Origin of the sequence: Actinomyces sp. zg296 (genome assembly GCF_009829695.1) — a bacterium.
GTDB lineage: Bacteria > Actinomycetota > Actinomycetes > Actinomycetales > Actinomycetaceae > Actinomyces > Actinomyces marmotae.
This window is the reverse complement of sequence record NZ_VWPG01000005.1, coordinates 1-57,671: the sequence shown is the minus strand read 5'-3', so window position 1 is coordinate 57,671 and position 57,671 is coordinate 1. Positions and strand designations below refer to the sequence as shown.

Below are 57,671 nucleotides of genomic sequence, written 5' to 3'. Positions count from 1 at the left end.
AGCCCGCGGACCTGGCGGCCGTGGAAACCGAGATCATGAAGCCAGAGGAGGGGCCCCTGGGCTTTAAGGAGATGGTGCGGACCTACTGGCGGGAGCTGGGCATCGCGATCATCCTCGTGGCCGGCGCCAACACCGTGGGCTACGCCCTCACCTCCTACATGCCGACCTACCTGACCACCACCCTCGGCCTCGACGCCGAGCGCGGCCCCCTCCTCACCCTGCCCATCCTCGTCCTCGTGGCCTTCCTCGTGCCGGCCTGTGGCCGGCTGTCGGACCACGTGGGCCGCCGCCCCGTCCTCCTGTCCGCGGCGCTGAGCACGATCGTGCTGTCCGTGCCCGTCTTCCTGCTGCTGGAGCGCAAGGAGGTCTGGTCGGTCCTGCTCGGCTTGGCCCTGCTGGCCTACCCGACGGCGGCCTATGTCGGGAACCTGGCCGCCTCCCTGCCCGCGATCTTCCCCACCCGCTGCCGCTACGGGGGCATGGGCATCGCCTACAACACCGCCGTCGCCCTCTTCGGTGGCACGGCGGCTTTCATCCTGGAGGCCCTTGTGGCGTACACCGGCAGCCCCCTGGCGCCTGCCTTCTGGCTGATGGGGACCTCCGCCGCGGCCCTCGGGGCGGTGTTCGGGCTCAAGGAGACCGCCCGCCGCCCCCTGCCCGGATCCATGCCGGCCGTGGCCAGCCAGGAGGAGGTCGCCGAGCTGGTCGAGACCCAGGAGGAGAACCCCGACCTCGACGTCTCCGAGATCTTCGCGATCGCCCCGGCCCACCTCGTTGACACCGAGCCGACCGTCGAGGAGGCCCTGGCCGAGGTCGAGGTGGCCCAGGCCTGGGAAGATAAGGCTCGGGCCAGGCTCGACCGCGCCACGCGCGCCACCACCGAGGCCCTCAGGGCGGTTGATGAGGCCCGCAAGCGCGAGAGCGCATCTCCTGACTCCTCGGGCGCGCGGGGCTGACCCGCGCCGCGATAGTCCGGCCTCGTCCCGAATCATGGAATTCGGGGAAATGGTCTTGCGCACATCGCGGGCGCTTAGGAGTCGCGTGTCGCCGGGTTTTCCCCCTGGCGCGAATGGCCCGGGAGGAGAGGATCGCGCTCTGATTCCAGCGCTTCCGCAAACCTGGGAAAATGCTGATCGTTTCCTGAAAGTTATTGTGTGTCACTTTGAGTGTCGTAGGCAATATCAAGTGGAGCGTATGGCGCGGTTATCGTGGAAGGGTCCTGGTCCCTGATCAGCACAGAGGCGAACCCGAAACGCCTTCATGACCTCTTGTGAGAACACAACAGAATGAGCCGCATACACGAACAGCGCCACCTGCCGCAGCGCGGGGGCCGCACACCTCTCCCTCGTGTCGACCTCACCGCACTGGTGATACCGCTTGCGCTTGGCGCCTCCATCCTCTGGCTGCTCGGCTGGCCCACCGCCAGCACCATCGCCCTTATCGCGGCGCTGGTCCTCCTGGCCGCCGGACTGCTCACATCGCCGCCCGCCGCGGCCAGGGGCGGTCGTCCCACCGGGCCCCGCGACCGTGGATCATCGCTGTGGCTCATGGTCCTGGTCATGTCCCCGGCGATCCTCCTGGGCAGCGCCTTCCCCCTCGTCGCTGACCGCCTCGCCTCGCACGCCGTGGCCGGCGTTCACCTCGAGACCCTCATCCTGTCCGCCTCGGTGGCCGTCCCCTGGCTCAGCCAGGTGGTGGGGACCCCCGTGTACCGCCTCCTCGGCTCCACCATCTCCCAGGGGCCCGGCGCCGTCAGGCGCCACTACTGCGAGCTCTGGCCCGGGCTGCTCGCCCTGTCCATCGTGCCGGCGACGGCCGTGACCGCCTGCGTCGGGATCGTCACCGGATGGGGCATCGGCGCATTGGTGGCCCACTTCGCTCTCATCATGGCGCACGTCATCTTCGTGCAGTCCCTCGTCGTGGCCGACCTCGGCTCGCGCCGCCACCTGTGGGCGCTGGGCTGGCTCGCCTACGCGATCACGCTGCTCATCGTGCCCGGCTGGTGGCTCGCGCCCCCGCTGGCCGGGGCGCTGAGTCAGATCCTCGCCATCGGCGGCGACCTGCGCGCCCTGGCCCGCCCCCGGCGCTTCGCCGTCGCCCCGGTGATCGCCGACATGTGGCGCGGCCTCATCCTGGGTGGCGTGCTGTGGGCCGACAAGCTTCTCCTGTTCGTCACCGTGGGCCGGCAGTTCGACGTCTCGCTGGTCTACCTGTGTCTCCAGCCCGCCGTCCTGGCCTACTCCTATTACTTCACCATCGCCTCGCCGCGTATCAACCAGGCCTTCGCCGGCTTCCACGACGCGCTGGAGAACGAGCCCATGAGCGCCCTGCGCCGCCGGGGGGCCGCGCTGCGGCGCATGGTCACCTGGTCCCTGGCGCGCATGGCCTCGGTGGGCAGCGCCGCGACGCTCGTCGTCGTCGCCCTGACCGCCATCCTCGCCCCCGGCGACATCGCCACGGTGACGGCCGTCAGCGCCGCCAGCCTCCTCCTGGCGATCCTCACCCTCCTCGCCTATGAGATCGACCATGCCGGCGACTCCCGGGCGGCCCTGGTCCTATCGGGGATCGCCGTCGTCCTCATCGCCGCCTCCTTCGCGGCCTTCGACTCCGTGAGCGCCTACGGCCCCATCGCCCTGGCCGCGATGGGCCTGAACGTCATCGGCGGTCTCATCCACCACCGGCACTGGAGCGCGCCCGAATACGCATTCTTCTGGGGAAAGGCACTGTCATGGTGAGTCTCACGCTCGATACCGCTCCGGAGGCGCTCGACGAGCGCGCCCCGCAGGCCCCCGCGCCGTTCGTGCCGGAGGAGCCCGCCCCCTCCCGGCCCGACGGCGTCCCGGCCGACGGCCACTACGAGGACGTCGACGTCGCTATCGTCATGGAGTCCACCTACCCCTACCTCAAGGGCGGGGTCTCGGCGGTCGTCCATGACATCATCACCGGCAACCCGGACAAGACCTTCGGGATCATCCACATCGCCTGGGACTCCGAGGCCCCGCACACCGACCTGTACGGCATGCCGTCCAATGTGGCCTGGGTCAGGGTGCTCTACCTGTCGATGGCCGAGCACCGCGACGACTTCCTGGCCGCCCGCCCCCGGGACCTGCGCATGAGCCGCGCCCAGCGGCGCGCCCTGTCGCGCCGGCTCCTCGGCGCGCTCATCGAGCTGGCCACCACCGGCGACGGCGAGGAGGTCTGGCGGCTCATCGACGAGGGCATGAGCCCCGCCACCCGCCGCTACCCCCTGTGGGCGCTGCTGGGCACCCAGGAGTTCATGGAGGCCTTCCGCGAGATGATGCCGGACCTGGGCATGCCCCTGTCCGAGCTCTTCTGGTGCCTGCGCGACTTCTTCTCCCTGGCGCACGCCGTCCTGGCCGATCCCGTGCCCCGCGCCGCCGTCTACCACGCCCACACCACCGGCTACGCCTCCCTGCTGGCGGCGGCCGCCGCCCGCCAGCACGGGGCCTCCTTCCTGCTCACCGAGCACAACCTCTACGTGCGCGACACCGTCAACACGCTCCTGGAGCGGCGCATGGACCTGCCGGTGCGCCTGAGCGACTACCGGGACTTCGACGTCACCGCGCGCGAGCGCATGTGGATGGCCTGGTGGATCGAGATGGGCCGCCTGTGCTACCCCCACGCCGACCTCATGACCTACCTCTACCCCCGCGCCATCGAGGAGGCCCAGGACCTCGGCGGCATCCCGGACAGGTCCGTGGTCCTGCCCAACGGGCTCGACGTCGAGGAGTTCGACGCCCTGTGGACCGCCCGCCGTGAGGTGATCGAGCGCATCCACGCCGAGGGCGACCGCCACCTGTGGAGGCTTGTCTACATCGCGAGGGTTGTGCCCATCAAGGGGCTGCTCGACCTCATCGAGGCCGTCGAGATCATGCGCGAGCGCGGCATGCGCATCCACCTCGACGTCTGCGGGCCCACCGAGCACGTGCCCGAGTACTTCGATCGCTGCGCGGCCCGCATCGCCGAGTTGGGGCTCCAGGACCTCATCACCATCCGAGGCACCGTGCGCGTGCGCGACCTGCTCGACGAGTTCGACCTGTTCGTCCTGCCGAGCTACAACGAGGGCCTGCCCGTGGTCTCCCTGGAGACGATGGGAGCCGGGATCCCGACCGTCTCCTCCGACGTCGGCGCCCTGCGCTCGGTGGTGGAGGACCCGATCAAGGCCGACGACGGCGGGTTCATCGGCCCGTGCGGGCTCATGCTCACCCCCGGTGATCCCGCCCTGCTCGCCGACCGCATCAACCAGGTCATCTCCAACCCCGGCCTGTACGAGGACATGTGCCACGCGGCCCGGCGCCGCGTCGAGACCGCCTTCAACCTGGGCCTGGTCAATGCCACCTACAACCGGATCTACAACGACCTCGCGAGTCAGCGCCGCGCCGCCCCCGCGAGGGCCCTCGGGGCCGCCGAGCCGCTGGCAGGGGGCGCATGACCGGCGTCGGCGCCTGGATCCGCTACGGCGGCCCCCTCCAGGCTCAGGACGTGGAGGAGGCGGCCCGGCACTACCGGGCCGCCATCCTCCAGCCCTGGGAGACGGCCGCCGCCGCGCGCCTCAAGGAGCTCGCTCCCCATATGACAGTCCTGGCCTACCAGTGCCTGTCCTCCACGCGGGACTTCGAGCCGCCCGAGCGCCTCGCCTCCGGGATCTCCCACGGCGAGGCCGCCCGCCACGGCTGGCACGCCCGGCGCCGCGACGGCTCCCTCATCGAATGGGATGGCTATCCGGGGCATTTCCAGGCCGCCGTCTGGGACCCCGACTACCGGCGCGCCTGGGTCGAGCGCGTGCGCGAGAGGATCGCCCCCACCGCCTTCGACGGCGTCATGGCCGACAACGACGTCTTCGACGACTACTACGGCCTCGGCCTACCCATCGAGGGCGCTGACGATCCCGCCGCGCTGCGCGACTCCCTCGGGATGCTGGTGGACGAGGCCGGCGCCGCCCTGGCGGGCATCGGCCGGATCCTCGTTCCCAACATCGCCGAGGCCCGCCGCGAGCCCGGCCGCTGGGAGCGCCACAGCGCCTGGGGCGGGGGCTTCGACGAGTGCTGGCTCGGCTGGGGCGACGACTCCTTCCTCGACGCCACCGCCGCGCTCGCCCAGGCTCATCAGCTCACCGCCCCCGGCCTGACGATCGTGCGCGCCCCCAGCGGGGGCGCCGGAGCGCCCCGGGCCCTCTACGGGTTGGCCGCCTTCTGGGTGCTGGGCGGCGGGCGCGGCGCCTTCGCCTCCACCGGCCACGACGACTACTCGCGCCTGGCCTGGATGCCCGCCCTCGACGCCGACCTCGGAGCGCCCCTGGGGCCTCCCCGGCACCGAGGCCTCCTGTGGCGGCGCGACTTCGAGCGGGGGGTCGCCATCGTCAATCTCGACGGCGCCCGCGGCGCCCGCCCCCGGCTTCCCGCCGGGCTCGTGGCACCGGGCCCCCGGGGTGGGGCCGACGGCGCGCCCCTGCCCCGGCGCCCGCTCCTGGGCCCGAGGTCCGGGCTCATCGCCCTGCGGCCCTGAGGCCCTCCGAGCGCCGCGGGGCCCTCGGGTCACCTCCGTTGAATCATCGCGGCTTGAACCTAGGACTGAAGTCACATTAGAGTGGGGAGGCCTGACCAGCGCGATGCCGCGCGACTGACGACTGAAAGGGGCAAGGATGCCCAAGTACGTGTACCGCTTCAGTGAGGGAGACAAGGACCAGAAGGACCTCCTGGGCGGCAAGGGTGCGAACCTCGCCGAGATGACCCGCCTCGGCCTGCCCGTTCCCCCCGGCTTCACGATCACCACCGACGCCTGCCGGGCCTACCTCGCCGACGGCGCGGTCCCCGACGAGCTCGCCGTCCAGGTGACCACCGCCCTGCGGCAGGTCGAGGAGGAACTCGGTCGCGAGCTCGGCGCCCCCGAGGACCCCCTGCTCGTCTCCGTGCGCAGCGGCGCCAAGTTCTCCATGCCCGGCATGATGGAGACCGTCCTGAACATCGGCCTCAACGACTCCTCCGTCGATGGGCTCGCCGAGGCCAGCGGGGACGCGCGCTTCGCCTGGGACTCCTACCGCCGCCTCATCCAGATGTTCGGCAAGACTGTCCTGGACATCGATGGCGAGTACTTCTCCAGCGCCCTCGACGCCAAGAAGGCCTCGCGCGGCGTCGTTCTCGACTATGAGCTCGACGTCGACGCCCTGCGCGAGCTCGTCGAGGAGTACAAGGCCATCGTCCGCGAGCAGGCCGGCATCGACTTCCCCCAGGACCCCCGCGGCCAGCTCGACATGGCCACCGAGGCCGTCTTCCGCTCCTGGAACACCGAGCGCGCCCACATCTACCGGCGCCGCGAGAAGATCCCCCACGACCTGGGCACGGCCGTCAACGTGTGCACGATGGTCTTCGGCAACATGGGGCAGACCTCCGGCACCGGTGTCTGCTTCACCCGCGACCCCTCCACCGGCCGCTCCGGCGTCTACGGGGACTACCTCGTTAACGCCCAGGGCGAGGACGTCGTCGCCGGTATCCGCAACACCCTGTCCCTGGCGGACCTGGAGTCCCTCGACCCGGAGTCCTACAAGGACCTGCGCGCGGCCATGCGCAAGCTCGAGACCCACTACCGCGACCTGTGCGACATCGAGTTCACCATCGAGCGCGGCAAGCTGTGGCTCCTCCAGACCCGCGTGGGCAAGCGCACCGCCGCCGCGGCCTTCCGCGTGGCCACGCAGCTCGTCGACGAGAAGCTCATCACCACCGACGAGGCCCTCACCCGCGTTACCGGGGAACAGCTCAACCAGCTCATGTTCCCGCAGTTCTCCACCACGGGGGAGCGGGACCTGCTCACCAAGGCCATGCCCGCCTCGCCCGGCGCCGCCGTCGGCTTCATCGCCTTCGACAACGCCGAGGCCGTCGCCCGCGCCGAGGCCGGCGAATCCGTCATCCTCGTGCGACGCGAGACCAACCCCGACGACCTGCCCGGCATGGTGGCCGCCTCCGGCGTGCTCACCGCGCGCGGCGGCAAGACCTCCCACGCCGCCGTCGTCGCCCGCGGCATGGGCAAGACCTGCGTGTGCGGCGCCGAGGCCCTCGAGGTCGACGCCGCCGCCAGGACCGTGCGAGTCGCCGGGCGCGACGAGCTCCTCACCAGCGAGGACATCATCGCCATCGACGGCACCACCGGCGAGGTCTTCCTCGGCTCGGTGGAGGTGGCCGACTCGCCCGTCATGACCTACCTGCGCCGCGGCCTGGAGATCGCCCTGGACAGTGCCGGCGACGTCGACAACCGCGAGCTCATCACCAGCGTCGACCGCCTCATGCGCCACGCGGATAAGGTCCGGCGCCTGGCGGTGCGCGCCAACGCCGACAACCCCGACGATGCCCGTCACGCCATCCACCGCGGCGCCGAGGGCGTGGGCCTGTGCCGCACCGAGCACATGTTCCTCGGCGAGCGCAAGAAGTTCGTCCAGAACCTCATCCTGGCCTCCACCGATGCCGAGCGCGAGGCGGCCCTCGCCGCCCTCCTGCCCCTGCAGAAGGGTGACTTCGTCCAGATGTTCGAGACGATGAACGGCAAGCCCATGACCGTTCGCCTTATCGATCCGCCCCTGCACGAGTTCCTCCCCGACCTCACCGAGCTCAGCGTCAAGGTGGCCGTCGACCGGGAGAAGGGGGTCCTCGACCCCGCGGATGAGGCCCTCCTGGCCGTGGTGCGCAAGAGCCACGAGGCCAACCCCATGCTCGGCCTGCGCGGCGCCCGCCTCCTGCTGACCATGCCCGGGCTCATCGAGCTCCAGGTGCGCGCCATCGCCGAGGCCGCCGTCGAGCGCCTGCGTGCCGGGGGAGACCCGCGCCCCGAGATCATGATCCCGCTCATCGGCTCCGTCCGGGAGCTCCAGATCGCCCGCGAGCGCGCCGAGGCCGTCCTGGCCGAGGTCGGCGCCGAGTCCGGCTACGACCTCTCCTTCCCGATCGGCTGCATGATCGAGTTGCCCCGCGCCGCCGTCACCAGTTCCCACGTGGCGGAGGAGGCCGACTTCTTCTCCTTCGGCACTAACGACCTGACCCAGACCACCTGGGGCTTCTCCCGCGATGACGTCGAGACCTCCTTCGTGGGCCGCTACATCGATGAGGCGATCTTCGGCACCTCCCCGTTCGAGTCCATCGACGTCGACGGCGTGGGCGCCATGGTGCGCCTGGGCGTCGAGGGCGGCCGCTCGACCAAGCCCGGGATGAAGATGGGCGTGTGCGGCGAGCACGGCGGAGACCCCGAGTCCATCGCCTTCTTCCACTCCGCGGGCGTCGACTACGTGTCCTGCTCCCCGTTCCGCGTCCCCGTGGCGCGCCTCGAGGCCGGCCGCGCCGCCGTCCTCACCCCGGAGCCGGACCGGCAGTAGGCCTCGTGCCGCGCTCATCCGCGGCCTCGTGTGGGCCACCGGTGATGGCGCCCATCGCCTCCTCGTGGGGTGGTGGGCGCCGTCGCGCGTCCCGGCGTGCCCCGCGCCCCGTGCCCGCCTCTTTTTTTCCCCCCCCCCCCCCGCCGAGACCGGTCGAAAACACGGGCGAGACCGGTCGTTGTTAAGGGCGAGACCGGTTGGTTGTCCACAGGGTGGTGCTGGTGGGGCGGGGTTAGTGGGGGTTTTCCACAGATTGGCGGTGGGGTCTAGCGCCGGGGGTGGGTGGGGTCCTAGGGTTGGGGCCCGACGGCGATGCCGCCGTCGTCTGGGGCCGACCTGGGGCCTCGCGCTTGCCCTGGTCCATGACCGCATCGACTCCTCGCTTGGAAGGCCCCAGAACCCATGACCCCCGCGCCCCGCCCCTCGCCAACCCACGCCGGCGACCCCGCTGCGCCCCAACAACGCGGCGCCACCCCTCACCCACCCGGCCGGCGCCGTGGGCGCCTCGAGGCGCGGATGGGCCGGTGGGCTCGCCCGGTGGCGCTGGCGCTGGTGTCCTGCTGCGCCCTGGCGCCGGGACTGCTGACGGCCTGCGCCAAGGACCCCGCCCCGGCGCCGACTACTCCGACGACGTCGCCCACCCAGCACACCACCACCCCCGCCGAAACCCCCGCCAGCGCGGCGACCACTCCCAGTGCCAGCGCGGCCCCCTCACTCAGCCCCGAGCTGGCCGCTCAAAGAGCCACCGCCCTGGCCATGCCCAAGCCCCCCATGCCCGCGGAGGCCACTGAGAACACCCAGCAAGGCGCCGTGCGCGCCGCCGTGCGCTTCTTCGAGCTCTACCGCTACGCCTTCGTCACCGGCGACACCACCGACCTGGCCGCCATGAGCGAGGATCGCTGCGTCTTCTGCAAGTCCGCCATCGACGACGCCACCGCGCTCCACAAAAGCGGAGGATGGGCCAATTCGTGGACCCTAAGGATCACGAACATCGAGTACAACCCCCCAGGGGAGGGGAAGGAGTACTGCGGGATTAGATTCACCGTGATATCAGGAGAGTCAACAACAATGAACCGTCACGGCGAGTTGGTCGAAGATCCAGTCGAAGAGGCGAAGATCTTTTTGATACTGCGGTACAGTGATGGCATGTGGCGCGTCGGAGGGGTATCGGTGAAATGATGCTGCGAACGACTCTGGTGGCCGCCTTGATAATATTCTCCTCGCCCCTTGTGGCGCCATCCGAAAGCCATGGTCCGGAAGGCAAGGACCGGGAACTCCTCGGTAAAGCTTCCGACAATGAAGTAACCGTGATGTCATCGTCTTACAAGGAGGTTCGGGTTGGGCTTGGCTTCTCGCCGTCGGCCGGTGGGGACGGCAGGGCCGGTGGGGATGGTGGGGGCGGGCCAGCAGTGGTGGTCTCTGCCGGGCAGTCCCAGGCAGGGCCGGTGGAGGGCGATCACATCTGCGACGGGCAAGACGCCCAGGGCAACGACATCGGCGCGTGCCGCTTCCAACCAGCCCCCACGCGCCCCCAACCACCCGCACCCGCCGACGCACCGGTCCCGGCCGCCCCGGCCCCGATCATCCTGACCTCCCGCGACGTGGCCACCCTCATCGTCGAGGGCTCGGGCATCACCCTCCAACCACCCGGGGACACCATCTTGCTGCACATGCCCCTGATCGCCCACACCAACCCCGCCACTCGAACACTATCCACCACCGTGGGCCCCACCCGCGTGGATATCGAGGCCACGCCCGCCACCTACACCTGGAACTGGGGGGATGGCACCACCACGACCACCACCGACCCCGGGCATCCCTACCCCCACCAGACCGTGACCCACCTGTACGCCACCACCGCCGACAACGTCACCGTCACCCTGACTACCACCTGGCAAGCCCGCTACCGCCCCACCGGCACCACCACCTGGAAACCCGTCGACGGCTACATCACCACCACCCAGGCCGCGCCACCCCTCAGCATCCGCCGCCTGGTCCCCTACCTCACCGACGACGCCGAAGAGCACCACAACCACTAACCCACCCCCACTAAGCCCACCCCCGAACCGGTCTCGCCCCTCACAACAACCGGTCTCGCTCCTCATAACGACCGGTCTCGCTCGTGATTTCGACCGGTCTCGATGAAAGAGGGGAGGGGAGGGGAGGGGCTATGGGGCGCTGGGGGAGGAGGGGGAGGCCCCGTCGTCACCCTCGGCCTCGTCGCGGCGGCGACGGCGGATGTCCCGCTCCAGGCTTCGCAGGAACTCCGGGTCGTCGTCTGGGCCCAGGGGCCGCGGCCTCTCGGGGCGGCGGAACTCCACTGCCTCGCGCGAGGACCAGAACTTGGGCTCGACGACGCCCCCGCGCTCCTCAGCGGCCTTCACCCGCGAGGTGATGATCCACGCGATCGGCCCCACACCGGTCAGAGCCAGGATGATGAGGAGCCACATGGGCTTCGGGAGTCGCGCGGGCATGTCCTCGCCCGGGGTGCGGGCGCAGTCCAGCACCGAGTAGATCGCCAGGGCGAACAGGAGGACGATGAGAACGGCGCGCACGCCCCCACCATATCCGAGTCGTCGACCGCGGGCGGGCCGAGTCCGGGCGGCGCGATGGCGCGAGCGATGCGAGGATGCCCCTGTGAGCGCGCGCCCGGCCCCCCTCCTCCTGCGCGGCGGCACCGATCCCGACGCCGTCGCCGGGCTCCGGGCCGCCCTGATCCCCCTGCTCGCCCTGGAAGCCTCCCGCCCCGCCCCCTCCACGGCTGCCCCAGCGCCCGGCGCCGCCTCCCGCCCATTACTCGTCCCCATCGCCCCGCATGAGGATGAGGCCCACGTCCGCGCCGACCTCGCGCGACGTCTCGACCCCTTCGGCCCCGCCGCCCGCGCCGACGTCCTCCTGCGCACCTCGGGCTCCACCACGGGCACCGGCTCCCTCATCGCCATGAGCGCCACCGCTCTTGCCGCCTCCGCCCGCGCCACCCACGCGCGCCTGGTCGGGCCCGGCACCTGGGTCCTCGCCCTCCCTGCGCACCACGTCGCCGGGCTCCAGGTCCTCGTGCGCTCGCTCGTGGCCGGGATTGAGCCCATCGTCGTCGATGCCACCGGCGGGTTCACGACCGGCGCGCTCACCGACGGACTCACCCGCGCCCTCGCCACCAGCGGCGGCCCGGTCTACCTCTCCCTCGTGCCCACCCAGCTCCTGCGTGCCCTGGCGGATCCTGACTGCGCCCGCGCCCTGGCCCGCGCCAGCGCCGTCCTCCTCGGCGGGGCCGCCGCCGACGCCGCCCTGCTCGCCCGGGCCCGCGGCGCCGGCATCCCCATCGTCACCACTTATGGGATGAGCGAGACCGGCGGCGGCTGCGTCTACGACGGCGCCCCCCTCGACGGCGTCACCGTCACCATCGAGGACCCCGACACCACCGGCGCGGGCCGCATCGCCCTGGCGGGCCCCGTCCTCGCCCTCGGATACGCCCACCGCGAGCCTCCCGGCGGGCCCGGGGCCGAGGAGCCCTCCTCGCGCTTCACCGCCCGCGACGGGCGGCCCCTCCTGCTCACCTCTGATCGCGGTCGCCTTGACGGGCGCGGTCGCCTCACGGTCCTCGGGCGCCTCGACGACGTCATCATCAGTGGTGGCATCAAGGTGGACCCCCATGAGGTCGAGGCCGCTCTCCTGCGCCTGCCAGGGGTCGGGGAGGCCTGCGTCGTCGGGATTCCCGATGCCCGGTGGGGCAGTGCCGTGGCGGCCGCCGTCGTGCCCGAGGCCACCGGGGGCGGAGGGCTGGATGCCGAGGCCCTGCGCTCCGCCGCGCGCGCCGCCCTGCCGGGCGCCAGGGCCCCCAAGCGCGTCGTCGTCGTGCCCGGACTGCCCCAGCGAGGCCCTGGCAAGCCCGACCGGCGCGCCGTCGCCACCCTCCTGGCCGAGCCGAGCCGGCCGGGGGCCTCCCGGCCGGGCCCCTGATCCCGATCCGCGGGCGGCCCCTGACGCGCCCCCGGGCGCCGTTCTCCACGCGCGGCCCATCCACGGGCTCTCCCGCGCGGCCAGCCCGTCGTGGGCGCGGACGGTCGCCCGCGATAGGCTCTCAGGCGCATCCCCTCCGAGAGGACCCCATGAGCAGACCAGTCCACCAGGAATCGCCCGTCCGCGCTACGAATTGGGCGGAGGTCGTGCGCCTGCGCACTCTGCCCGCCGCCGTCGCGCCCGTCCTCCTGGGAGCTGGCGCCGCCACCTCATTGGGTGTCGGGTCCCTGCTTCGCACGCTGCTCGCGGCGGGCGTCGCCCTGGCCCTCCAGATCGGCTGCAACCTCGCCAATGACTACTCCGACGGCGTGCGCGGCACGGACGATCAGCGCACCGGGCCGCCGAGGCTGACCGCCTCGGGGCAGGTGGCGCCCCGCGCCGTCAAGCTCGCCGCCTTCGCCTGCTTCGGGATCGCCGCGGCTCTCGGACTCGCCCTGGTGGCTCTGACGGGTCAGTGGTGGCTCATCGGCGTCGGCGTGGCCGCCGTGGCCGCCGCCTGGTTCTACACCGGTGGTCCTCGCCCCTATGGCTACGCCGGCCTGGGAGAGGTGTTCGTCTTCGTCTTCTTCGGGCTCGTGGCCACCTGTGGCACCGCCTACGTCCAGGGCGGGGCCGTGCCCGGATGGCTCTGGCTCGCCGCCTGTGGGATCGGCCTCATCGCCTGCTCCCTGCTCATGGTCAACAATCTGCGCGACATCAACACCGATCCCGTCCACGGGAAGAGGACGCTGGCCGTGCGCCTCGGCGAGTCCCGCGCCCGCAGGGCCTACACGGTCATGGTGCTCATGCCGGTGCTCATCGCCGCCGGATCGCTCGTCTGGGCGCATACCGCCGTCGGCGGCGCCTGGGACGTCGTGGCCATCGTCGACGTCGTCTGCCCCCTCGTCATCGTGTTCCCCTTCGCCTGGCGCGCCACGACCGCCGTGCGCGCCGGGGCCACCGGCCACGAGCTCATCGGCTCCCTTCGCAACGCGGGCCAGTACGAGCTCGTCTACGGCGTCGTCATCGGCCTGGCCTTCCTCATCGTGGGGACTTGAGGCCCTCGGGCACGACGGCGCCCCGGCGCCCGCCGAGTACTGGGCAGTACTGGACGGGGCGCCGGGGCGCCGCCGCTCGCGGGTCTCAGTTGCCGCTGTCCGGGCTCATGGAGTCGTCGCTCATCGAGTCGTCCCTCATGGAGTCGTCGCTCATCGAGTCGTCGCTCATCGAGTCGGCGGGGGCCTCGGAGGCGCTGTCGCCCATGGCGCCGCCGTCGCCCATCTTGTCGCCGTCCGTGGTGGAGTCATCCATCATCGAGCCAGCGGGCTCGGCGGAGGCCCCGGCGTCCGTGGCAGCCGGAGCCGTGGTGGCCGGAGCCGTGGTGGCCGCGGGGGTCGTGCTCACGGAGCCGCCGGAGTTCGAGGACCCGCAGGCGGCCACGCCGAGGGCGGCGATGGCGACGAGGGCGGCGGCCATGGTGGTGCGAATGCGCATGTGCTTCTCCTGGTGTTGGGGTGATGCGAGCGCGCGAGAAGCGCGGCGTCTCGGTCTGGTCGCGACACCATAACGAATAGATCACTGTGGATTCTGTGATACTCCCCATATGCGCTGGTGGTCGCGGGACTCCTCTGGCCTCCCCTGATTGCTGCGCGGCCCGGAATCGCGGGCCAATCCGTCGCGCTTCCTCCCGCTCGTGCCGGCGGGAATCTCCCGGGGCCCGTCTCAAGGAGTGCCCACGGGTCCCATCCGCGCCGGTCCTCACGGACTTGATCGGCCCGTCGGCGCCCCTCCCCCCTCAGGCGTAGAAAAGCGGCCGACCGCATCGTGATGCGGTCGACCGCCAGCGGGTACGACGAGCCCTCGGCGCGGCCCTCTCCCCAACTCAGAGGCCGCGCCGAGGGAGCTTTTACTCCGCGTTCGTCGCGGGGGTCACTTCGCGGCGTCAGTCGCCTTGCCGTCGCTCATCTTGTCGCCCTTGCCGTCGGACATCTTGTTGTCCTTGCCGTCGGACATCTTGTCGCCCTTGCCGTCGGACATCTTGTCGCCCTTGCCGTCGGACATCTTGTCGCCCTTGCCGTCGGACATCTTGCCGGCGGTGGAGGTCGCGGCGGGCTTGGTGTCCTTCGAGTCGCTGGACGAGCCGCAGGCGGCCAGGCCCACCGCGGAAATGGCGATGAGGCCAGCAGCAAGAGCGGTGCGAGCGGTGCGAATACGCATGGGAGTTCTCCTCTACGAAGGTTCTAGGTCAGGCCTGCCTCGTGGCGAGCCATCACCCCTCGTTCGGGGCTGGGGCCCAGCCGGATCGGATCAATCAATGTGACGCTCGCCATGCATCGTCCATCGTCGTTCCACCCATCCACTGACCGCCCGGCGCCGAACAAGGGGTGAATCAATCACACAGACACGCTTAGGAGCCCAGATGCTCATCAGTCTTGTCCTCATTGGCTTCTTCGGAGGCCTTATCACGGGCATATCACCGTGCATCCTGCCGGTCCTGCCCGTCATCCTCCTATCCGGCGGCGCCCAGGGCGCCAAGGGCGAGGGTGGGAAGACCCCCTCGCGCCTGCACCCCTACCTCGTCGTCGGCGGCCTCGTCCTGAGCTTCACCACCTTCACCCTCATCGGCTCCACACTGCTCAACCTGCTGGGCCTCCCGCAGGACACGCTCCGCTGGGCCGGCGTGGTGCTCCTCGCCCTCATCGGCGTGGCCATGATCATCCCGAAGGTCATGGAGATCATCGAGCGCCCCTTCGCGCGCTTCCAGAGCCTGGGAGGCGGCAAGCGCCCCACGAACGGATTCCTCCTCGGGCTCGTCCTGGGAACCGCCTATGTGCCCTGCGCCGGGCCCGTGCTCGCCGCCGTCTCCGTGGCGGGCTCCACCGGCAAGATCGGCGCCGACACGGTCGCCCTCGCCGTCTCCTTCGGCCTGGGAACCGCCGTCCCCCTGCTGTTCTTCGCCCTGGCCGGCCGCGGCATCACCGAGCGCCTCAAGGCCTTCCGCACGCGCCAGAAGGGCGTGCGCATCGCCGCCGGCGCCATGATGATCTTCCTGGCCGTCGCCCTGGTGACCGACCTGCCCGCCGCCGTTCAGCGCTCCCTGCCGGACTACACCGCCTCCCTCCAGGCCAAGACGGATCAGGCGCTGAGTTCCACCCGTCAGAACTCCGAGGGCCGGGGGGCCTGCGTCGACGGCGCCGACCACCTGGAGAACTGCGGCACCGTCCCGGAGCTGACCGGGATCAACGCATGGTTTAACACCCCCGGCGATCAGGCGCTGACCGCGGCCGACCGCGAGGGCAAGGTCCAGCTCTTGGACTTCTGGGCCTACTCCTGCATCAACTGCCAGCGCTCCATTCCGGGTCTTGAGAGGCTCTACAAGACCTACAAGGACTCCGGTCTGCAGGTCATCGGCATCCACTCTCCGGAGTACGCCTTCGAGAAGGAGGTTGACAACGTCCGCGCCGGTGCCCAGAAGCTCGGGATCACCTACCCGGTCGCCGTCGACTCCAGCCTGGCCACCTGGACCGCCTTCGACAACCACTACTGGCCCGCCCACTACCTCGTGGACGCCACCGGGGAGTTGCGCCAGGTGAAGTTCGGCGAGGGCGGCGAGGCGACCACCGAGAAGCTCGTCCGCGAGTTGCTCAGGCAGGCCAACCCCTCCGCCCAGCTCCCCGAGCCCATCTTCAGTGAAGCGGACAACGCCCCCGACGTCTCTGCGGAGCGCAGCCCTGAGACCTACCTCGGCTCCGACCGCGCCCAGTACTTCGCCGGTGGCGTCCTCAAGCCCGGCCCCGGGAACTTCACCTTCCCCGCCAAGCAGAGGACGAGCAGCTTCGCCCTCGAAGGAGCCTGGTTCGTCGAGGGCCAGCAGATCCGCCCCGATGGCGCTCCCGGCAAGTTGCGCCTGTCCTGGAAGGGCAAGAACGTCTACCTCGTGGCCTCCGGAGAGGGGAACATCACCTGGAAGAACGCCGACGGCGAGGAGAAGACGACCCACATCTCCGGAACGCCGAACACCAATGAGCTCGTGAGCATGGACAAGCCCTCGTCGGGGGAGTTGGAGCTCACGGTTGACCCGGGGGTCTCCCTGTACTCCTTCACCTTCGGGTGAGGCGTGCAGTCCCCGGCTGCGAATGGGAAGAGAGGAGGAGAACGATGAGGAGGCGCCCCACCGGGCCCGTACTATGCGCAGTGTGGAAAAGCAGCGGCGCACTGAGCACGGAGACGAGGCCGACGCTCTCCTGGGACGTGTTGCCCAGGGGGACGAGAATGCCTTCGCCGAGTTGTACGACGCCTGGGCGGGGCGCCTCCTCGCCCTCATCATCCGCATCGTCATCGACCGGTCCCAGAGCGAGGAAGTCCTCCAAGAGGTCATGCTCGAGGCCTGGCGCCGAGCACCCTCCTTCGACCCCTCCCGGGGGACGGGCCGGGCCTGGCTCGTCACCATGGCGCGCCACCGGGCCATCGACAGGGTCCGCTCCTCCCAGGCCGCGAGGGACCGCGAGGACGCCTGGCAGGGATACCTGCCCGATAGCGACGTCACCGCGGCAGAGGTGGAGGACCGCATGGAGGCCGGCAGGGTCCGCGATGCCCTCGACGCCGTCGGGGAGCCCCACCGCACGACGATCGCCCTGGCCTACTTCACCGGCCTCACCCACACCGAGATCGCCGAGCGGATGGGCGTGCCGCTGGGCACCGTTAAGAGCCGCATCCGGGACGGGATGGCCAAGATGAGAACGCACTTAGGAGAGCAACGATGAGCAGGGAGGGACAGGACATGACCGCGGCAACGCGCATCGGCGTTGATGATGAGGAGCTCCGCAAGCTCCTCGACGGCGAGACCGGCGCCCTCCTCGGCGCATCACTGACCCCCGTCGAGCCGTCCGCCGGGATGCGCGCGGCGCTCCTGGAGCGGATCAAGGGCGTCGAGCAGGACGGGGCGGCCCCGGCCCCCGGCGACCACTCGGAGACGGGACGCGCGGACGCCCCTCGCGGCTCCGACGACGCCGAGGAGCTCGCCCCCGTCATCCCGCTGCGCCGCCGCCGCGCCTGGCGCTACACGGCCCAGGCGGCGGCCGCCGTCGCGCTTATCGCCGCGGGCTTCGGCGCCGGGTACGGCAGCGGCTACGGATCGGGCTATGACGGCGGCCATGACACCGCCATGGAGCACGTGACCCCGATGATCGACTACACCCACCTCAATCAGGCCCAGGACGTCCGGCGCGTCACTGACACCATGTCCGACGGGCATGTGGCCACGCTGACCTGGAGCGAGGGCATGTCCATGACGGCCCTGTCGCTCCCGGCGGCGATGTCCGCCTCGACCGGTGGGACCGCTTTGCAGATGTGGCTGGAGGATCCGACCTCGGGCATCACCTCGCTGGGCACCTACGCCCCCGATAAGGGCACTACCTTCACCTTCCTCCCCATGATGCCGAAGCCCGGGCAGCGCGTCCTCATCACGGCAGAGCCTGCCGGGGGCTCCGCCCAGCCGACGACGCGGCCGCTCGTGGTCCTCGCCGTCGGTGGGCAGGGCGGCGATGGGGGGAGCGGCCAGGGCGCGGGGCCGAGCGGCCCGGCCTCCACGCCGTCGTCATCCGCCGCCAGCCACGCCTGAGACGCCTGGCCCGAGCAGTGAGCGGCCCCGGTACCGAGTTCGGTACCGGGGCCGCTCGCGCGCGAGGAGGAGAGCGTCAGCGGGCGCCCTCGGCCAGGGGCGCCTCGGCGTCGGGCTCGCCCGTGATCCGGTTGCGGATATCGCGGCGCACCACCTCGATGCTCCACAGCCAGACGATGTGCCCGAAGAACTCCGAGAAGTGCTCGGACCAGGTCTGCGCGCCAGCGACCCAGGGGAAGGGGTTCGGTGCCCATCCCAGCAGCGGCATGACGACGACGTGCGCGCCCACGTACACGAGGATGCCGAAGGCGGCGCCTTGCCAGAGCTTGATGCCGGGGTAGTACTCGGCGAGGACGCAGTAGATGAGCGCGAACACGATCGCGAAGCCGAAGTGCACGATGAAGGACATGATCGGCGCCGGGTTGTTGTTGAAGGTCACCGTGGCGTGCGAGGCGTCATGGGACATGCCGAACCACTCCAGCATCGACTGCGGGGGGTTGGTCTCCGAGCGAATGCCCGGGGTGCGGGGCGGGAAGGGGACCTCCCAGCCGAATTTCACGATGGCGGAGAAGAAGCCTCCGATGAGGCCGACGATGATCGCCGCGCCGATGCGGCGGCGGGCCGGATCCGTCCTGGTAAGCAGTGATGACATGGGGAGATCTCCTTGGTCGATGTGCCGTGGAATATAACTAGAAGTAGTAGGGGAAGGGGGACCAGTCCGGCTCGCGGCGCGCTAGGAAGGCATCCCGGCCCTCGACGGCCTCATCGGTCATGTAGGCCAGGCGCGTGGCCTCCCCCGCGAAGACCTGCTGGCCGGCCAGGCCGTCATCAGCCAGGTTGAAGGCGTACTTGAGCATGCGGATCGCCTGGGGCGACTTGGAGGCCACGATGGCGGCGTACTCCAGCGCCCGCTCCTCCAGCTCGGCATGGGGCACCGCCTCATTGACCACGCCCCAGCGCTCGGCGTCGTGGGCGTCGTAGGGGCGGGCGAGGAAGAAGATTTCCCGGGCGCGCTTGTCCCCGCACTGGCGGGCCAGCAGCGCCGAGCCGTAGCCGGCGTCGAAGGAGCCCACGTTCGCGTCGGTCTGCTTGAAGCGCGCGTGCTCGATAGAGGCCAGCGACAGGTCGCACACGACGTTGAGCGAGTGCCCGCCGCCGGCGGCCCAGCCGCTCACCGCGGCGATGACGACCTTGGGCATCATGCGGATGAGCCTCTGGACCTCGAGGATGTGCAGGCGCCCCGCCCGGGCGGTGTCCGCGCGGGCCCGTGCCGCCGCCACATCGGCCTCATGGGAGTAGGCCCCCGACGGCGCCGGGCCCTGCGGGGCCGCGGCGGTGCCGCTGGCGCGGGCAGCGCCGTCATCGGTCTCATAGAGGTAGCCGTCGCGGCCCCGGATGCGCTGATCCCCGCCCGAGGAGAAGGCCCAGCCGCCGTCGCGCGGGGAGGGGCCGTTGCCGGTGAGGATGACGGCGCCGACGTCGCCGCTCATGCGCGCGTGGTCGAGCGCCGCGGCGAGTTCGTCGACGGTGCGGGGCCGGAAGGCGTTGCGCACCTCGGGGCGGTTGATCGCCACCCGTACCACGGGAAGGTCCCGCAGCCAGGTACCCTCGGCGTCCCGCTCGCAGCCGCGGTGGTAGGTGACGTCGGTGAGCTCGCCCGCGCTGAAGCCCTCGATCTCCCTCCAGCGCAGGGGGTCGAAGATCTCCGAGACGCGGCGGGGCAGGGGGTGCTCGGAGCCCCTCGCGGTGCTGGCGTGCCCGGGGGCGGGCGCGGACGGCCTTGGAGGGGTGGATGGGGCTGACGAAGAAGATGCGGAGGTCATGGGCATCAGGGTAGGCGAGAGGCGCTGGGGGGAGCGCCGTTACGCTGGGGCCATGAACGAGTCCCAGCCCAGTGCCGCGCCTCGCACGATGCCAGGCGTCGCGTCCGCCAACGCCGTCCGCGCCACCGCAGAGCCCGTGGCGGCGGGCGGCGCCCACCATCGCCAGGCCATCCCCGCGACCCAGGGCGGGGGGCGGGTTGACTCTGAGGTCGGCCGGCTGCGCGAGGTCATCGTCCACCGGCCCGGCGCGGAGGTCTCCCGCCTGACGCCCATCAACGCGAACAGCCTCCTGTTCGACGACGCCCTCGACGTCGAGCTCGCCCAGGCCGAGCACGACGCCCTCACCGCGATCCTGCGCGGGCACGGCGTCATCGTCCACGACTTCCGCGACCTGCTCGCCGAGTCCCTGGCCGTGCCCGAGGCCCGCGCCCTCGTCCTGGAGCAGGCCGTGGGCCCCGAGGAGGTGGGACTGTCCACCTCCGAGGTGCTCACCGCCTACCTCGGGGGCCTGCCCGACGCCGAGCTCGCCGAGATCCTCCTGGCGGGCCTCACCCGCGCTGAGCTGCGCGACCGCCTTGACGCCTCCGATTCCAGGATCTTGTTCGCCACGACCTTCCTGTCGACTCTCGAGGGCCAGTTCGTCATCTCCCCGCTGCCCAACCACCTGTTCACGCGCGACGCCTCCTCGTGGATGTACGGCGCCTGCCACCTCAACCCGATGGCCCTGGCCCCCCGTCGCCGTGAGACCGCCAACTACGAGGCGGTGTACCGCTACCACCCCGCGTTCGCCGACCGGGCCGTGCTCTGGTCCACCCCGCGCCACGCCACGGGCGCCACCGTTGAGGGCGGCGACATCCAGGTGATGGGCAACCGGACCCTCGTCGTGGGGCTCTCGCACCGCTCCACCGCCGCGGGCGTCGAGCGCCTGGCCTCCCGGCTCTTCGCCGACGGCGCCGCGGACCGCGTCATCGGTGTCCACATGCCCGATCGCGCCTTCTACACCGAGCTCGATGCCGTCATGCACCTGGACACCCTCATGTCGATGGTCGCCCCGGACACCTACCTGCGCTTCGCGGGCTTCGACGACGTCACCACCGTGGAGATCGAGCCCGGCCCCACCCACGGCTCGGCGACGCCGGGCCTGAAGGTCACGATCCACGACGGCGCCGAAATGGACCAGGTCCTGGCCCGGGCGGCAGGCATCGATTCCTTCCGAATCATCAGCCCCGACATGACCGATGAGGCCGAGGCCCTGCGGGAGCTGGCACGCGATTCCTGCAACGTCGTCGCCCTCGCCCCGAACCTCGTCATCGGCTACGCCCACAACCGGCGCGCCAATGAGGCGCTGCGCGCCGCGGGCGTCGAGGTGATCGAGACCCCCGGCGTCGAGCTCGTCCGGGGCCGTGGCGGCGGCCATTGCATGACCTGCCCCATCACCCGCGACGCCGTGTGAGCGTGCTGCGCGCGGCCGCGGGGCGTCAGGCAGCGGGCTTAGGGCGGTAGGCCGTCAGGCGCCCCGAGTCGTCGTAGGCGATGAGCTCGCCGCCGTCGGGGGTGACGTTCCATGAGGAGAGGTCCCCGATCCTCATCGCCCCCGACTCGGCGCCCGAACCGGGATCGACCAGGTGCAGGTACAGGTCATGATCCCGAACCTCGCGCACTTCGGCCAACGGCCCGGTTCCCATCATCGTCGTGTAGGTGACCGGCAGCAGCCGGCATTCGGCGCCGTTACCGGTGCCAGTGCGGCTGCGTCGGGTCAGCGAGTTGATGCCCGGCATGGACAGGGTCGCGTCACCGTGAACGAGTGTGGCGGAGCAGGTGCCGTCTTTCGCCTCCGCGGAGACTTTCATCGTCGATGGGGCCCAGGAGGTGTCCGCGTTCTCGATCCAGGCGCGGGCCTGCTCCGCGCTGATCGGCGTGGGGGAGTAGGGGAATGTGCCGTAGTCCTTTGAGTCGTCCCGGCGAGCGTCTCCGAGGGGGGTGCCGTCGGGGGAGTACAGGGAGACTCGCTCCTCATCCTCGAATTTGTCCGAGATGCCGACGAGCCAGCCATCGGACAGGGGCGCTACGAGGGCGGCGCCCGTGATCTGACCCATGGATCGGGTAGATCCGTTCTCGAGGTCCAGGGCGAGCAACTCCGTGGTGACCTTATCGCTCTTCTGGAGGTTCAGGTCTCCCAACGCCAGGGCGTACCGGTTATTGTTGAGTGCGCTGAGCCCCACCGCGATAGTGCTGTTGGAGGACTCGATCGTCCTTGTCCAGCGATCGTCGTAGCGGGAGGTCCACAGCGTGCAGGTCAGGCCCTCGCAGGCGATCGCGATGCCGTGAGCGGCGGAGACCGTCGCATCGGCCGGCCACGGAGCGCGAACGCGCTCCTGGGTGTCGAGATCGATCAGGTCGCCGCCGTCGACCACCCAGTTCTTCCACACCCCGGGTTCCGGCAGGGCATGGCCGAGGTCCTGCTCCCAGAGAAGCTCGACCCCTCTCTCGGACTCCTGCAGGACCGTGACGAGGGTGGACTCGCCCCGGATGATGAAGCGCACGAGTTTGGAGCCGGCCTTTATGACCTTGACCCGGTCCTCCTCATGGGTGCTCGGGGACTCGAGGCCGCCATAACTCCATGCCTCCTCGGTCCCATTGAGCCAATCCGTCGACCACGTGTTCCTGGAGGGGGAGATGAGCTCATTGAGGGCTTTCGGCGCCGAGGACCTCAAGACCGCGTAGGCGGCGGCGCCGCTTCCCAGGAGCACGCTGAGCGCTAGGACGACTGAGACCACGGCGCGAGCCCGGCCTCCCGGGGCAGGTGGGGGACTCGATGAGGGCGGCGGATCAGCGACCATGGGATCGAGGATGCCACGGATCCTCGCGGCTCGCACCGGGTTGCCCCCGGGCGCGCTACACAGCCGGGCGCTCCATGACCTGGGACTCCGACCCGGGGCTCCCCATGGCCTGGAGACGGCGAGCCCTGGAACCGCGGACCTCTGGCTATCCTGGGGGCGTGACTCCCACTTCCCATGCGCGGATCCGCGGAGAGCTCGACCTGGGGGCTCTCCGGGAGAATGACCGCACCGGCCTCCTGGCTGACATCGACAGGATCGTCGTCTGGGATATCGCCCTGACCACCCGCTTCCGCGGTCTGACGCGTCGTGACGGTGTCCTGATCCACGGCCCCGCGGGCTGGGGCGAGGCCGCCCCCTTCTGGGACTACAACGCCGACGCCTCCGCGCCGTGGCTCGCCGCGGCCCTTGAGGCCGCCACCGGCATCGGACCCGGAGGCGCCCCTGCCCCCCAGCACCCCGTCGTGCGCACCCACATCCCCGTCAACGTGACCATCCCCGAGGTGGGGGAGCAGCGGGCCCGTGAGATGGTGGTCGCCTCGGGCTGCCGCACCGCCAAGGTCAAGGTCGCCGGGCGGCGCGACTCGATGCGCAAGGACATCAAGAGGCTCGAGGCCGTCCGGGACGCCCTCGGCCCCGAGGGCCGTATCCGCATCGACGCCAACGGCTGCTGGGACCTCGACGCCGCCGCCCGCCACATCCCCATCCTCGACCGCGCCGCGGCGGGCCTGGAGTACGTGGAGCAGCCCTGCTCCGACGTCCACGACCTCGCCGCGCTGCGCAAGCGCCTCAGCGTGCCGATCGCCGCCGACGAGTCCATCCGCCTGTCGGCGGACCCCCTCGCCGTCACTCGCCTGCGGGCTGCCGACCTGGCGATCCTCAAGGTCGCCCCCCTGGGAGGGGTCACCCGCGCCCTCGCGATGGCCGAGCGGCTCGGGCTGCCCGCCGTCGTCTCCTCTTCCCTGGACACGACCATCGGCATCTCCGAGGGCACCCGGCTGGCAGCGGCGCTGCCCGTGCTCGGGCGCGCCTGCGGGCTGGGCACGATCCGCCTGCTCTCGCGCGACGTCGCCGTTCCCTCCGCCATTCCCGCGGGCGGCTCGCTCCCGGTGCGCGCGCCCCACCTGTCCAACGCGATCCTCGGCGCCGTGCTCGCCGGCGAGGAGACCGTCTCCCAGTGGCAGTCCCGTTTCGCCCATATGCTCGGGGCCCTGACCGCCCGACGGGAGCGGGAGGCGCGCGACGCCTCGACCGCCGTCGGTGGCCTTCCGATCTGACCGGCGCCGACGGCGCTCACGACGAAGCCGAGGACCGATGCAGCCCCCCTCACTCACCGCTGCCGCCGCTATCGTGGAGGCCCTGGTGGCCACGGGTGTCCGCTGGGCGGTCCTCAGCCCCGGATCGCGATCCGCCCCCATGGCCTACGCCCTGGCCGAGGCGGAGGCCGCCGGGCTCCTGGGCCTGCGGGTCGTCCTGGATGAGCGCAGCGCCGGCTTCACCGCCCTGGGCATGAGCCGCGCGGCCCTCCTGGAGGGCCGGCGCGCCCCCGCCGTCGTCGTGACCACCTCCGGCACCGCCGTGGCCAACCTCCACCCGGCTCTCGCTGAGGCCGATGCCGCCGGCATCCCGTTGGTCGTCATCTCCACCGACCGCCCGCACGAGCTCGTGGGCACTGGCGCCAACCAGACCACCGCGCAGGCGGGCATCTTCGCGCTCGCTCCGCGCGCGACCGTCGACATCCCCGCCGATCTCACGGCCCCCGGCCCGGCCGGACTGGGTGAGGAGCCCGGGCGGGCGGCCATCACCGGGCAGGTCCGCAGGGCCGTTCTCGCCGCCGCCGGGACGCTGACCCGCGATCCGGGCCCCGCCCATATCAACGCCCGATTCCGCCCGCCGCTCACGCCGGGCGGAGGGCCCATCCTGGGGGAGCCGCCCTCGCGCGCCGCCCTCGCGGGCCCGGCTGTCTGGGAGGCCCCCGCCCCCGCGCCGCACGCCGTCTGGGATGCCGCCGCCCCCGCCACGGGAGAGGGGGGTAGCGCCCCCGGGCTCGTCGTCGCTGGCGACTGCCCCGACCCCGCCCTCGGCGACCTCGCCGCGAGAGCGGCCGAACGCCTCGGATGGCCGCTCCTGGCCGAGCCGACCTCGGGCGCGCGCCATGGCTCCACCGCGCAGCCCCGATACGCCGAGTTGCTCGCCACCACCGCCGGGCGCGACCTGGCATCGAGGGTGCGCCGCATCCTCGTCGTCGGCCACCCCAGCCTCAGCCGGCCCATCAGCGCGCTCCTGGCCCGCCACGACGCCCGGATCAGCGTCCTGGCCGATCGGGCCAGGATCACCGACGTCGCCGGAACCGCGGGGCGCGTCATCGCCGTCGAGCCCGCCGGCACCCCCGGCGGCCGGGCGGGCCAGGCGGAGCGGATCGCGCGCCTCCTCGGGGGCGGGGGGCGTGCCTGGGCGGCCGACTGGACGAGCGCCGTCTGCGCCCTCGACCCTCTCTCGGCGCCGCTCGGCGCCGGGGCCGGCTCCCCCGCGCAGGCCGATGCCCCCCACTTGGGCGCACTCACCGCGGACGACGCCGCCCTCGCCGTCTGGGCCTCCTGCGCCCCCGATCGCGCGGGCGCCGAGGCCCCCCTGCTCGTCGTCGGCTCATCCATGACGATTCGTCGTCTCGACCGGCTCGCGCCCGTGGGCGCGCCCGCGCCCACCGCCGTCGCCAACCGGGGCCTGGCCGGCATCGATGGGACGATCGCCACCGCCAGTGGCCTGGCGCTCGCCTCGGGAGGGCCGGTTCGCGCGGTCATGGGGGACCTGGCCTTCCTCCACGACGCCATGTCGCTCGGCCGCGGCGAGCATGAGCGTGAGCCCGACCTCCAGGTCATCGTCCTCGACGACGCCGGCGGCGCCATCTTCAAGGGCCTGGAGTACGCGGGAGTGCCGGGGGATGAGCGATTCGCCCGCCTCTTCGCCACCCCTCAGTGCGGCAGCATCACCGCCCTGGCCCGGGCCCTGGGCGTGGCTGTTCATGAGGCGGGCGACGCGCGCGCCCTCGAGCGCGCCCTGGCGGAGCCGGTGCGCGGGCTGAGCGTGATACGGGTCGCCCTGGCCTGAGCCCGTCCTGGGCGCCGGTATACCAAGTTGTAACGGGCCTTGCTGCCAGGGAGATCACTGATGAGGGGAGAACGCGCACAGCCCGGCCACAGGTGGCGAGAAGAGAAGACACAGTCTCCCCGGTCTACCATGCGGCAGACAGCAGTTGATGACGCGGGTCGATCAGGCGCGCGCCCCATCCAGGAGGTTCAGAGGAGACCATGAGCAACTACGACGAGTCGAACGGGCAGCCGACTGGTGGCGCCAGCGCCACCAATCCGCACAGCTTGGCTCCCTCCGACCCCGCCCCCGCAGACAGCTCTGTCCCCGCGGCGGCGCGCATGACCGATCCCGCCGCGCCCACCGAGACCTACACCTCCGCCCCCACCGCCCCCGCCGGCTACGACTTCGGTCCGGGCTCTCAGCCGGGCCACTACCCCACCACCGACGCCTTCGCGGCGCCCACCACCGACGCCTTCGCGGTGCCGCCGGCCATGAGCGCCGTCGACGGCGGGGCCCCCGTCCCCGCGGCCCCCACGAAGGAGCGGCGGGGGCCCGGCTGGGGCTCCATGATCGCCATGACCGTGGCCGCCGCCCTGCTCGCCTCCGGGGGTACCTTCGCCGCCTTCCGCCACGACACCGATGGCGCCTCCACCCCGAAGAGCGCCGGCTCCTCGCCCACCGCCGTCGCGACCGGCTCCACCACGCAGACCGTCACCTCCCAGGGGACGACCCCGGACTGGCAGGCCGTCACCGCCGCCGTGTCGAACTCAGTCGTGTCCATCACGGTGTCCGTGGGGAACAGCGGCGCCGTCGGCTCCGGCGTCATCTACGACTCCAAGGGGCACATCCTCACGAACCAGCACGTGGTCGCGGGGGCCTCGAAGATCATGGTCACCCTCGCCGACGGGCGCATTTACGGCGCCGAGGTCACCGGCACGGACGCCAGCACGGACCTGGCCGTCATCAAGCTCAAGGACGCCCCGAGCGACCTCACCGTGGCGCAGATCGGGGACTCGGACTCCCTCGCGACCGGCCAGGGCGTCATGGCGATTGGCAACCCGCTGGGCCTGTCCTCCACGGTGACCACCGGCATCATCTCCGCGCTCGACCGCCCCGTGGTGACCACCCGGGAGGACACCGGGGATCCCTCCAAGGGCTCCGATCCGTCCCAGCAGGGACCGCAGTCGGGGGACCTCGGCGGGCTGCTCAACAACCTGTTCGACAGGGGGAAGAATCCCACCTCGCAGGTCTACACCAACGCCATCCAGATCGATGCCGCCATCAACCCCGGCAACTCCGGCGGGCCGCTCTTCGACGGCAGTGGCAAGGTCATCGGCATCACGAGCTCGATCGCCTCGACCGGGCGCTCCGGCTCCTCGGGCGAGAAGGCGGGGTCGATCGGCATCGGTTTTGCGATCCCCGTCAAGCTCGCCCAGAAGGTCGCCGACCAGCTCATCGCCACTGGCAGCGCGTCGCACGCCTACCTGGGGGTGAGCATCGGTGACGGCGGCGCTGAGGCTGACGGCGTCCTGCGCGCCGGCGCCGAGGTCGGCAGTGTGGAGCAGGGCTCTCCCGCGGCCAACGCCGGCGTCAAGCAGGGCGACGTGATCACGGCGATCAATGGCAAGAAGACCAACCAGGCCGCAGCGCTCACCGGCTTCGTCCGCCAGTACTCCGCGGGGGACGAGGTGACGCTCACCGTCATCAGGGGCGGCAAGTCTCAGGAGATCAAGGTCACTCTGGCCGAGAAGACCTCCTGAACCACGTCGCCGGGACCGGTCTCGCTCCTATTTTCGACCGGTCTCGGCGATGGGGAGGGCGCCGAGGGCGCCGAGCATGGGGCGCATCTTCGCGCGGGTCTCGGCGAGTTCATCGTCGGGATCGGAGTCCGGCATGATCCCGCCGCCCCCGAAGACCCTCACCTGCCCGCCGGGCGCGGCGATGGAACCACTGCGCAGCGCGATGCACCACTCGCCCTCGCCATGCCAGTCCACCCAGCCCACCGGCCCCGCGTAGCGCCCGCGGTCCATGCCCTCGACCTCTTCGATGATCCGGTCCGCCGCGCCGCGCGGGGTGCCGCACACCGCCGCGGTGGGGTGCAGGGCCCCCACGAGGGACAGGGCGCCCGTATCCCCTGCCACCACGCCGGTGATATCGCTGGCCAGGTGCAGGACGTTGGGCAGCTCCAGGAGGAATCGCTCGGGCGCCTCCACCACCGAGCACAGCGGCATGAGTGCCTCGATCGCCGAGGCCCGCGCCAGGGCGTGCTCCCGGTTGTTCTTCTCCGAGCCCTCCAGCCAGGCGGCCAGTTCGGCGGTGCGACTGGGGGTGTCGCCCGGGTGGCGGCGGGCCGTCCCGGCCAGCACGCGGCTCGTCAGCCTGCGGCCGGCCAGGCGCAGCAGCATCTCCGGTGAGGCGCCGAGCATCCCATCGACCGCGAAGGTCCAGCATGACGGGTACGCCCGTCCCAGCCTGCCCAGGATCGTCCCCGCGGGAAGGGCCTGGCCCGGAGTGACCAGCACATCCCTGGCCAGGACGACCTTGCGGGCCTCGCCAGCGCGCATGCGCTCGCGGGTGACGTCCACGGCCGCGCGCCAGCCCGCCTCATCCAGGGCGCCGAACTCCACGAGGGCCCGCCCGCGGTCGGCGCCGGCCTCGGGCGCCGCCGACGCCGTCTCCAGTAGCTCGGCGAGGAGCGCGCCATGGTCGGGGTGCTCCGCGGGCGCCCCGCCAACCCCGGGGGCGCCCCCGACTGGGGCGCGGACCGCCGTCGTCATCCAGGCCCCGCTCTCATCGGCGCCCACGATGACCTCCGGCACGAGCAGCACGGACTCGGCCGCCGAGCGGTCCGAGAACGCGATCGTCCCCACCGCCACCGGCCCCGTGCCCGGCCGGACCAACGGATCGCGCCACCAGGAGGCGTAGACCGTCGCCCGCCAGGCGCGGCGCAGCTCCTCGATGCGCCCCGCCCCCCGCGCGCCCAGGACCAGCGCCCGGCCGAGCCCCACCAGGCCCCGCCCCTCGTGAACCCAGGAGACGACGTCGTCGCGCCCGGTGAGCAGGTCGAGCAGTTCCGCGCCATCGAGGACGCCGGGCGGCAGCGCGGTGGTCAGGAACGACAGGCGCGGGGGACGCGCGGCCGCCTCGGCGGCGGCGAGGGCCAGTGGCCGCGGCGTCCCGGGGCGCCGGAAGGGCGCGGCGCCGCTCACGGTCGCGGCTTGGCGGCGCGGTGGACGGCGACGATCCCGCCCGACAGGTTCTTGTAGCCCACGCCGCGCCACCCGGCCTCCTGCATGAGCGCCGCCAGGGCGCGCTGGTCGGGCCAGGCGAGGATCGACTCCCCCAGGTAGTCGTAGGCCTCGGTGTTCGACGAGACAAGGCGGGCCAGGGCCGGCAGGGCCGTGCCGAGGTAGAAGCGGTAGGCGGTGCGGAAGGCCCGCCAGGTGGGGGAGGAGAACTCGGCGATGACGATGCGCCCGCCCGGCCGGGTCACGCGCGCCATCTCGCGCAGGGCCTTGGAGGTGTCCTGCACGTTGCGCAGCCCGTAGGAGATCGTGACGACGTCGAAGGATTCGTCGGCGAAGGGCAGGTCCATCGCGTCGCCCTCGACGAACTCGATCCCCGGGTGGCGGCGCCTCCCCTCGGCGACCATCCCGGGGGAGAAGTCGCAGGCGACGACGTCGGCCCCGTCGGCCGCGTACTCCACGGCCGAGGTGCCGGTGCCGGCGGCGAGGTCGAGGACCCGCATCCCGGGGCGGGCCGCGACGGCGGCGCGGGTGACTCGCCGCCACATGCGCACCTGCCACAGGCTCATGACGTCGTTGGTGAGGTCGTAGCGGTGCGCGACCGCGTCGAACATGCCCGCGACCTCGCGGGGGTCCTTGGAGAGGGAGGCTCGGCTCATGGCCCCATCATTCCAGGAAGTCGCCGCCATCCCCGCCGCGCCGGCCAGCCCGGGTGGTGGCGCTATGGGGGACCCTGGTCCTAGGAAAATGTGGTATTTGGATACGAGAAACGGACGTAATTCACTTGTCCGATGACTTGTCTCCGGTCACAGAGGGGTGCCTGAATCGTTGTGATTCCGCTGATGGGCTGGTCGGAGTGATCGAGGACCGAGACCACGGTGTCATCTCGCTAGGATTTTCCCAGGCCCGCCGTGCCGGATGGGTCACATGGCCCATTGCCCGCGCCGAGAGCGCCGCGGACGCCCTATTACAGGGCCATGGCATGAGATCTCTCGAAGGAGACTGACCGATGACGATCACCCCCACGAGCCACAGCGCCCCGACGGCGCAGCGGCCTGCGCGCGGGAGTGACCTGGCCGCGGACGTCGTCGTCATGGGCGCCGGACCCGCCGGCTCATCGGCCGCCTACCACCTGGCCACCCTCGGCCTGGACGTGCTCCTGGTGGAGAAGGGCGAGCTCGGCCGGGACAAGGTCTGCGGTGACGGCCTCACCCCCTCCGCCGTGCGCGAGCTCGCCTCCATGGCCGTGGACACCACCGGCTGGCAGCGGAACGTCGGCCTGCGCGTCATCGGCGGCGGGCACCGCCTCACCTTCCCCTGGCCCGAGCAGGCCTCCTTCCCCTCCTACGGGATGGCCCGCCCCCGCGCCCGGCTCGACGCGGACCTGGCCGCCCATGCCCAGCGCGCCGGCGCCCGGCTGCTGACCGGCGTCACCGTCACCGGCCCGGTCATGACCCCCTCGGGGCGCGTCATCGGAGTCGAGGCCAAGCCCAGCGCCCGTGTCGAGGCCCCCGGCATCGAGGCCCCCGCGCGCCTGTCCGCCCCGCTCGTCATCGACGCCGGCGGTGTCTCCGCACGCCTGGCCACGGCCGTGGGCCGCGCCAAGAACGAGCGCAGGCCCCTGGGCGTGGCCGTGCGCGCCTACTTCCGCTCCCCGCGCGCCAGCGACGAGTGGATGGAGTCCCAGCTCGAACTGTGGGACGGCAAGCCCGGCGAGTCCGACCTCCTGCCCGGCTACGGCTGGATCTGGCCCGTGGGCGACGGCGTCGTCAACGTCGGGCTCGGCTCAGTCTCCTCCCGGGCCGCCACCACCCGCATCGACTACCGCGGCGCCTTCGCCCGCTGGATCGCGAACTGCCCGGCTGAGTGGGGCTTCACGCAGGACAACCAGATCGGGCGCCTCGCCTCCGCCGCCCTGCCCATGGCCTTCAACCGCAAGCCCCACTACGCCGACGGGCTCATGCTCCTGGGCGACGCCGGCGGCATGGTCTCCCCCTTCAACGGCGAGGGCATCGCCCAGGCGCTCATGTCCGGGCGTCTCGCCGCCCAGGCGGCCGCGCAGGCCGCCGTGCGCTCCACCCAGGCCGGCCGCGAGCAGGCGCTCGCCCAGTACCCGGCCGCCCTGCGCGCGGAGATGGGCGGCTACTACACGCTTGGGCGCCTCTTTGTCGCCCTCATCGAGCACCCCGAGGTCATGCGGATCTGCACCCGCTACGGGCTTCCCCGCAAACGCCTCATGAAACTCGTCACCAAGCTCCTGTCCGACGGGTGGGAGCGCCGCGGCGGCGACGCGGTCGACCATTTCATCCAACTTCTGACAAGGATGGTGCCAGCAGCATGAATCCATACGTCTCACTGCTCGTTATGGCCGGGGTGGCGCTCGTCGTCGCGCTGGGTGGACTGGCGCTGTCGGCGATCATCAGCCCGAACCGGACCAACCGGGTCAAGGTCGCCAACTACGAGTGCGGGATCGACCCCACCCCCGTCAACACCGAGACCGGGCGCTTCCCCGTCTCCTTCTACCTGGTGGGCATGACGTTCATCATCTTTGACGTCGAGGTCGTCTTCCTCTACCCCTGGGCCACCGCCTTCGCCCGGCTCGGGTTCTTCGGGTTGTCCGCCGCGCTCATCTTCATCGCCCTCATCACGGTGCCCTACATCCTGGAATGGCGCCGCGGCGGTCTGGACTGGGACTGAGCGGGACGCGACGGAAGAGAGGCAGTAGCGATGAACATGGACGCCTACCGCGCCAAGATGAAGTCCATCCCGTCCAAGCGGGATGACTTGACGGCCCAGGCCATCGAGTCGGTCGAGGGGCCCGGCTTCCTGCTCACCAGCGTTGAGCGCCTGGCCGGCTTGGGGCAGGCCCGCTCCCTGTGGCCCGTCACCATGGGACTGGCCTGCTGCGCCATCGAGATGATGGCCACCGGCACCCCCCGCTTCGACATGGCCCGCTTCGGCTGGGAGGTCTTCCGCGCCTCGCCCCGCCACGCCGACGTCATGATCGTCTCGGGCCGCCTCTCCCACAAGATGGCCCCCATCATCCGCAACGTCTACGACTCGATGCCCGAGCCCAAGTGGGTCATCTCCATGGGCGCCTGCGCCTCCTCCGGTGGCATCTTCAACAACTACGCCATCGTCCAGGGCTGCGACCACGTGGTCCCGGTGGACATCTACCTGCCCGGCTGCCCGCCCCGCCCCGAGATGCTCATCAACGCCATGCTCGAGCTCACCCGTCAGGTCGAGGCCAAGCCCATGCTCAAGCACCGCGAGGAGATCGCGCGCGCCGTCGAGGCCGCCGCCCTCGCCGCCACTCCCGTGACCGAGATGAAGGGCCAGCTCGCATGAGTGACACCACCGCGCCGAAGGACGGCGCCCCCTCGGAGGAGCTCGCCTCCGCCCCCGCCGGGCCCGCGGTGCCCGAGATCGCGGGCGCCCCGGTGCGCCCCGAGTTGCGCGTCGAGGTCGTTTCGCGCCACAGCGGGCACTTCGGCGCCGCCGACTCCGGCGACACCACCGGCTACGGCCTCACTCAGTCCGCCGTCACCCTGGCGCCGGCCGCCTCCCGCCCCTACGGCGGCTGGTTCGACGACGCCGTGGACGCCCTCATCGAGGACCTGCGCGCCTCCGGCGTCGACCCGGCCGCCGCCATCGAGAAGGTCGTCATCGAGCACGACGAGCTCACCCTGTTCATCGCCCGCGAGCACCTGCTCGACGTCGTCGCCCCCCTGCGGGACGACCAGGACCTGCGCTTCGAGCTGTGCCTGGGCGTGAGCGGCGTCCACTACCCCCAGTTGACCGGGCGCGAACTGCACGCCTGCTTCCAGTTCATGAGCCTGACCCACGGCGCGCGCATGATCCGCCTGGAGGTCACCTGCCCCGAGTCCGACCCCCACGTGCCCTCGATCGTCTCCCTCTACCCCGGTGACGACTGGCACGAGCGCGAGACCTGGGACCTCATGGGCATCGTCTTTGACGGACACCCCAACCTCACCCGCTCCGCGATGCCCGACGACTGGGTCGGCCACCCGCAGCGCAAGGACTACCCGCTCGGCGGCATCCCCGTCGAGTACAAGGGCGCCACCACCCCGCCCGCAGACACCCGGAGGTCGTACCGCTGATGAGCACCACCGCAGCCTTCACCGCCGCCGGCCCCGCCACCGACGACCTCGCCGACGGCGCCCCGCAGTACACCCTGTCCGGGGGTGACTGGGACGACGTCGTCGCCCAGATCGCCGCCCGCGATGAGGCCGACCGCCTCAAGCACGACCGGATCGTGGTCAACATGGGGCCCGTCCACCCCTCCACCCACGGCGTGCTCCGCCTCGTCCTGGAGATCGACGGCGAGACCGTCACCGAGGTCCGCGTGGGCACCGGCTACCTCCACACGGGCATTGAGAAGAACATGGAGTACCGCACCTGGGTGCAGGGCGAGACCTTCGTGACCCGCATGGACTACGTCGCCCCCTTCTTCCAGGAGGTCGGCTACGCCCTCGCCGTCGAGAAGCTCCTGGGCATCACGGACGACATCCCCGAGAAGGCCACCGTCACCAGGGTCCTGCTCATGGAGCTCAACCGCATCGCCTCGCATGTCGTGGCCGTGGGCACCGGCGGCAATGAGATGGGCGGCACCACGCTCATGACCATCGCCTTCCGCTGCCGCGAGAACATCCTCCGCGTCTTCGAGATGGTCTCCGGCCTGCGCATGAACCACGCCTACGTGCGCCCCGGCGGGCTCGCCCAGGACCTTCCCGAGGGCCTGACCGACTTCGTGCGCTCGGTCATGCCGGATATGAAGAAGGACCTCCACGAGCTCGAGCTCCTCCTCATGGAGAACCCGATCCTGAAGTCCCGGTTCATTGGAGTCGGCGAGATCTCCCTGGCCGGCGCCATGGCCATGGGGCTGACCGGCCCCTGCCTGCGGGCCGCCGGCTACCCCCTCGACCTGCGCAAGACCAACCCCTACTGCGGCTACGAGACCTACGACTTCGAGGTCCCCACCTACGACCGCTCCGACTGCTACACCCGCCTGCGCATGCGCGTCGACGAGTGCTACCAGTCACTCAAGATCATCTCGCAGTGCCTGGAGCGCCTCGACGCCATCTCCGCGCGCGGCAACCACCCCTCGAACACCACCATGGTGGCCGACCCCACCATCGCCTGGCCCGCCCGCATGGCCATCGCCACCGACGGCCAGGGCCAGTCCTTCGAGCACGTCCGCGAGATCATGGGCAGTTCCATGGAGTCCCTCATCCACCATTTCAAACTGGTCACCCAGGGCTTCCGCGTCCCCGCGGGCCAGGTCTTCCAAAAGGTGGAGCACGCCAAGGGAATCCTGGGCGTCCACGCGGTCTCCGACGGCGGCACCCGCCCCTACAGGGTCCACTTCCGCGACCCCTCCTACTCCAACCTGCAGTCCCTGGCCCTCATGGCCGAGGGCGGCATGATCGCCGACCTCGTGCCGACCCTGGCCTCGATCGACCCCGTCCTGGGAGGCGTGGACCGCTGATGAGCACGAACCCGACCACCGCGGCACCCGCGGCCGATCAGGCCGCCATTCCCGCCATCCCCGCGGCCCTCACCGCCGCCTGGGATGAGGGCGTCGCCGCCCAGCTGCTCGCCGACATCGAGGCCATCAAAAGCCGTTACCCCGCCGAGCACCAGCGCAGCGCGCTCATCCCCATGCTCCACCTCATCCAGAGCGTCGACGGCTACGTCTCGCCCGCGGGCATCGCCCTGTGCGCCGAGGAGCTGGGCCTCACCCGCTCCGAGGTGAGCGCCGTGGCCACCTTCTACAGCCAGTTCCGCCGCCACCCCGCCGGTGAGTACCACGTGGGCGTGTGCACCAACGCCTTGTGCGCCGTCATGGGCGGGGATGAGATCTGGGAGGCGGTGTCGGCGCGCACCGGGCTCGGCTCCGACGAGACCTCCGAGGACGGCCGCATCAGCCTGGAGCGCATCGAGTGCAACGCCGCCTGCGACTACGCCCCCATCGTCATGGTCAACTGGGAGTTCTTCGACAATCAGACGCCCGCCTCCGCCGTCGCCCTCATCGACGCGCTGGAGGGCGGCGAGGGCGCGCGCCCCACGCGCGGGCCGGACGCCTTGCCGACCTTCCGCGCCAATGAGCGCGTCCTGGCCGGATTCGAGGACGGCCACGCCGACGAGGGCCCCTCGGCAGGCGAGCCCAGCCTCCTCGGCCGGCGCATCGCCGCGGCCAACGGCTGGACCAGCCCGAAGGAGGACACCAAGTGAGCACCAATGCCGTCGACGCCTCCCAACCCGCCGGCCCCTCCTTCACCGCGCCGGGCACACTCACCCCCGTGCTCACCGAGCACTGGGGCGAGGACCGATCCTGGACCCTGGAGCACTACCTCTCCGTGGGCGGCTACGAGGGCCTGGCTCGCGCCAAGACCATGAGCCCCGAGGAGCTCATCGGCCTGGTCAAGGGCTCCAACCTGCGCGGCCGCGGCGGCGCCGGGTTCCCCACGGGCCTGAAGTGGTCCTTCCTGCCCCCCATGGATGGGGCGCCCCGCTACCTCGTCGTCAACGCCGATGAGTCCGAGCCCGGCACCTGCAAGGACATCCCCACCATCCTGGCCAACCCCCAGGCCCTCATCGAGGGCATTGCTATCACCTCGCGCGCCATCGGCGGGGATCTGGCCTTCGTCTACCTGCGCGGAGAGGTCACCCACGTCTACCGGCGCCTGCTGGCCGCCGTGCGCGAGGCCGCCGACTCCGGTCTGCTCTCCACCGGGTTCGGGCTCGACGGCGAGCAGCCGCTGCGGATCGTCGCCCACGCCGGCGCCGGCGCCTACATCTGCGGTGAGGAGACGGCGCTGCTCGACTCCCTCGAGGGCCGCCGCGGCCACCCGCGCCTCAAGCCGCCCTTCCCCGCCGTCGCCGGCCTTTACGGGCGGCCCACGGTTATCAACAACGTGGAGACCATCGCCTCCGTGCCCGGGATCCTGGCCAAGGGCGCCGACTGGTACAACGCCATGGGCACCGAGCGCTCCAAGGGCCACGGCATCTTCTCCGTGTCCGGGCACGTGGTGAGCCCCGGCCAGTTCGAGGCCCCCTTCGGCATCACCATGCGCCAGCTCATCGAGTTCGCCGGCGGCATCCGGCCCGGCCACAGCCTCAAGTTCTGGGTGCCCGGAGGCTCCTCCACCCCGATCTTCACCCCCGACGAGCTCGACGTCCCCCTCGACTACGAATCGGTGGCCGGCGCCGGCTCGATGCTGGGGACCCGCGCCCTCCAGGTCTTCGACGACACCGTCTCCGTGGTGCGTGTCGTCGCCCGGTGGACGGAGTTCTACCAGCACGAGTCCTGCGGCAAGTGCACCCCCTGCCGCGAGGGCACCTACTGGATGCGCCAGATCATGCTGCGCCTTGAGGCCGGCAAGGGCATCCCCGGCGATGTCGAGAAGCTCGAGGACATCGCCAGCAACATCGCCGGGCGCTCCTTCTGCGCCCTCGGCGACGCCTCGGCCACCCCGGTGCTGTCCGGCATCAAGCGGTTCCGCGATGAGTTCGAGGCCGGCTACACCACGCCCGCCCGCGAGCTCTTCCCCTACCGCGCCTCCTCCATCCTCGAAAGCGCCAGGTGAGTCATGACTGAGATGGTCAACATCACGATCGACGGCGTCCCCGTCGAGGTCGCCAAGGGAACGCTGCTCATCCGCGCCGCGGAGCGGATCGGCGTGCGCATCCCGCGCTTCTGCGACCACCCCCTGCTCGGGCCCTCGGCTAACTGCCGCCAGTGCCTCGTCGAGGTCGCCATGCCGGACCGCGAGGGCAATGTGCGGCCCATGCCCAAGCCCCAGCCCTCCTGCGCCATGACCGCCACCGAGGGCATGGAGATCTCCACTCAGGCCACCAGCGCGGTGGCGGCCAAGGCCCAGGCCGGCACCATGGAGTTCCTTCTCATCAACCACCCCCTGGACTGCCCCATCTGTGACAAGGCCGGTGAGTGCCCCCTGCAGAACCAGGCCCTGGAGCTCATGAGCACCGGCGCGCAGTCCGTCACCCGATTCACCGACGTCAAGCGCACTTTCCCCAAGCCCCTGCGCCTGACCAGCAACGTCCTGCTCGACCGCGACCGTTGCATCCTGTGTCAGCGCTGCGTGCGCTTCGCCGACGAGATCGCCGGGGACCGCTTCATCGCCCTCCAGGGGCGCGGCGGTGGCCACCCCGCCACCGATGGGCACAGCGGGGGCCTCTACTCCGAGCAGATCGGCCGCTTCGACTCCACCGTCCTCGACTTCCTCGACCCGGATGCGCCCGGAGCCCCCGGCGCCCAGTCGATCCGCGGCGCGCACGGCCTCATGCCCGCCGAGGGCCTCGCCGGCCCCTCGGGCGATCCCGGCGCCGCCGACGGCCTGGCCCCCGGGCCGATCGACCCGGGCCGCGGCGACCTCGATGTCTCCGGGCGCCCCTTCGCCTCCTACTTCTCGGGCAACATCATCCAGATCTGCCCGGTGGGCGCCCTCACCTCCGCGCGCTACCGCTTCCGCGCCCGCCCCGTGGACCTCGTGTCCACCCCCTCGGTCACCGAGCATGACGCCTCCGGCTCCGCGATCCGCGTCGACATGCGCCGCGGCGCCGTCCTGCGCCGCCTGGCCGGCGATGACCCCGAGGTCAACGAGGAGTGGATCACCGACAAGGACCGCTTCGCCTTCCCCTGGGCCACCGCCCCCGACCGCCTGACCACGCCGCTCGTGCGCGACGAGGCCGGCGAGCTGGTGCCCACCTCCTGGTCCGACGCCCTCGACGTGGCCGCCCGGGGACTGGCGCGCGCCGCCGCCGACGGCGGGGTCGGGCTCCTGCCCGGCGCGCGCCTGACGCTGGAGGACGCCTGGGCCTGGTCCCGCTTCGCCCGGGCGGTGCTGGGCACCAACGACATCGACCAGCGCGTGCGCGACCACAGCGCCGAGGAGGACACCTTCCTCGCCGCCCGCGTGGCCGGCACGGGCCTGGGCGCCGTCACCTACACCAGCCTCGAAACCGCCGGCCAGGTCCTCCTGGTCGGCCTGGAGCCCGAGGACGAGTGCGGCTCGCTCTTCCTGCGCCTGCGCAAGGGCGTGCGCGCCGGCGGGGTTCGGGTCGCCTCCCTCACCAGCGTGCTCACCCCCGGCCAGGCCAAGATGAGCGCCGAGTCTATCCTCGTCGCTCCCGGCGAGGAGGCCCGCGCCGTCGCCCTCCTGGCCCAGACGCATCCGGCGCTCGTCGAGGCCCTCAAGGCCGACGGCGCCACGATCCTCGTCGGCGAGCGCGCCGCCGCCGTCCCCGGCCTGCTCACCACCATCGACACCCTGGCCACCGCCACCGGCGCGCGCCTGGCCTGGGTGCCGCGCCGCGCCGGTGAGCGCGGGGGCATCGAGGCCGGCGCTCTGCCCTTCCTCCTTCCCGGCGGGCGGCCCGTCGCCGACGCCACCGCCCGCGAGCAGGTCGCCACCGCCTGGGGGATCCCCACCACCGGTGAGAGCGCCCGGCCCCTCCCCGAGGCCCCCGGCCGCGACACCACCGCCATCCTCACGGCCCTGACCGACGGCGTGCTGGGCGGGCTCGTCATCGGCGGCGTCGACCTGCGCGACTTCCCCGACCCCGGCCTGGCCCGCGCGGCCCTGGCCGCCTCTGCTTTCACCGTGCAGCTGGAGGTGCGCCGCTCCGAGGTCACCGAGCACGCCGACGTCGTCCTCCCCGTGGCCCCGCCCGTGGAGAAGAACGGCACCTTCGTCAACTGGGAGGGGCGCGTGCGCCCCTTCGGGCAGGCCCACGTCTCGCGCACCCGCACCGACCGCCAGGTCCTGGGCATGCTCGCCGCGGAGATGGGCGCGGACCTGGGCGTGGACAGCCTTGAGACCCTCCACGCTGAGCTCGCCGGCCTGGGCCTGTGGGCCGGGGCCCGCCCCGCCGTCGCCTTCAGCGAGGCCCCCGCCCAGGAGGTGGGGGACGAGTCCGAGGCGGCGTCGTCGGCCCCCTCCGGCCTGCCCGCGGTGCTGGCCACGCATAAGCCGATGCTCGATGCCGGACGCCTCCAGGACGGCGAGACCTTCCTGGCCGCCACCGCCCTGCGCCCCGTGGTCCGCCTCGGCGCCGACCTCGCCTCCCGGCTGGGCGTCACCGGCGGGCAGGTCGTCGAGGTGACCACCAGCACCGGTGCCATCGCGCTGCCCGCGGTCATCGGGGGAGTCGCCGACGGCGTCGTCTGGCTCCCCGAGTGCTCCGCCGGCTCGACCGTGCGCCAGAGCCTCGGCGCGCACCACGGCTCGCCCGTGCGCGTGTCGCTCCCCATCAGCGGCGCGGCCGGGACCCCCGGCAGCGCCGCCCAGCCCAACACGCCCACTGCGGAGGTGGTCCGATGAGCACCGCGTCACTCATCCTCGCCCCGGCGGCGCTGCCCGTCGCCGCGAGCGGGGGAGTCAAGGCCGACTTCAGCGGGGAGACCTGGTGGCTCACGCTGATCAAGGCCCTCTTCCTCCTGGCCTTCCTCATCCTGTCCGTCATCATGGTCCTATGGGTCGAGCGCCGTGGCCTGGCCCGCATGCAGACGCGCCCCGGCCCCAACGTCAACGGCCCCTTCGGGCTCTTCCAGGCCCTCGCCGATGCCACCAAGTTGATTCTCAAGGAGGACTTCTGGCTCGGCGGCGCCGAGAAGTTCCTCTACCTGGTGGCGCCGATCCTCACGGCCTTCACGGCCTTCATGGTCTACGCGATCATCCCCTTCGGGCCCGAGGTCTCCATCTTCGGCCACCACACGCCCCTGCAGATGGCTGACTTCCCGGTGGCGATCCTCTACGTGCTGGCCGTGACCTCCTTCGGCGTCTACGGCATCATCCTGGGCGGCTGGTCCACCCATTCCGTCTACCCGCTGCTGGGCGCCGTGCGCAGCGCGGCGCAGGTCATCTCCTACGAGTTGAGCATGAGCCTGTCGATCCTCACGGTCTTCCTCGCCTCGGCCACGATGTCCACATCCGGGATCGTCGCCGCGCAAGACAGGCTGTGGTGGGGCATCGCCATGATCCCCAGTTTCCTCATCTACGTCGTCTCCATGGTCGGAGAGGTCAACCGCCTGCCCTTCGACCTGCCCGAGGCCGAGGGTGAGCTCGTCGCCGGCCACATGGTCGAGTACTCCTCGATGAAGTTCGCCTGGTACTTCCTGGGCGAGTACATCAACATGTTCAACGTCTCGGCCGTGTGCGTCACCTTGTTTCTGGGCGGCTGGCACTCCGGCTTCGGATGGCTGTGGCCCGGGTCGAACGAGGGCTGGTGGCCGATGCTCTGGTTCATCGCCAAGGTCTGGACCGTCATGTTCTTCATGATCTGGACCCGGGGCACCCTCGTGCGCATTCGCTACGACCACTTCATGAAGCTCGGCTGGAAGTTCCTCATCCCGGTCTCCCTGGGATGGTTCGTCCTGGTGGCTGTCGTCCAGGGCTACCGTGCCTTCTCCGGCGGCTCCACCCGCGGCCTGCTCATGGTTCTGGCCGTCGTCTTCCTCGTGGCCATGCTCATCCTGTTCCTCCTGCCCGCCCGCGACGACGGCGCGGCCGACGGCGCCCGCGCGGGCCAGGGCGCTGGTGACCTCGTGGCCCCCGGCGAGGAGTTCGACGCCTACGCGGGCGGCTACCCCGTTCCGCCGCTGCCCGGTCAGAGCCTGCCGGTCACGCCCAGGGCCCGCCGCGCCGCGGCGGCCGCCTCCCTCGCACCAGCGGGCGCCGCAGTCGGACCCGCCGGCGCCCAGTCCGCCGCGACCTCCCAGGAGGGGACCGATGACTGACCTGAACCCCACCCCGCGCGCCTCCGAGCACGACCGGTGGCTGCGCGACGCTCCCGGCCCCCTGGCCCGGGCCTTCGCGCCCGTGGCCGGGTACGGGGTCACGATCTCCTCGATGTTCCGGCCCACGGTCACCGAGCAGTACCCCTTCGAGCCGGCCAACCTCATGCCGCGCTACCACGGCCGCCACCAGCTCAACCGCTACGACGACGGCCTGGAGAAGTGCATCGGCTGCGAACTGTGCGCCTGGGCCTGCCCCGCCGACGCGATCTACGTCGAGGCCGCGGACAACGCCCCCGGCGCGCAGTACTCGCCCGGCGAGCGCTACGGCCGCGTCTACCAGATCAACTACCTGCGCTGCATCTTCTGCGGCATGTGCATCGAGGCCTGCCCCACCCGGGCCCTGACCATGACCCTAGAGATCGAGGAGCTGGTCGGCCCCACCCGCACCGGCCTCATCTACGAGAAGGACGACCTCCTGGCCCCCGTCCCCGACGGCGCCCTGGACGCCCCGCACCCCATGGTCGAGGGCACTGAGGACGGCGACTACTACCGCGGCGCCGTCACCGGGCCGACGCGGGCGCAGGCCGACTGGGTGCGCGCCCACCGACCCGAGGACCCGACCCTGGCCACCGTCAAGGTCGTGGAGGCCCCCGCCAGGCCGAAGGAGGCCGTGCGATGAGTTCACCCACCCTCCTCCTCCCGCTGGCGCCCGCAGCCCCCGGTGGCTCCGGGGCGGTGACCCTCGGCGAGACGGTCCTCTTCGGCGTCGTCGCCCTGGTCACCATCGCCTGCGGCATCGGCCTGCTGACCGCCAAGCGCGCCGTTGCGGCCGCGGTCAACATGATCGTCATCATGATCGGGCTGGCGATCCTCTACATCGCCAATGAGGCCCCCTTCCTGGGCGTTACCCAGGTGGTGGTCTACACCGGCGCCATCATGACCCTCGTCCTGTTCGTCATCATGCTCGTCGGAGTCGGCGGCGAGGAGCCCGTGGGCGCCACCTCCTCCAGGTCCCAGGTCCCGCTCATCGCCCTCGTCGGGGTCGCTCTGGCGGGCGCCCTCGGCGTGACGGTCTGGCGGACCCCCCTGCCCCGCCCCGCCGGCCTCGGCTCCGCCTCCGATCCGGCCGAGCTCGCCGCCGCCCTGTTCAGCCGTCACGTGGTCACCATGGAGCTCACCGCGATGCTCCTCATCGTGGCGGCCCTGGGAGCGCTGACCCTCACGCACCGCCAGCGCATCCGCCCCAGGCGCTCCCAGGCGACGATCGCCCAGGAGAAGTTGCGCGACTACGCCATCAAGGGCACCCACCCCGGTCAGCGGCCCATGCCCGGCGTCTACGCCGCCACCAACTCCGCCGCCGCCCCCGCCCTGGACGCCGATGGCACCGCCGTCGAGGAGTCCATCCCCCGCGTCCTGCGCGCCCGGGAGCTCGGCTACGAGTTGGCCGAGGTCTCCCCCGAGACCGCGGCCGCCGCGCGGGCCGGCCAGATCCGCGCCCGCTCCGGGGCGCGCGTGGCCCAATCCGGCATGGCCTCCATGCCCGGCGCCGCCGCCCCGGTGGTCAGCCAGCCCATAGCCGCCCCGGCCCCTCCCGAGACCGCGGGCGCGGAACCCAGCCAGACTGAGGCGAAGGAGGAGGACAAGTGAGCATCGGGTTCTACATCATCCTGGCGATCATCCTGTTCTCCCTCGGCGCGCTCACCGTGCTGCTGCGCCGCAACGCGATCATTGAGCTCATGGGCGTCGAGCTCATGCTCAACGCTGTCAACCTCGTGCTCGTCACCTTCTCGCGCCTCCACGGCAACCTGACAGGGCAGATCTTCGCCTTCTTCGTCATCGTCGTGGCCGCCGCCGAGGTCGTCGTGGGGCTGAGCATCGTCGTGTCCATCTTCCGAACCCGCAGGGGAGTGTCGGTCGACGACATCAACCTGCTCAAGAACTGAAGGGGCTGATGTGAGCATGATGGGCGCACTTCCCCTCGCGCTGGCGCCAGCCGCCTCCGCCGGGCACGCCACCCACGCCGCCACCGGCGCCGCCGCGCTGGCCTGGCTCCTCATCGCGGTGCCCGCCGCCAGCGCGGCGATCCTGCTGATCGCCGGGCGCCGCTCCAACTCCTGGGGCCACTGGCTGGGCCTGGCGGCCGCCGTCTTCACCGCCGTCCTGGGACTGACGATCATCGCCCAGGTCGCGGGCATGGCCGAGGGCCAGCGAATCATGAGCGCCAAGCTCTGGCACTGGTTCAGCGCCGGGAGCCTGCGCATCGACGTCGGCCTGCGCATCGACCCGCTGTCCCTCACCTTCGTCGGCCTGGTCACCTTCGTCGGCTCCCTCATCCACCTGTACTCGGTGGCCTACATGAGCCACGACCGCGACCGCCGCCGCTTCTTCGCCTACCTCAACCTCTTCATCGCCGCGATGCTCACCCTCGTGCTCGGCGACTCCTACATCGCCCTGTTCGTCGGCTGGGAGGGCGTGGGCCTGGCCTCCTACCTCCTCATCGGCTTCTGGAATACCGCTGACGCGGACGACCCGCGCGCCGCGCGCGACAAGAGCATGGAGAACGCCACCGCGGCCAAGAAGGCCTTCATCATGAACCGCGTGGGGGACATGGGCCTCCTCGCGGCCATGATGGCGATGGTCTCCCAGGTCCACTCCGTGGCCTTCGACGCCGTCCTGCCGGCCGCCGCCAGCGGCAGCGTCACCACCGGCTGGCTGACGGCCATGGGCTTCTTCCTCCTCGTGGCCGCCTGCGGCAAGTCCGCTCAGTTCCCGCTGCAGGCCTGGCTGGGCGACGCCATGGCCGGCCCGACGCCGGTGTCCGCCCTCATCCACGCCGCCACGATGGTCACCGCCGGCGTCTACCTCATGGTGCGCTCGGGCGCCATCTACGGCGGCGCCCCCAGCGCCCAGTTGGCGGTCGCGATCGTCGGCGCCATCACCCTGCTCCTGGGCGCGATCATCGGCTGCGCTAAGGACGATATGAAGAAGGTGCTCGCCGCCTCCACCATGAGCCAGATCGGCTACATGATGCTCGGCGCGGGCCTGGGCCCCATCGGCTACGCCTTCGCGATCTTCCACCTCCTCACCCACGGCTTCTTCAAGGCCCAGTTGTTCCTGGGGGCGGGCTCCGTCATGCACGCCATGAGCGACCAGGTCGACATGCGCCGCTTCGGGGCGCTGCGCGCCGCCATGACGATCACCTGGGCCACCATGGGCATCGGCTGGCTCGCGATCCTCGGCATCCCGCCCTTCAGCGGCTTCTGGTCCAAGGACAAGATCATCGAGGCCGCCTTCATCGGCGAGGGCGCCAAGCCCTGGATCCTGGGCTCCATCGCCCTCGTGGGCGCTGGCATCACGGCCTTCTACATGTCCCGCCTCTTCTTCATGATCTTCCACGGCAAGGCCCGCTGGACCACCGAGAAGGACATCGAGGGCCCCGTCCACCCGCACGAGTCGGGATGGATGATGACCCTCCCGCTGCTCATCCTGTCGGTGTTCTCCTTGGGCCTGGGCGGCGCCCTAGCCGCCGGGGACACCTTCGTCACCTGGCTAGAGCCGGTCACCGGCCACGCCGAGCACGGAGAGCCGGTGCTGCCCGAGACCATCATCATGGGCGCGACGCTGGCCCTGGTCATCCTGGGCGCGCTCGCCGCATGGCTCATGTACGCCGCCCGGCCCGTGGCCACCGTCGTCCAGCCCTCCAACGCGCTCGTCGAGGCGGCGCGCAAAGACATGCACCAGGACGCGATCAACGAGGCCATCGCCATGCGGCCCGGTCAGGGCCTCGTCCTGGCCGCCACCGCCTCGGACCGCTACGTCGTCGACGGTGCCGTCGAGGGACTGGCTAGCGGCACCGCGGTACTCGGCCGGCTCGTGGGCCGCACCGAGTCCGGGTACGTGCGCTCCTATGCCGGCTACATGGCCGCCGGCACCGTCCTGGCCCTCATCGCCGTCCTGGCCACCAGGTTCTGAGAGGACACCGCCACATGCAGACACTCACCGTCGCCACAGGCCCCTACCCGGTGCTCTCCCTCATGGTGCTGGTCCCCCTCATCGGGGCCCTGCTCCTGGCCGTTCCCGCCCTGCGGGGCCAGGCGCGCGGGCTCGGCCTGGTCATCGCGCTCGTCGAGCTCGGCCTGGGCATCTGGGCTGCCATCCTCTTCGACCCCCACGCGGGGACCGTCTACCAGCTCGCCGAGACCCACCAGTGGATCCCGGCCATGGGCGCCTCCTGGGCGTTGGGCGTCACCGGCCTCGGCCTGGCGATGCTCCTGCTGGCCGTCTTCCTCGTGCCCATCGTGCTCCTGGCCTCCTGGGGCGAGATCCCCGCGGACAACCAGGCCGGCTTCGCCGGGCTCATCCTGTCCCTTGAGGCCTTCATCATCGTCATCTTCACCGCGCGTGACGTCCTCCTCTTCTATCTCGTCTTCGAGGCGATGCTCCTGCCCGTCTACTTCCTCATCGGCCGCTACGGGGGGCCCGACCGGCGCCGCGCCGCCATCAAGTTCCTCCTCTACTCCCTGGCTGGCGGTCTCGTCATGCTCATCGGCGTCGTCGCCCTGGCCGTGTACGGTCCCGGCGGCGAGGGGAACTACCTCATCGAGAACCTGTCCCAGGGGCTCACCTCCTCCACGGGCGTCACCCGGGGCATCTTCGTCACCTTCCTCATCGCCTTCGCTGTCAAGGCCCCGATGGTGCCCGTGCACACCTGGCTGCCCGACACCGCCGAGCAGGCCACTCCGGGCACCTCAGTGCTGCTCATCGGCGTCCTGGACAAGATCGGCACCTACGGGATGATCGCGATCGTCCTGCCGCTCTTCCCCGAGGCCTCCCGCTGGGCGGCGCCGGTCATCCTGCCCCTGGCGATCGTCGGCATCATCTACGGCGGGCTCGCCGCCATTGGCCAGGACCACCTCTACCGGCTCATCTCCTACACATCCATCAGCCACTTCGGTTTCATGGTGCTGGGGATCTTCATCGGCAACCAGATCGCCGCCGTCGGCGCCATGGTCTACATGGTCGCCCACGGGCTGTCGATCGCCGGCCTCTACCTCATCACCGGCTTCATGGCCCGGCGCACCGGGACCGTGCGCATCAGCGAACTCGGCGGCATCGCCCGCGTGATGCCGCTTATCGCCGGGACCTTCCTCTTCTCCGGCCTGGCGTCCATCGCCCTGCCGGGCCTGTCCGGCTTCGTCCCCGAGTGGATGGTCCTCACCGGCAGCTTCTCGGCCAAGCCCGTCTACGGGCTCCTCGCGCTGCTGGGCGTCATCATCGCCGCTGTCTACATGCTCCTGCCCTACCAGAGGGTCTTCACCGGGGCGCCGGCCCCGGAGCGCGTCGGCAGTCAGGACCTCGACGGCCGTGAGCGCGTCGTCGTCGCCCCCATCCTCGTCGCCATGCTGGTCCTGGGCCTGGCGCCCGCCAGCCTGACCGGCATCCTCGACGGCGTCGGGGCCCAGACCGCCGCCACCATGACCGGGGCGGGTTCTCAGCCCGCCGCCACGGCCCCCGTCACGGAAGGGAGCAGCAAGTGAGCTTCACCGCCCCGTCCATCCAGTGGGCCGGCCTCGTCCCGGTCCTCATCATCCTGGGAGCCGCCATCCTCGGCGTGCTCATCGAGGCCCTCATGCCGCGCCGCGCCCGGCACCTCGTCCAGACGGCGCTGGCCGTCCTGGCCATCCTCGGCGCGATGGTCGCCATCGTGTGGCGCTGGGGCGTCGTCGTCGACGGCAGGGCCCCCGGCTACCCCGTCATCGGCTTCAACGAGGACAACTTCGGCATCGCAGCCCAGGGCATCGTGCTCATCATCGGCCTGCTGTCCATCCTCGTGATCTCGGACCGCACCGAGATCGGAGACTCTGCGTTCGCCGCGCAGGCCGCCGACCGGCCCGGCAGCGCCGAGGAGAGCGAGTCCATCCACGCCGGGTGGCTGGCCACAGAGGTCTTCCCCCTCGCGCTGTTCTCACTGGCCGGCATGATGCTCTTCCCGGTGGTCAGCGACCTCATCTCCCTGTTCGTCATGCTCGAACTCGTCTCGCTGCCGCTGTACGTCATGGCCGCCATGGCCCGCCACCGCCGCCTGCTCAGCCAGGAGGCCGCCATGAAGTACTTCGTCCTGGGCGCCTTCGCCTCGGCCTTCCTCCTCATGGGCTCCGCCCTCCTCTACGGCGCCTCCGGCTCCGTGTTCTACAACGACCTCCAGAACGGGGTCCGGGTCCAGCCGGGGCTCGCCTCGGCCGTGGACGGCGCCATCGCGGGCGTCGACTGGCTCGTGCTCGCCGGGGTCACCCTCGTGCTCGTGGGCCTCCTCTTCAAGATCGCCGCCGCGCCCTTCCACGCTTGGAGCCCGGACGTATACCAGGGCGCCCCCACCCCGGTGACCGGCTTCATGGCCGCCGGGGTCAAGGCCACCGCCTTCCTCGCCCTCGTGAGGTTCTTCTACATGGTCGGCGGGGGGCTGAGTTGGGATCTGGCCCCCGTCCTATGGGCCATCGCCATCCTCACCATGGTGGTGGGCACCGTCGTCGGCATCGTCCAGCGCGACGTCAAACGCATGCTCGCCTATTCCGCGATCGCCCACGCCGGATACATGCTCATCGGCATCATCGCCTACAACCAGCGCGCGATCCTGGCGATCCTCTTCTACTGCCTGGCCTACGGCATCGCCACGGTCGGCGCCTTCGGCGTCATCTCCCTGGTGCGCGAGTCCCACGGTGGGGGAGCGGGGGCCGAAGCCACCGGCCTGGACGACTACCGGGGCCTGGCCCGTCGCAGCCCCTGGCTCGCCGGTGCCATGACGGTCTTCCTGCTGTCCTTCGCGGGCATCCCGCTCACCGGTGGTTTCATCGGGAAGTTCCAGCTCTTCGCCGCCGGTATCGGCGGTGGGGCGACCTGGCTCGTCGTCATCGCGGTCGCGAGCTCGGCGGCCACGGCCTTCTTCTACCTCAGGCTCGTCGTGCTCATGTACTTCCGCGCCCCCGAGGGCGAGGGCGTCACCGTCGTCGACTCCCAGGGTATGGCCGCGGCCGCGATCACCATGGCCGTCCTGGCCACGATCGCCCTGGGCGTGCTGCCCCAGGCCGCGCTCACGGTGCTCGGCGATGCGGCTATGCTCATCCCGTGACCACACCGTTGTCGTTGAGCGCCCCGGAACTCGAGGGCCGCATGGCCCCTGCCCTCGACGCCGTGGAGGAGCGGCTCATGGCGATCGTCAGCAACGCCGACGAGACCATCAACCCTCCCACCTCCCACCTGGCCCGGGCCGGGGGCAAGCGCCTGCGCCCCGCCCTCGTCCTCCTGACCGCCCAGCTCGGCGACCCCGAGCTCGCCACCGGTGAGGCGGTGAGGGACGCGGGCGTGGCCGTGGAGCTGACCCACATCGCCACGCTCTACCACGACGACGTCATGGACGATGCCCCCCTGCGCCGCGGCGCCCCCAGCGCCCAGACCGTCTGGGGGAACTCGGCGGCCATTCTCGCGGGCGACATCCTCGTGGCCCGCTCCTCCCAGCTCATCGCCGCCCTCGGCCCGGAGGCGACCCTCGCCCACGCGCGCACCTTCGAGCGCCTGTGCACCGGCCAACTCCACGAGACCCTCGGCCGTCCGGCGGGAACCGACCCGGTGGACCACTACATCCAGGTCCTCGCGGACAAGACCGGCTCCCTCATCGCCGTCTCCGCCCGCTACGGCGCCATGCTCACCGGCGCGGGCCCCGTGGTCGAGGCCATCGTCGAGGAGTTCGGCGAGCGGATCGGCATCGCCTTCCAACTCGCCGACGACGTCATCGACCTGGCCTCCGACTCCGAGACCACCGGCAAGACCCCCGGAACGGACCTCCTCGAGGGCGTGGACACGATGCCCGTCCTCCTGCTGCGCACCGCCCTGGCCGCGGGCGAGCTCGACGCCGCGGGCCAGTCGATCCTCTCCGACTTGTCCTCCGCGGACCTGCGCGATCCCGCCGTCCTCGCCGGGGTCGTCGCGCGCCTGCGCGCCCACCCCGTTCTCCAGCGCACTCGGCAGATGGCGGTGTCCTGGGCCGACGAGGCCATCGCCGGCCTGGAGGGCCTGGAGGAAGCCGTCCTCGCCGCGACCCGCGAGCGCCTGGCCTCAGGCGGCGTCGCCGAGGACGATCTGAGGACCGCCCTGGCCGACGCCCGCGAGCGCGCCCGGGTGGTGCGGGGCCTGCTCGAGGACTTCGCCCACCAACTCGTCGACCGGGCCGCCTGAGGCCGGTCCTTGACACGGAGGGCCGTGCGGCCCTCCACCCCTCCGCAGAGCGCGAGGCGGGCCCCACGGCTCTGCGCCGTGGGGCCCGCCTCCTTCATGAGCTCAGTGCGTGGCCTCAGCCGTGTGCTCGTGCTCGTGCTCCTCGTCGTGGTGCTGCCCGTCGTGGTGCTCCTCGTGCTCCTCGTCGTGGTGCTCGGAGCCATCGGCGTGCGTGTGCTTGGCGAAGGCGACCTCGTTGGGGGTCACCGAGTAGGCCTTGGTGGTCTTCTCCCCGTTGGTGAGGTCCACCTTGTGGACGCTGTTCGTGGCCGGCTCGGTCACCCAGGCGGTCGTGCCGGAGATCTGGAGGGCCGGGTGGGCGTCCTGCCACTTGGCCGGCGGCTGCCAGGCGGCGATCACGGGGATCGAGTCGACGAAGGACCCCGAGGCGGGGTCGAGCTTGTGCAGGGCCCCGTCGGTGCCGAGCACCCAGGCGTTGTCTTCGCCGTCGCGCTTGATGCCGCGCCACGTGTACTCCGCGCCCGCGGGCATGTTGACGACGGAGAAGGTGCCGGCGGCCGAGTCGAGCAGGCCGACGCGGTGCAGGTTGACGCCCTCGGCGTCGCGGTCGTCCTTGTAGTCGGTGACCGCGATGGGGGAGGAGGTGGTGGTGTAGGAGTTGCCCACGCGCCCGTAGTCGGCGTCAGGGCTGGCGATCTTGGTGAAGGAGCCGCCCTTGTACAGCAGGACGCCGTTCTCGCAGCCGAGCATGGCGGCCTCATCCTTCATGACGCCCTCGCCGTGGACCCCGGGGCACTCCTCGTTGCGGGTGAGCTCAGTGCCCGAGGCATCCTGGGCCAGTGCCCCCTTGCGGGACTCAGAGTTCCCCAGGGTGCGGATGACCGTGCCGTCGGAGAGCTTGACGGCCACGCCGTGGTGGGCCTCCTCGGAGGCGATCTTCTCGGTGCTCGGCAGGCTGGTGACGGTCTCATCGGCGTCGTGGCCCAGGGCGTCGGTCTTGACGAAGGTGATCTCCCCGCTGCCGTCGGCGAACAGGCCGGTCCAGCCGCCGTGGGGCGTCACGTGCCCGCCCTTGTTTGCCGGGAAGACGAGATCGGTGAGCTTCGCCTCGCCGCCGCCGGCCCCGGTGGACAGGACCCGGAAGCCGGACTCGGTGGTGATCAGGACGTGCTCGTTGTCGCCGAAGGGGTTGAGGCGCAGGAAGCCGCTCATGGGGAAGTCGGCGACCTCCTCCAAGGTGGAGGCGTTGACGACCTTGACGCCGCCGTCGTAGGCGAAGACGAAGCGGTCCGAGCCGTGGTGGTGCTCGTGGGCCTCGGCGGAGGCGCTCATGGCGGCGGTCGCGGAGGCAGCCGTGGTGGCCGAGGCGCCCTTCGAGCCTGAGCCGCAGGCGCCCAGGGCCAGGGCAGTGGCGCTCAGGGCGGCGATGACGGCGGCGCGCCGCGTGGCGCCGACCAGGCGCGGGCGTGACGAGATGGAGGATGACATGAGATGTCCTTTCTGGCTGGGGCGTGTCATCGGCGGTGATCGGTCCTCACGCGGTGAGGGCCGTGGTGATGCGGTCTGTGTTGACGGCGAGCATGTCCAGGTAGGTGGGTGCCTCGCCGTCGGGGGCGGACAGGGATTCGGTGAACAGGGAGACCACCTGGATGTCCTGTCCGGCGGACTCCTTGAGGGCGGTGATGAGCTTGTCGGAGTGCGAGGTGTCGGCGAAGATCGCGCTCACGCCGGCGTCGCGCACGGCCGTCGAGAGCTCCTCCAGGTCCGAGGCGCTGGGGGCGGCGAGCGTGGAGCCGCCGGGGATGACGGCGCCGATGAGGCGGAAGCCGTAGCGGGCCGCCATATATCCGAACACGTGGTGGTTGGTGACCAGGGTGCGCTTGTCCTGGGGGATCGCGCCGAAGCGGGTGGCCATGTCCTTGTCGGCCGCGGTGAGCCTGTCGCGGTAGGCCGCGGCGGAGGTGGACAGGGCGGAGGCATCGATGCCGGACACCTTCCCGAGCGCGCCCTCCAGCCCGTTGACGACGTCGATCATCCTGGTGGGGTCGGTCCAGAAGTGCGGGTCGGGGCCGGAGGCGTCATCGGAGGAGTACTCGATGGGAGTGAACTGCTCCCCGGCGGTGAACAGCGTGACGCCGTCCCCCTTGGCGCTCTCAATATTGCTGGCCAGCCCCTCTTCCAGGCCCAGGCCATTGGTCACCAGGAGGGCGGCGTCGCGCATGGCCAGGGTCTGCTTGGCGGAGATGCCGAAGGAGTGCGGGTCCGCGTTGGGCGCCATGAGGGTGGTGACGCTTGCCTGGTCACCCACCACCTGGGTGACGACATCTCCCAGGATGTTCGTGGTGACCACGAGCGACGGCTTTCCGGTCTTCTCCTTGGGGCCGTCGCAGGCGGCGACGGCGCCCAGGGGCGACAGCGCGAGGAGCGTGAGCAGGTCCCGGCGCCTCATGCCCCGACCACCTCGAAGGAGACGAGGCCGGCAGCGGGGATCGTCCGGGCCACGCGGGCGGAGTCGGCCGCGTCGATCTCCAGGACGGAGGCGCCATCGGCGCCGGGGGCGTAGACGCGCTTAGGAGTGACCCGAAGGCCGGCGGCCGCGGCGAGGCCGGGGTTGGCGATGGGCTCGGTGACCGTGGCCTCGGCGCCGTCTGCCCACACGCGCACGCGCCCCTCGGCGTCCACGCCCACGACGCGCTTGTGCGTGTCGTCCATCGCGGACACGGCGACGACGGGCGCCCCGAAGGCCACCCGCGTCCAGCTCCTGGCCCGCACGCTGAGGAGCCAGGCGCCGCCGTTCTCATCCAGGGCCACCACCTGGGAGCGGCGGGCCCGGTTGGACAGGGAGACGATCTTCGTCCCGGCGGCCTCCTCCGGCAGGGGGACCCACGCCAGGGAGGGCGGCTCGGCGGTCGCGGTCGAGGAGGGCTCCGGCGCGACGACGGCGCCGCCCTGGCAGCCCAGGACGATGCCGGCGCGGGTCAGCGCCCCGCCCGACGCCGCCGCGCAGGCGACGCCCTGGCCGACGGCACTGCCGGCGTCGTCGATGATGCTCGCCTGGCCCCCGGAGACCAGGACGGTCCGCTCTCCCAGTGGAGCGGCGAAGGACCCGGCGTCGATGGTGGCCGTGGTCAGGGCGCTCTGACGCCCCTGCCCCAAGGCCTGGCGGTCCAGGACCGTGGCGGTGGTGCCCGAGGCGATGACGGTGCGGGCGTTGGTGGAGGCCACGCTGGCCTTCCCGCTCATCCCCAGGGCGCCCAGGTCCCGGGAGGCGGCGCGGTAGAAGTGCTGGTGGTCGCCGTGGTCCCAGGTCCACGCCCCGGAGTCCACCAGGCTGAGCGCGCCGTCCGGCCCGGTGAGGGCCACGAATCGGGAGTCCGACGCGGTGGCGGTCAGGCCGGGCAGTGAGGTGATGGGGGCCGGGGCGCCGTCGGCGGCGAGGTCGAGGAGGCTCACCTGGCCGTCGGAGGAGGCGGTCACCAGGGACAGGGGCGCCTCGGAGAGTTCCGTGGCGCCGTCGATGTGGCCGTGCCCATCACCCTGGGCGGCCGCGCTGGCCTCCGAGGTGCCTGACGGGGAGGCGCTCGCGGCGCCGTCGGAGGGCGAGCCCCCGGAGCAGGCGCTGAGGGCGAGGGCGGCGGCCAGCCACGCGACGGCGGCGGTTCCGGCACGGCCGCCGCGGACGGCTCCGCGGATGTGCTGGGAGGGCTGGGGGAGTCTCACGCGTGCTCCTTCGGGGTTGTGGGGGACAGGAGGGGCCTGCCCGAGCGGCGCCGGCCGGTCAGCGCGGCGGCCCCGGAGGCCAGGAGGAAGACGCCCGCGGCCGTGGCGGTGATGGTGGCGCCGCCGGCCGTGTCCGCGTACAGGGAGATGTAGAGGCCCACGACGACGCAGGCGCTGGAGATGACGGCCGCCCAGGCGGTCATCGCGAGGATCGACTTCGACCACAGCGCGGCCGTGGCCGGCGGGGCGACGAGGAGCGCCACCACCAGCAGGGTGCCCACGGCCCGGTAGGAGGCGACGACGGCCGCGATGATCAGGAGGGTCAGGCCGGCCTGGGCCAGCGCCGGGCGCATCCCCAGGGTCAGCGCGATGCCCGGATCGAGGGACAGCGCCGTCAAGGGGCGGATCATGATGGCGCCCACGATGAGGACGACGATAAGCGTGCCGATGAGCACGGTGATCTCATCACTCCTGATCCCCAGGATGTCGCCGAAGAGGATCGCGGTGATATCCGTGGCGAAGGAGCGGGACCGGGAGACGATGATCACGCCCAGGGAGAGCATGAGGACGAAGGTGATGCCGATGGCGGTGTCCTGGGAGAGGCGGGCCCGCCGGGACAGGAGGGCGACGAGCACGCCCATGGCGGTGGCGCTGAGCGCGGCGCCGGCCAGTGTGGGCAGCCCGATGAGGGCGCTGATCGCCACCCCCGGCAGCATGCCGTGGCCGATGGCCTCCCCGAGGAATCCCATGCCCCGGATGACCACCCAGGTGCCCGCCACCGAGCAGACCAGCGCCGCGAGGACCCCTCCGGTCAGGGCATTGGAGAAGAACCCGAGGGAGAGCGGGTCGAGGAGGTAGTGCACCCGCGAAGCGTAACGATAATCGTTCGCGGTTGTCACGCTATGCTCACGGCATGCGTCTTCCCACCCCTCAGCGGGACTCAGCGAGCGCGCCCGCGGCCCCCGACCTCCCGTCCTCCGGGCCGGGCCCCGCGGCGGCGCGTCCCGCGGCCGGCGCCGCGGCTCCGGGCGGCCTCGCCCTGCGCGGCGCCGTCGTGCGTAGGGGCGAGGTGCTCGCCCTCGACGGCGTGAGCCTGGATCTGGCCCCGGGTGAGGTCACCTGCCTCTTTGGCCCCAACGGCTCGGGCAAGTCCACCCTCCTGGCCGCCGTCGCGGGGATCCTGCCCCTGGCGGGCGGTCGCATCGAGCGCCGCCCCGCCAACGCGAGGCTCTCCCTCGTACCCCAGGCCCCGCCGATCCCCGAGCGCATGCCGCTGACGGTCCGCGCCGCCGTCGCCATGGGCTGCTGGGGGGATGCCGGGTTCCTGCGCCCCTTGAACCGCGCCCACAAGCGGCGCGTGGGCGAGGTGATGGGAGTCCTGGGTATCGCCGACCTCGCCGACCGCCAGCTCTCCGAGGTCTCCGGCGGGCAGCGTCAGCGGGTCCTGGTCGCCCAGGCCCTCGTCAGCCGGCCCGACATCCTGCTCATGGACGAGCCGACCGCGGCCGCCGATGCCCGCTCCACCGGCATCATCCACGACGCCGCGGCCCAGGCCGCCCGGGAGGGCGCCCTCGTGCTCCTCGTCAGCCATGACGAGCAGGCCCGTCGGATCGCCGACCGCTGCCTCACCCTCGAGGCCGGCCGCGTCGTCGACGACGAGCGGGGGCCCGCGCGCTGAGGAGCGGGAGCCCGCGCGCTCAGGCGCCGCGCCCCTGGCGGGCTCAGCGCCACGCCGTCGCGGCGTAGAAGGACGCCCGCCCGCGGGGGTCCATCACCCCGATCCCCTCATGGGTCACCTCCAGCGCCCCGGCGGCGCTCGAGGTGAGATCTCCGGGGATGAGCGCGGTGGCCAGCTCCTCGCCCGTGCGCAGATCGGTGAGCACCACCTCCCCGGGTCGCGAGTCGAAGACCGTGTAGAGCACGTCGTCGTAGACCGCCAGGCCGGTGGGGACCGCGCCGTCGGCGTTGGGCCACGTGAAGGTCGGGGTGGGGGAGCCGAGCTCGCGCAGGTCGGCGGCCGCCGGGGTCCGGATGACGGAGTAGGCGCCGGCGCTCCAGGCCACCGGGTGGCTCGCCGCTCCGGGTGGGCCCGCGCCCAGATCCGCGGTGGCGCGGGTGCCCAGGTCCATGGCCCGCCAGGAAGCCTGGTCGGGCCCGGCCCAGTAGAGCCACCCATCCAGCAGGTGGGCCTGACTCGTGGGAACCTCCAGGAGGAGGGAGCCATCGGTGGTGGACAGGACGCGGTACGGCGGCGAAGCCGGTGAGGAAGCAGCGGGCGGCGTCGCGCCGACCATCACGGCGTCGCCACTCATGCCCGCGAGCGCGGTGGGCGCCTGGCCCTGAGGGCTGGTGAGGACAGTGGTGAGATCAGCGGTGGAGAGCACCTCGATCCAGCAGGGGCCGGCCGGGCCGCCCGGCGGGGGCGCCAGCGCCACGGTGAGGCGCAGCGCGTCCGAGGACACGGCCAGGCGCGCCGATCCCTTCGCCGTCGGGGCGCTCGCGGGCAGAACCAGCTCCCGGGAGGCCAGAACCCTCCCCGAGACCAGCTCGGTCTTGAGGACCGTGGCCGACCAGCGCCCGGCCTGGGGCGGCCCCATCTTCACCGCCGTGGTCAGGCTGTAGGCGCAGGCGCCGCGCGGGTCGACGACGGCCGCGGCGTCCGAGAGCGCCTGGGTGGCCCCTTGGGGATCGCCCCCGCGCCCGAGGTCGGAGACGGTCGCCTCCGTGAAGCCCAGCGCCCCGCCGTCGGCGGTGAGGACCCTGAGCGTGCCCGTGGACAGGTCCGCGTACCACCAACTGGGGTGGTCGCTGCGGAACACGAAGCGGTCTTCGATCGACCACCCCAGCCCGGAGTCGGCGAGCATGTCGATGTCCAGGCCCGGGAGCCCTGCGGTGGGGGAGAAGGCGGTTGGGGCGGCGCGGTCGGACGAGCCCGACGACGGCGCGGGGAACGGCCCTGAGAAGGGCGCGGCTGAGGAGGCGGTCGCCCCACCGGGCGGTACCTCGCCCTCGGGGTGCCGGGCGCAGCCGGCCGATGCGAGGCCCGGCAGGATCGCTGGGGCCCCCAGGACGGAGAGCATGAAGGAGCGGCGCTTCATCGCGGGGCCTCTCAGGGCAGGGTCGGCCAATGCGTTCGCGGTCCCGCCCACCCTAGCAGCGTTCCAGGGCGGCCGGAAGGCGCCTTGGCCGCCTCAGAGACGTCCATTACCTGGGCCATTGTCGGTAAGGGGGTCCGAAGTATCTAGACTGTGCCCGTCGTCGTCCCAGCCTTCCTCGGCGCGCCGAGCCAGGATCGCCCCAGACCCCTCACACCAGGAGCCAGACCCAGTGAGCACCCGCCCTCTCTCCGTCGCCGTCATCGGGGCAGGCCCCGCGGGCATCTACGCCTCGGACATCCTGTCCAAGTCCGGCCTTGAGGTGAACATCGACCTCTTCGAGCGACTCCCCGCCCCCTACGGCCTGGTGCGCTACGGCGTCGCCCCCGATCACCCCCGCATCAAGCAGATCATCGTCGCGCTGTACAAGATCCTCCAGCGCGGGGACATCCGTCTCATCGGGAACGTCGAGGTCGGTCGCGACATCACGGTCGATGAGCTGCGCGAGCACTACGACGCCCTCATCTTCTCCACCGGCGCCGACACCGACGCCCCCCTGCGCATCCCCGGGGTCGACGCCCCAGAGTGCCACGGCGGCGCCGACTTCGTCTCCTGGTACGACGGGCACCCCGACCACCCGCGCACCTGGGACCTGAGCGCCAAGGAGGTCGCCGTCATCGGCGTGGGCAACGTGGGCCTCGACATCGCCCGCGTCCTGGCCAAGCACGCCGAGGACCTCATGGTCACCGAGGTCCCCGAGAACGTCGCCGCCGAGCTGCGCCGCTCCCCGGTCACCGACGTGCACGTCTTCGGGCGCCGCGGCCCCGCCCAGGTCAAGTTCACCCCGCTGGAGCTGCGCGAGCTCGGCAAGCAGCCCGACGTCGACGTCCTCGTCGATGAGGAGGACTTCGAGTACGACGAGGGCTCGCAGGCGGCGCTGGCCGCCTCCAACCAGCAGCGCCAGGTGGTCAAGGCCCTTGAGGGCTACGCCATGGCCGAGCCGGAGGACCTCACCGCCTCCCACCGCATCCACATCCACCTGTTCTCCGCCCCCAGCGAGGTCCTCACCGATGAGGAGGGCCATGTGCGCGGCCTGCGCGTCGAGCGGACGCGCCTGACCGGCGACGGGAGCGTGGAGGGCACGGGGGAGTTCCGGGACTTCGAGGTCCAGGCCGTTTACCGGGCGATCGGATACGCCGGCAGCCCCATCGAGGGCCTGCCCTTCGACGCCGAGCGCCACGTCCTGCCCAATGCCGGCGGCCGGGTCCTGGGTGAGGGCGGTGAGCCGCTGACCGGTATCTACGCCACCGGCTGGATCCGCCGCGGTCCCGTGGGGCTCATCGGCTCGACCAAGTCTGACGCCCAGGAGACCATCTCCAACCTCGTGGCCGACGCCCAGGCGGGACTGCTCCACGCCACCACCGCCGATGAGGATCAGGTCGGGCACGACGCCGTCATGCTCCTGCTCAACAAGCGCGGCATTCCCTTCACCACCTGGGACGGCTGGGAGCTCCTCGACGCCTACGAGCGCGGTCTGGGCGAGGCCTACGGCGAGGTGACGGTTAGCGGTGGGGAGTCCAAGCCCCGTGAACGCGTCAAGGTGGTCTCCCGCGAGGCCATGACCGCGGTGTCGCGCGGCACCGAGATCCCCGCCGACCTCATCGGCGCCCCGGACCCCTCCCGTGTCCCGGAGCGCGTCGCCCACCGGCTCTGAGTCGCGTGGGGGAGGGGTAGGACGAGAGGTCTTGGAGACCGCTCGGGCCGCCTCGCAGCCCCCTCGTTCTGCCGGCGCGCCCTGATTTACCGTCTCGGCCCGCGGTTGCGCCCTCATTCTCGCCGTTTGTGGGGGGCACCGCG

The 57,671-nt window shown here is 71.6% G+C and carries 47 protein-coding genes (1 of these 47 running past the window's edge); 34 read left to right on the top strand and 13 right to left on the bottom strand.

The window, feature by feature from the left end; translation table 11 throughout:
- The 7 genes from GVV76_RS05740 to GVV76_RS10595 form a co-directional block, all read left to right on the top strand.
- Positions 1 to 956, top strand: partial view of an MFS transporter gene (locus GVV76_RS05740; RefSeq protein WP_235905290.1) — the 3' portion only. The gene continues 847 nt to the left of window position 1, outside the view; only the last 956 of its 1,803 coding nucleotides appear in the window; its start codon lies off the left edge, out of view; its stop codon occupies positions 954 to 956.
- Positions 957 to 1,286: 330 nt separating this feature from the next.
- Entirely contained in the window at positions 1,287 to 2,735 is a 1,449-nt protein-coding gene (locus tag GVV76_RS05735; RefSeq protein WP_159625651.1) for a hypothetical protein, read from the top strand.
- On the top strand, positions 2,729 to 4,453 hold the full coding sequence (gene pelF, locus GVV76_RS05730; RefSeq protein WP_159625649.1) for a GT4 family glycosyltransferase PelF: 1,725 nt from the start codon (positions 2,729 to 2,731) through the stop codon (positions 4,451 to 4,453). The genes GVV76_RS05735 and pelF overlap by 7 nt, the downstream gene beginning before the upstream one ends.
- Positions 4,450 to 5,526 carry a putative glycoside hydrolase gene (locus GVV76_RS05725; protein WP_159625647.1) on the top strand — a complete coding sequence of 359 codons (1,077 nt, stop codon included), beginning with the start codon at positions 4,450 to 4,452 and terminating at the stop codon, positions 5,524 to 5,526. The genes pelF and GVV76_RS05725 overlap by 4 nt, the downstream gene beginning before the upstream one ends.
- Positions 5,527 to 5,662: 136 nt before the next feature.
- Complete coding sequence (gene ppdK / locus GVV76_RS05720; RefSeq protein WP_159625645.1) at positions 5,663 to 8,377, top strand: pyruvate, phosphate dikinase; 2,715 nt, start codon at positions 5,663 to 5,665, stop codon at positions 8,375 to 8,377.
- A gap of 537 nt (positions 8,378 to 8,914) precedes the next feature.
- Positions 8,915 to 9,556, top strand: a complete 642-nt coding sequence (locus GVV76_RS10600; RefSeq protein WP_159625643.1) for a DUF6318 family protein — start codon at positions 8,915 to 8,917, stop codon at positions 9,554 to 9,556.
- 131 nt (positions 9,557 to 9,687) lie between these two features.
- Positions 9,688 to 10,416 carry a zinc transporter gene (locus tag GVV76_RS10595; RefSeq protein WP_268891785.1) on the top strand — a complete coding sequence of 243 codons (729 nt, stop codon included), beginning with the start codon at positions 9,688 to 9,690 and terminating at the stop codon, positions 10,414 to 10,416.
- 129 nt (positions 10,417 to 10,545) lie between these two features.
- Here GVV76_RS10595 and GVV76_RS05705 read toward each other — a convergent pair whose 3' ends face one another.
- A complete protein-coding gene (locus GVV76_RS05705) occupies positions 10,546 to 10,932 on the bottom strand; it encodes a PLD nuclease N-terminal domain-containing protein (protein ID WP_159625639.1) in 387 nt (128 codons plus the stop codon).
- 82 nt (positions 10,933 to 11,014) lie between these two features.
- On the opposite strand from GVV76_RS05705, the gene GVV76_RS05700 reads away from it, so the two are divergent.
- Entirely contained in the window at positions 11,015 to 12,334 is a 1,320-nt protein-coding gene (locus GVV76_RS05700; protein WP_159625637.1) for an AMP-binding enzyme, read from the top strand.
- A 149-nt stretch (positions 12,335 to 12,483) separates the two neighbouring features.
- Entirely contained in the window at positions 12,484 to 13,431 is a 948-nt protein-coding gene (locus GVV76_RS05695; protein ID WP_159523680.1) for a 1,4-dihydroxy-2-naphthoate polyprenyltransferase, read from the top strand.
- An 85-nt stretch (positions 13,432 to 13,516) separates the two neighbouring features.
- Here GVV76_RS05695 and GVV76_RS10205 read toward each other — a convergent pair whose 3' ends face one another.
- Both GVV76_RS10205 and GVV76_RS05685 read right to left on the bottom strand, forming a co-directional pair.
- Positions 13,517 to 13,867 (bottom strand): hypothetical protein, encoded by a 351-nt coding sequence (locus tag GVV76_RS10205; RefSeq protein ID WP_201292206.1) that lies wholly within the window; start codon positions 13,865 to 13,867, stop codon positions 13,517 to 13,519.
- A gap of 435 nt (positions 13,868 to 14,302) precedes the next feature.
- Positions 14,303 to 14,590, bottom strand: coding sequence for a hypothetical protein (locus GVV76_RS05685; RefSeq protein WP_159625635.1), 288 nt, complete (start codon positions 14,588 to 14,590; stop codon positions 14,303 to 14,305).
- 202 nt (positions 14,591 to 14,792) lie between these two features.
- On the opposite strand from GVV76_RS05685, the gene GVV76_RS05680 reads away from it, so the two are divergent.
- The 3 genes from GVV76_RS05680 to GVV76_RS05670 all read left to right on the top strand — a co-directional run bounded on the left by GVV76_RS05680 (position 14,793) and on the right by GVV76_RS05670 (position 17,993).
- Positions 14,793 to 16,487 (top strand): cytochrome c biogenesis protein CcdA, encoded by a 1,695-nt coding sequence (locus tag GVV76_RS05680; RefSeq protein ID WP_159523674.1) that lies wholly within the window; start codon positions 14,793 to 14,795, stop codon positions 16,485 to 16,487.
- A gap of 73 nt (positions 16,488 to 16,560) precedes the next feature.
- Positions 16,561 to 17,136: a sigma-70 family RNA polymerase sigma factor gene (locus tag GVV76_RS05675; protein ID WP_159625633.1), complete on the top strand. Its 576-nt coding sequence runs from the start codon at positions 16,561 to 16,563 to the stop codon at positions 17,134 to 17,136.
- Positions 17,133 to 17,993 (top strand): anti-sigma factor, encoded by an 861-nt coding sequence (locus GVV76_RS05670; protein ID WP_159625631.1) that lies wholly within the window; start codon positions 17,133 to 17,135, stop codon positions 17,991 to 17,993. Before GVV76_RS05675 ends, GVV76_RS05670 begins: the two co-directional genes overlap by 4 nt.
- A gap of 76 nt (positions 17,994 to 18,069) precedes the next feature.
- On the opposite strand, the gene GVV76_RS05665 is transcribed toward GVV76_RS05670, so the two are convergent.
- A complete protein-coding gene (locus GVV76_RS05665; protein WP_159625629.1) occupies positions 18,070 to 18,645 on the bottom strand; it encodes a YagU family protein in 576 nt (191 codons plus the stop codon).
- A 37-nt stretch (positions 18,646 to 18,682) separates the two neighbouring features.
- Complete coding sequence (locus GVV76_RS05660; RefSeq protein ID WP_159625627.1) at positions 18,683 to 19,816, bottom strand: 1,4-dihydroxy-2-naphthoyl-CoA synthase; 1,134 nt, start codon at positions 19,814 to 19,816, stop codon at positions 18,683 to 18,685.
- Between the two features lie 88 nt (positions 19,817 to 19,904).
- Here GVV76_RS05660 and GVV76_RS05655 point away from each other — a divergent pair, with 88 nt between their 5' ends.
- Entirely contained in the window at positions 19,905 to 21,269 is a 1,365-nt protein-coding gene (locus GVV76_RS05655) for an arginine deiminase (RefSeq protein WP_413227747.1), read from the top strand.
- Between the two features lie 25 nt (positions 21,270 to 21,294).
- On the opposite strand, the gene GVV76_RS05650 is transcribed toward GVV76_RS05655, so the two are convergent.
- The gene (locus GVV76_RS05650) at positions 21,295 to 22,593 is read right to left on the bottom strand and encodes a hypothetical protein (RefSeq protein WP_159523664.1); all 1,299 of its coding nucleotides are present in this window, start codon (positions 22,591 to 22,593) and stop codon (positions 21,295 to 21,297) included.
- Between the two features lie 221 nt (positions 22,594 to 22,814).
- Here GVV76_RS05650 and GVV76_RS05645 point away from each other — a divergent pair, with 221 nt between their 5' ends.
- From GVV76_RS05645 to GVV76_RS05635, 3 genes are all read left to right on the top strand, one after another.
- Positions 22,815 to 23,930 carry an o-succinylbenzoate synthase gene (locus GVV76_RS05645; protein ID WP_159523662.1) on the top strand — a complete coding sequence of 372 codons (1,116 nt, stop codon included), beginning with the start codon at positions 22,815 to 22,817 and terminating at the stop codon, positions 23,928 to 23,930.
- 37 nt (positions 23,931 to 23,967) lie between these two features.
- Positions 23,968 to 25,761: a 2-succinyl-5-enolpyruvyl-6-hydroxy-3-cyclohexene-1-carboxylic-acid synthase gene (gene menD, locus GVV76_RS05640; RefSeq protein ID WP_159625625.1), complete on the top strand. Its 1,794-nt coding sequence runs from the start codon at positions 23,968 to 23,970 to the stop codon at positions 25,759 to 25,761.
- 200 nt (positions 25,762 to 25,961) lie between these two features.
- The gene (locus GVV76_RS05635; RefSeq protein WP_159625623.1) at positions 25,962 to 27,503 is read left to right on the top strand and encodes a S1C family serine protease; all 1,542 of its coding nucleotides are present in this window, start codon (positions 25,962 to 25,964) and stop codon (positions 27,501 to 27,503) included.
- A 27-nt stretch (positions 27,504 to 27,530) separates the two neighbouring features.
- On the opposite strand, the gene GVV76_RS05630 is transcribed toward GVV76_RS05635, so the two are convergent.
- Both GVV76_RS05630 and GVV76_RS05625 read right to left on the bottom strand, forming a co-directional pair.
- Complete coding sequence (locus GVV76_RS05630) at positions 27,531 to 28,952, bottom strand: isochorismate synthase (protein WP_159625621.1); 1,422 nt, start codon at positions 28,950 to 28,952, stop codon at positions 27,531 to 27,533.
- The gene (locus GVV76_RS05625) at positions 28,949 to 29,647 is read right to left on the bottom strand and encodes a demethylmenaquinone methyltransferase (RefSeq protein ID WP_159523654.1); all 699 of its coding nucleotides are present in this window, start codon (positions 29,645 to 29,647) and stop codon (positions 28,949 to 28,951) included. Before GVV76_RS05625 ends, GVV76_RS05630 begins: the two co-directional genes overlap by 4 nt.
- A gap of 350 nt (positions 29,648 to 29,997) precedes the next feature.
- Between GVV76_RS05625 and GVV76_RS05620 the strand changes: the two genes are divergently transcribed.
- Genes GVV76_RS05620 through GVV76_RS05545 form a run of 16 tightly spaced genes read left to right on the top strand, consistent with a single transcriptional unit; the run spans position 29,998 to position 48,999 of the window.
- On the top strand, positions 29,998 to 31,329 hold the full coding sequence (locus GVV76_RS05620) for a geranylgeranyl reductase family protein (RefSeq protein WP_268891779.1): 1,332 nt from the start codon (positions 29,998 to 30,000) through the stop codon (positions 31,327 to 31,329).
- Entirely contained in the window at positions 31,326 to 31,685 is a 360-nt protein-coding gene (gene ndhC, locus GVV76_RS05615; protein ID WP_159523652.1) for an NADH-quinone oxidoreductase subunit A, read from the top strand. The genes GVV76_RS05620 and ndhC overlap by 4 nt, the downstream gene beginning before the upstream one ends.
- 30 nt (positions 31,686 to 31,715) lie before the next feature.
- Positions 31,716 to 32,336: an NADH-quinone oxidoreductase subunit B gene (locus GVV76_RS05610; RefSeq protein WP_159523650.1), complete on the top strand. Its 621-nt coding sequence runs from the start codon at positions 31,716 to 31,718 to the stop codon at positions 32,334 to 32,336.
- Positions 32,333 to 33,109 (top strand): NADH-quinone oxidoreductase subunit C, encoded by a 777-nt coding sequence (locus GVV76_RS05605; protein ID WP_159523648.1) that lies wholly within the window; start codon positions 32,333 to 32,335, stop codon positions 33,107 to 33,109. Before GVV76_RS05610 ends, GVV76_RS05605 begins: the two co-directional genes overlap by 4 nt.
- Entirely contained in the window at positions 33,109 to 34,497 is a 1,389-nt protein-coding gene (locus tag GVV76_RS05600; RefSeq protein WP_159523646.1) for an NADH-quinone oxidoreductase subunit D, read from the top strand. Before GVV76_RS05605 ends, GVV76_RS05600 begins: the two co-directional genes overlap by 1 nt.
- Complete coding sequence (gene nuoE / locus GVV76_RS05595) at positions 34,497 to 35,243, top strand: NADH-quinone oxidoreductase subunit NuoE (RefSeq protein ID WP_235905277.1); 747 nt, start codon at positions 34,497 to 34,499, stop codon at positions 35,241 to 35,243. Before GVV76_RS05600 ends, nuoE begins: the two co-directional genes overlap by 1 nt.
- Positions 35,240 to 36,598, top strand: a complete 1,359-nt coding sequence (gene nuoF, locus GVV76_RS05590; protein WP_159523644.1) for an NADH-quinone oxidoreductase subunit NuoF — start codon at positions 35,240 to 35,242, stop codon at positions 36,596 to 36,598. The genes nuoE and nuoF overlap by 4 nt, the downstream gene beginning before the upstream one ends.
- 3 nt (positions 36,599 to 36,601) lie before the next feature.
- Complete coding sequence (locus tag GVV76_RS05585) at positions 36,602 to 39,355, top strand: NADH-quinone oxidoreductase subunit G (protein ID WP_159625613.1); 2,754 nt, start codon at positions 36,602 to 36,604, stop codon at positions 39,353 to 39,355.
- Positions 39,352 to 40,770 (top strand): NADH-quinone oxidoreductase subunit NuoH, encoded by a 1,419-nt coding sequence (gene nuoH, locus GVV76_RS05580; protein ID WP_159625611.1) that lies wholly within the window; start codon positions 39,352 to 39,354, stop codon positions 40,768 to 40,770. The genes GVV76_RS05585 and nuoH overlap by 4 nt, the downstream gene beginning before the upstream one ends.
- Complete coding sequence (gene nuoI / locus GVV76_RS05575; RefSeq protein WP_159523638.1) at positions 40,763 to 41,449, top strand: NADH-quinone oxidoreductase subunit NuoI; 687 nt, start codon at positions 40,763 to 40,765, stop codon at positions 41,447 to 41,449. Before nuoH ends, nuoI begins: the two co-directional genes overlap by 8 nt.
- Positions 41,446 to 42,417 carry an NADH-quinone oxidoreductase subunit J gene (locus tag GVV76_RS05570; RefSeq protein WP_159523636.1) on the top strand — a complete coding sequence of 324 codons (972 nt, stop codon included), beginning with the start codon at positions 41,446 to 41,448 and terminating at the stop codon, positions 42,415 to 42,417. The genes nuoI and GVV76_RS05570 overlap by 4 nt, the downstream gene beginning before the upstream one ends.
- Positions 42,414 to 42,713, top strand: a complete 300-nt coding sequence (gene nuoK / locus GVV76_RS05565) for an NADH-quinone oxidoreductase subunit NuoK (protein WP_159523634.1) — start codon at positions 42,414 to 42,416, stop codon at positions 42,711 to 42,713. Before GVV76_RS05570 ends, nuoK begins: the two co-directional genes overlap by 4 nt.
- 19 nt (positions 42,714 to 42,732) lie before the next feature.
- On the top strand, positions 42,733 to 44,742 hold the full coding sequence (gene nuoL, locus GVV76_RS05560) for an NADH-quinone oxidoreductase subunit L (RefSeq protein ID WP_159625609.1): 2,010 nt from the start codon (positions 42,733 to 42,735) through the stop codon (positions 44,740 to 44,742).
- 14 nt (positions 44,743 to 44,756) lie between these two features.
- Positions 44,757 to 46,307, top strand: a complete 1,551-nt coding sequence (locus GVV76_RS05555) for a complex I subunit 4 family protein (protein WP_159523630.1) — start codon at positions 44,757 to 44,759, stop codon at positions 46,305 to 46,307.
- Positions 46,304 to 47,896 carry an NADH-quinone oxidoreductase subunit NuoN gene (gene nuoN / locus GVV76_RS05550; RefSeq protein WP_159625606.1) on the top strand — a complete coding sequence of 531 codons (1,593 nt, stop codon included), beginning with the start codon at positions 46,304 to 46,306 and terminating at the stop codon, positions 47,894 to 47,896. The genes GVV76_RS05555 and nuoN overlap by 4 nt, the downstream gene beginning before the upstream one ends.
- Positions 47,897 to 47,937: 41 nt before the next feature.
- Positions 47,938 to 48,999 carry a polyprenyl synthetase family protein gene (locus tag GVV76_RS05545; RefSeq protein WP_159523742.1) on the top strand — a complete coding sequence of 354 codons (1,062 nt, stop codon included), beginning with the start codon at positions 47,938 to 47,940 and terminating at the stop codon, positions 48,997 to 48,999.
- A 102-nt stretch (positions 49,000 to 49,101) separates the two neighbouring features.
- Here GVV76_RS05545 and GVV76_RS05540 read toward each other — a convergent pair whose 3' ends face one another.
- The 4 genes from GVV76_RS05540 to aztB are packed head-to-tail and all read right to left on the bottom strand — an operon-like array spanning position 49,102 to position 53,582.
- Positions 49,102 to 50,487 (bottom strand): hypothetical protein, encoded by a 1,386-nt coding sequence (locus tag GVV76_RS05540; protein WP_175993999.1) that lies wholly within the window; start codon positions 50,485 to 50,487, stop codon positions 49,102 to 49,104.
- A gap of 46 nt (positions 50,488 to 50,533) precedes the next feature.
- The gene (locus GVV76_RS05535; RefSeq protein WP_159625604.1) at positions 50,534 to 51,448 is read right to left on the bottom strand and encodes a metal ABC transporter substrate-binding protein; all 915 of its coding nucleotides are present in this window, start codon (positions 51,446 to 51,448) and stop codon (positions 50,534 to 50,536) included.
- Entirely contained in the window at positions 51,445 to 52,719 is a 1,275-nt protein-coding gene (locus GVV76_RS05530; protein ID WP_159625602.1) for a hypothetical protein, read from the bottom strand. Before GVV76_RS05530 ends, GVV76_RS05535 begins: the two co-directional genes overlap by 4 nt.
- Positions 52,716 to 53,582: a zinc ABC transporter permease AztB gene (gene aztB, locus GVV76_RS05525; RefSeq protein WP_159625600.1), complete on the bottom strand. Its 867-nt coding sequence runs from the start codon at positions 53,580 to 53,582 to the stop codon at positions 52,716 to 52,718. The genes GVV76_RS05530 and aztB overlap by 4 nt, the downstream gene beginning before the upstream one ends.
- Positions 53,583 to 53,632: 50 nt before the next feature.
- Between aztB and GVV76_RS05520 the strand changes: the two genes are divergently transcribed.
- Complete coding sequence (locus GVV76_RS05520; protein ID WP_159625598.1) at positions 53,633 to 54,397, top strand: metal ABC transporter ATP-binding protein; 765 nt, start codon at positions 53,633 to 53,635, stop codon at positions 54,395 to 54,397.
- 43 nt (positions 54,398 to 54,440) lie between these two features.
- On the opposite strand, the gene GVV76_RS05515 is transcribed toward GVV76_RS05520, so the two are convergent.
- Positions 54,441 to 55,817, bottom strand: coding sequence for a hypothetical protein (locus GVV76_RS05515; protein ID WP_159625596.1), 1,377 nt, complete (start codon positions 55,815 to 55,817; stop codon positions 54,441 to 54,443).
- Positions 55,818 to 56,046: 229 nt separating this feature from the next.
- Between GVV76_RS05515 and GVV76_RS05510 the strand changes: the two genes are divergently transcribed.
- Positions 56,047 to 57,528 carry an FAD-dependent oxidoreductase gene (locus GVV76_RS05510; RefSeq protein ID WP_159524579.1) on the top strand — a complete coding sequence of 494 codons (1,482 nt, stop codon included), beginning with the start codon at positions 56,047 to 56,049 and terminating at the stop codon, positions 57,526 to 57,528.
- The last annotated feature ends 143 nt before the right edge of the window (positions 57,529 to 57,671 follow it).

Coding starts and splice junctions, on each gene's coding strand:
- GVV76_RS05735 (WP_159625651.1), top strand. CDS start 1,287: ATGAGCCGCATACACGAACAGCGCCACCTGCCGCAGCGCGGGGGCCGC.
- pelF (WP_159625649.1), top strand. CDS start 2,729: ATGGTGAGTCTCACGCTCGATACCGCTCCGGAGGCGCTCGACGAGCGC.
- GVV76_RS05725 (WP_159625647.1), top strand. CDS start 4,450: ATGACCGGCGTCGGCGCCTGGATCCGCTACGGCGGCCCCCTCCAGGCT.
- ppdK (WP_159625645.1), top strand. CDS start 5,663: ATGCCCAAGTACGTGTACCGCTTCAGTGAGGGAGACAAGGACCAGAAG.
- GVV76_RS10595 (WP_268891785.1), top strand. CDS start 9,688: ATGTCATCGTCTTACAAGGAGGTTCGGGTTGGGCTTGGCTTCTCGCCG.
- GVV76_RS05695 (WP_159523680.1), top strand. CDS start 12,484: ATGAGCAGACCAGTCCACCAGGAATCGCCCGTCCGCGCTACGAATTGG.
- GVV76_RS10205 (WP_201292206.1), bottom strand. CDS start 13,867: ATGCGCATTCGCACCACCATGGCCGCCGCCCTCGTCGCCATCGCCGCC.
- GVV76_RS05685 (WP_159625635.1), bottom strand. CDS start 14,590: ATGCGTATTCGCACCGCTCGCACCGCTCTTGCTGCTGGCCTCATCGCC.
- GVV76_RS05680 (WP_159523674.1), top strand. CDS start 14,793: ATGCTCATCAGTCTTGTCCTCATTGGCTTCTTCGGAGGCCTTATCACG.
- GVV76_RS05675 (WP_159625633.1), top strand. CDS start 16,561: ATGCGCAGTGTGGAAAAGCAGCGGCGCACTGAGCACGGAGACGAGGCC.
- GVV76_RS05670 (WP_159625631.1), top strand. CDS start 17,133: ATGAGCAGGGAGGGACAGGACATGACCGCGGCAACGCGCATCGGCGTT.
- GVV76_RS05665 (WP_159625629.1), bottom strand. CDS start 18,645: ATGTCATCACTGCTTACCAGGACGGATCCGGCCCGCCGCCGCATCGGC.
- GVV76_RS05660 (WP_159625627.1), bottom strand. CDS start 19,816: ATGACCTCCGCATCTTCTTCGTCAGCCCCATCCACCCCTCCAAGGCCG.
- GVV76_RS05655 (WP_413227747.1), top strand. CDS start 19,905: ATGCCAGGCGTCGCGTCCGCCAACGCCGTCCGCGCCACCGCAGAGCCC.
- menD (WP_159625625.1), top strand. CDS start 23,968: ATGCAGCCCCCCTCACTCACCGCTGCCGCCGCTATCGTGGAGGCCCTG.
- GVV76_RS05635 (WP_159625623.1), top strand. CDS start 25,962: ATGAGCAACTACGACGAGTCGAACGGGCAGCCGACTGGTGGCGCCAGC.
- GVV76_RS05625 (WP_159523654.1), bottom strand. CDS start 29,647: ATGAGCCGAGCCTCCCTCTCCAAGGACCCCCGCGAGGTCGCGGGCATG.
- GVV76_RS05620 (WP_268891779.1), top strand. CDS start 29,998: ATGACGATCACCCCCACGAGCCACAGCGCCCCGACGGCGCAGCGGCCT.
- ndhC (WP_159523652.1), top strand. CDS start 31,326: ATGAATCCATACGTCTCACTGCTCGTTATGGCCGGGGTGGCGCTCGTC.
- GVV76_RS05610 (WP_159523650.1), top strand. CDS start 31,716: ATGAACATGGACGCCTACCGCGCCAAGATGAAGTCCATCCCGTCCAAG.
- GVV76_RS05605 (WP_159523648.1), top strand. CDS start 32,333: ATGAGTGACACCACCGCGCCGAAGGACGGCGCCCCCTCGGAGGAGCTC.
- GVV76_RS05600 (WP_159523646.1), top strand. CDS start 33,109: ATGAGCACCACCGCAGCCTTCACCGCCGCCGGCCCCGCCACCGACGAC.
- nuoE (WP_235905277.1), top strand. CDS start 34,497: ATGAGCACGAACCCGACCACCGCGGCACCCGCGGCCGATCAGGCCGCC.
- GVV76_RS05585 (WP_159625613.1), top strand. CDS start 36,602: ATGACTGAGATGGTCAACATCACGATCGACGGCGTCCCCGTCGAGGTC.
- nuoH (WP_159625611.1), top strand. CDS start 39,352: ATGAGCACCGCGTCACTCATCCTCGCCCCGGCGGCGCTGCCCGTCGCC.
- nuoI (WP_159523638.1), top strand. CDS start 40,763: ATGACTGACCTGAACCCCACCCCGCGCGCCTCCGAGCACGACCGGTGG.
- GVV76_RS05570 (WP_159523636.1), top strand. CDS start 41,446: ATGAGTTCACCCACCCTCCTCCTCCCGCTGGCGCCCGCAGCCCCCGGT.
- nuoL (WP_159625609.1), top strand. CDS start 42,733: ATGGGCGCACTTCCCCTCGCGCTGGCGCCAGCCGCCTCCGCCGGGCAC.
- GVV76_RS05555 (WP_159523630.1), top strand. CDS start 44,757: ATGCAGACACTCACCGTCGCCACAGGCCCCTACCCGGTGCTCTCCCTC.
- GVV76_RS05545 (WP_159523742.1), top strand. CDS start 47,938: ATGGCCCCTGCCCTCGACGCCGTGGAGGAGCGGCTCATGGCGATCGTC.
- GVV76_RS05540 (WP_175993999.1), bottom strand. CDS start 50,487: ATGTCATCCTCCATCTCGTCACGCCCGCGCCTGGTCGGCGCCACGCGG.
- GVV76_RS05535 (WP_159625604.1), bottom strand. CDS start 51,448: ATGAGGCGCCGGGACCTGCTCACGCTCCTCGCGCTGTCGCCCCTGGGC.
- GVV76_RS05520 (WP_159625598.1), top strand. CDS start 53,633: ATGCGTCTTCCCACCCCTCAGCGGGACTCAGCGAGCGCGCCCGCGGCC.
- GVV76_RS05515 (WP_159625596.1), bottom strand. CDS start 55,817: ATGAAGCGCCGCTCCTTCATGCTCTCCGTCCTGGGGGCCCCAGCGATC.